52 protein-coding genes and 1 pseudogene are annotated in these 45,790 nt (G+C 63.3%); 29 read left to right on the top strand and 24 right to left on the bottom strand.

The genetic code is table 11. From position 1 onward, the window contains the following. From E8F20_RS11265 to lipA, 3 genes are all read left to right on the top strand, one after another. A partial coding sequence (locus tag E8F20_RS11265; protein WP_280282710.1) for an L-serine ammonia-lyase occupies nt 1-1,206 on the top strand: 1,206 nt, incomplete at its 5' end. 82 nt (nt 1,207-1,288) lie between these two features. Further along, the gene (gene gcvT, locus E8F20_RS11260; protein ID WP_280283792.1) at nt 1,289-2,404 is read left to right on the top strand and encodes a glycine cleavage system aminomethyltransferase GcvT; all 1,116 of its coding nucleotides are present in this window, start codon (nt 1,289-1,291) and stop codon (nt 2,402-2,404) included. Nucleotides 2,405-2,461: 57 nt separating this feature from the next. Then, the gene (gene lipA / locus E8F20_RS11255) at nt 2,462-3,436 is read left to right on the top strand and encodes a lipoyl synthase (protein ID WP_280283791.1); all 975 of its coding nucleotides are present in this window, start codon (nt 2,462-2,464) and stop codon (nt 3,434-3,436) included. Nucleotides 3,437-3,527: 91 nt separating this feature from the next. Here the strand turns inward: lipA and E8F20_RS11250 are convergent, their stop codons facing one another. Then, the gene (locus E8F20_RS11250; protein ID WP_256658017.1) at nt 3,528-3,659 is read right to left on the bottom strand and encodes a hypothetical protein; all 132 of its coding nucleotides are present in this window, start codon (nt 3,657-3,659) and stop codon (nt 3,528-3,530) included. Nucleotides 3,660-3,911: 252 nt separating this feature from the next. Here E8F20_RS11250 and E8F20_RS11245 point away from each other — a divergent pair, with 252 nt between their 5' ends. From E8F20_RS11245 to E8F20_RS11235, 3 genes are all read left to right on the top strand, one after another. Beyond that, a complete protein-coding gene (locus E8F20_RS11245) occupies nt 3,912-4,679 on the top strand; it encodes a protein phosphatase 2C domain-containing protein (protein WP_280283790.1) in 768 nt (255 codons plus the stop codon). Between the two features lie 4 nt (nt 4,680-4,683). Next, nucleotides 4,684-6,207, top strand: a complete 1,524-nt coding sequence (locus E8F20_RS11240) for a serine/threonine-protein kinase (protein WP_280283789.1) — start codon at nt 4,684-4,686, stop codon at nt 6,205-6,207. A 75-nt stretch (nt 6,208-6,282) separates the two neighbouring features. Next, nucleotides 6,283-7,125 (top strand): FHA domain-containing protein, encoded by an 843-nt coding sequence (locus tag E8F20_RS11235; protein WP_280283788.1) that lies wholly within the window; start codon nt 6,283-6,285, stop codon nt 7,123-7,125. A 133-nt stretch (nt 7,126-7,258) separates the two neighbouring features. Here the strand turns inward: E8F20_RS11235 and E8F20_RS11230 are convergent, their stop codons facing one another. Next, a complete protein-coding gene (locus E8F20_RS11230) occupies nt 7,259-7,849 on the bottom strand; it encodes an NAD(P)H-dependent oxidoreductase (protein WP_280283787.1) in 591 nt (196 codons plus the stop codon). Nucleotides 7,850-8,008: 159 nt separating this feature from the next. Between E8F20_RS11230 and E8F20_RS11225 the strand changes: the two genes are divergently transcribed. After that, complete coding sequence (locus tag E8F20_RS11225; RefSeq protein ID WP_280283786.1) at nt 8,009-8,323, top strand: putative quinol monooxygenase; 315 nt, start codon at nt 8,009-8,011, stop codon at nt 8,321-8,323. Here E8F20_RS11225 and E8F20_RS11220 read toward each other — a convergent pair. Beyond that, nucleotides 8,320-9,084 (bottom strand): alpha/beta fold hydrolase, encoded by a 765-nt coding sequence (locus E8F20_RS11220; RefSeq protein ID WP_280283793.1) that lies wholly within the window; start codon nt 9,082-9,084, stop codon nt 8,320-8,322. The two genes, E8F20_RS11225 and E8F20_RS11220, sit on opposite strands and share 4 nt — an antisense overlap. A 136-nt stretch (nt 9,085-9,220) precedes the next feature. Here E8F20_RS11220 and E8F20_RS11215 point away from each other — a divergent pair, with 136 nt between their 5' ends. Beyond that, complete coding sequence (locus E8F20_RS11215; RefSeq protein WP_280283785.1) at nt 9,221-9,544, top strand: carboxymuconolactone decarboxylase family protein; 324 nt, start codon at nt 9,221-9,223, stop codon at nt 9,542-9,544. 51 nt (nt 9,545-9,595) lie between these two features. Here the strand turns inward: E8F20_RS11215 and E8F20_RS11210 are convergent, their stop codons facing one another. Together E8F20_RS11210 and E8F20_RS11205 are read right to left on the bottom strand one after the other, a co-directional pair. Then, entirely contained in the window at nt 9,596-11,449 is a 1,854-nt protein-coding gene (locus E8F20_RS11210) for an ABC transporter ATP-binding protein/permease (RefSeq protein WP_280283784.1), read from the bottom strand. Nucleotides 11,450-11,657: 208 nt separating this feature from the next. Continuing rightward, nucleotides 11,658-12,014: a hypothetical protein gene (locus tag E8F20_RS11205; RefSeq protein ID WP_280283783.1), complete on the bottom strand. Its 357-nt coding sequence runs from the start codon at nt 12,012-12,014 to the stop codon at nt 11,658-11,660. Here E8F20_RS11205 and E8F20_RS11200 point away from each other — a divergent pair. After that, on the top strand, nt 12,013-12,939 hold the full coding sequence (locus tag E8F20_RS11200) for a universal stress protein (protein ID WP_280283782.1): 927 nt from the start codon (nt 12,013-12,015) through the stop codon (nt 12,937-12,939). The genes E8F20_RS11205 and E8F20_RS11200 overlap by 2 nt on opposite strands. Before the next feature lie 86 nt (nt 12,940-13,025). Here the strand turns inward: E8F20_RS11200 and E8F20_RS11195 are convergent. Together E8F20_RS11195 and E8F20_RS11190 are read right to left on the bottom strand one after the other, a co-directional pair. Further along, nucleotides 13,026-13,270: pseudogene (locus E8F20_RS11195) on the bottom strand (Lrp/AsnC ligand binding domain-containing protein); the annotation flags it as partial. A gap of 6 nt (nt 13,271-13,276) precedes the next feature. Further along, nucleotides 13,277-14,194 (bottom strand): LysR family transcriptional regulator, encoded by a 918-nt coding sequence (locus E8F20_RS11190; RefSeq protein WP_280283781.1) that lies wholly within the window; start codon nt 14,192-14,194, stop codon nt 13,277-13,279. 95 nt (nt 14,195-14,289) lie between these two features. On the opposite strand from E8F20_RS11190, the gene E8F20_RS11185 reads away from it, so the two are divergent. Together E8F20_RS11185 and E8F20_RS11180 are read left to right on the top strand one after the other, a co-directional pair. Next, nucleotides 14,290-14,595, top strand: coding sequence for a putative quinol monooxygenase (locus tag E8F20_RS11185; protein WP_280283780.1), 306 nt, complete (start codon nt 14,290-14,292; stop codon nt 14,593-14,595). A gap of 14 nt (nt 14,596-14,609) precedes the next feature. Beyond that, the gene (locus E8F20_RS11180; RefSeq protein WP_280283779.1) at nt 14,610-15,458 is read left to right on the top strand and encodes a type 1 glutamine amidotransferase domain-containing protein; all 849 of its coding nucleotides are present in this window, start codon (nt 14,610-14,612) and stop codon (nt 15,456-15,458) included. A gap of 97 nt (nt 15,459-15,555) precedes the next feature. Here E8F20_RS11180 and E8F20_RS11175 read toward each other — a convergent pair whose 3' ends face one another. Next, nucleotides 15,556-15,993 carry an Lrp/AsnC family transcriptional regulator gene (locus tag E8F20_RS11175; protein WP_028630156.1) on the bottom strand — a complete coding sequence of 146 codons (438 nt, stop codon included), beginning with the start codon at nt 15,991-15,993 and terminating at the stop codon, nt 15,556-15,558. Between the two features lie 130 nt (nt 15,994-16,123). Here E8F20_RS11175 and E8F20_RS11170 point away from each other — a divergent pair, with 130 nt between their 5' ends. Then, nucleotides 16,124-17,017, top strand: coding sequence for a DMT family transporter (locus tag E8F20_RS11170; protein WP_280283778.1), 894 nt, complete (start codon nt 16,124-16,126; stop codon nt 17,015-17,017). 86 nt (nt 17,018-17,103) lie between these two features. On the opposite strand, the gene E8F20_RS11165 is transcribed toward E8F20_RS11170, so the two are convergent. Both E8F20_RS11165 and E8F20_RS11160 read right to left on the bottom strand, forming a co-directional pair. Then, nucleotides 17,104-17,355 (bottom strand): hypothetical protein, encoded by a 252-nt coding sequence (locus E8F20_RS11165; protein ID WP_280283777.1) that lies wholly within the window; start codon nt 17,353-17,355, stop codon nt 17,104-17,106. Beyond that, nucleotides 17,333-18,037: a YebC/PmpR family DNA-binding transcriptional regulator gene (locus E8F20_RS11160; RefSeq protein WP_137820911.1), complete on the bottom strand. Its 705-nt coding sequence runs from the start codon at nt 18,035-18,037 to the stop codon at nt 17,333-17,335. Before E8F20_RS11160 ends, E8F20_RS11165 begins: the two co-directional genes overlap by 23 nt. Before the next feature lie 195 nt (nt 18,038-18,232). On the opposite strand from E8F20_RS11160, the gene E8F20_RS11155 reads away from it, so the two are divergent. From E8F20_RS11155 to E8F20_RS11135, 5 genes are all read left to right on the top strand, one after another. After that, a complete protein-coding gene (locus tag E8F20_RS11155) occupies nt 18,233-19,981 on the top strand; it encodes a diguanylate cyclase (protein WP_280283776.1) in 1,749 nt (582 codons plus the stop codon). Between the two features lie 117 nt (nt 19,982-20,098). Next, complete coding sequence (locus E8F20_RS11150) at nt 20,099-20,641, top strand: DUF3455 domain-containing protein (protein WP_280283775.1); 543 nt, start codon at nt 20,099-20,101, stop codon at nt 20,639-20,641. 77 nt (nt 20,642-20,718) lie between these two features. Continuing rightward, complete coding sequence (locus E8F20_RS11145) at nt 20,719-21,270, top strand: sigma-70 family RNA polymerase sigma factor (protein WP_280283774.1); 552 nt, start codon at nt 20,719-20,721, stop codon at nt 21,268-21,270. Continuing rightward, on the top strand, nt 21,267-21,980 hold the full coding sequence (locus E8F20_RS11140; RefSeq protein ID WP_280283773.1) for an anti-sigma factor: 714 nt from the start codon (nt 21,267-21,269) through the stop codon (nt 21,978-21,980). The genes E8F20_RS11145 and E8F20_RS11140 overlap by 4 nt, the downstream gene beginning before the upstream one ends. A gap of 157 nt (nt 21,981-22,137) precedes the next feature. Further along, nucleotides 22,138-22,989: a CAP domain-containing protein gene (locus E8F20_RS11135; protein ID WP_280283772.1), complete on the top strand. Its 852-nt coding sequence runs from the start codon at nt 22,138-22,140 to the stop codon at nt 22,987-22,989. Between the two features lie 193 nt (nt 22,990-23,182). Here the strand turns inward: E8F20_RS11135 and E8F20_RS11130 are convergent, their stop codons facing one another. The 3 genes from E8F20_RS11130 to E8F20_RS11120 all read right to left on the bottom strand — a co-directional run bounded on the left by E8F20_RS11130 (nt 23,183) and on the right by E8F20_RS11120 (nt 25,770). Next, nucleotides 23,183-24,019, bottom strand: coding sequence for a bifunctional allantoicase/(S)-ureidoglycine aminohydrolase (locus tag E8F20_RS11130; RefSeq protein ID WP_280283771.1), 837 nt, complete (start codon nt 24,017-24,019; stop codon nt 23,183-23,185). A 186-nt stretch (nt 24,020-24,205) separates the two neighbouring features. After that, nucleotides 24,206-25,090 (bottom strand): LysR family transcriptional regulator, encoded by an 885-nt coding sequence (locus tag E8F20_RS11125; protein WP_280283770.1) that lies wholly within the window; start codon nt 25,088-25,090, stop codon nt 24,206-24,208. 170 nt (nt 25,091-25,260) lie between these two features. Beyond that, nucleotides 25,261-25,770, bottom strand: a complete 510-nt coding sequence (locus E8F20_RS11120; RefSeq protein WP_280283769.1) for a DUF417 family protein — start codon at nt 25,768-25,770, stop codon at nt 25,261-25,263. Nucleotides 25,771-26,177: 407 nt separating this feature from the next. On the opposite strand from E8F20_RS11120, the gene E8F20_RS11115 reads away from it, so the two are divergent. Next, nucleotides 26,178-26,909, top strand: a complete 732-nt coding sequence (locus E8F20_RS11115; protein WP_280283768.1) for a hypothetical protein — start codon at nt 26,178-26,180, stop codon at nt 26,907-26,909. Between the two features lie 64 nt (nt 26,910-26,973). On the opposite strand, the gene E8F20_RS11110 is transcribed toward E8F20_RS11115, so the two are convergent. Beyond that, a complete protein-coding gene (locus E8F20_RS11110) occupies nt 26,974-27,207 on the bottom strand; it encodes a hypothetical protein (RefSeq protein WP_280283767.1) in 234 nt (77 codons plus the stop codon). 344 nt (nt 27,208-27,551) lie between these two features. Between E8F20_RS11110 and E8F20_RS11105 the strand changes: the two genes are divergently transcribed. From E8F20_RS11105 to E8F20_RS11090, 4 genes are all read left to right on the top strand, one after another. Beyond that, nucleotides 27,552-28,211 carry a twin-arginine translocation pathway signal protein gene (locus E8F20_RS11105; protein ID WP_280283766.1) on the top strand — a complete coding sequence of 220 codons (660 nt, stop codon included), beginning with the start codon at nt 27,552-27,554 and terminating at the stop codon, nt 28,209-28,211. After that, nucleotides 28,208-28,387, top strand: coding sequence for an HAD hydrolase-like protein (locus E8F20_RS11100; RefSeq protein WP_280283765.1), 180 nt, complete (start codon nt 28,208-28,210; stop codon nt 28,385-28,387). Before E8F20_RS11105 ends, E8F20_RS11100 begins: the two co-directional genes overlap by 4 nt. 462 nt (nt 28,388-28,849) lie before the next feature. Continuing rightward, nucleotides 28,850-30,715 carry a multicopper oxidase domain-containing protein gene (locus E8F20_RS11095; RefSeq protein WP_280283764.1) on the top strand — a complete coding sequence of 622 codons (1,866 nt, stop codon included), beginning with the start codon at nt 28,850-28,852 and terminating at the stop codon, nt 30,713-30,715. Between the two features lie 12 nt (nt 30,716-30,727). Then, nucleotides 30,728-31,360, top strand: coding sequence for an SCO family protein (locus E8F20_RS11090; protein WP_280283763.1), 633 nt, complete (start codon nt 30,728-30,730; stop codon nt 31,358-31,360). A 244-nt stretch (nt 31,361-31,604) separates the two neighbouring features. On the opposite strand, the gene E8F20_RS11085 is transcribed toward E8F20_RS11090, so the two are convergent. Further along, nucleotides 31,605-32,534 carry a MurR/RpiR family transcriptional regulator gene (locus tag E8F20_RS11085; RefSeq protein ID WP_280283762.1) on the bottom strand — a complete coding sequence of 310 codons (930 nt, stop codon included), beginning with the start codon at nt 32,532-32,534 and terminating at the stop codon, nt 31,605-31,607. Nucleotides 32,535-32,694: 160 nt separating this feature from the next. Continuing rightward, nucleotides 32,695-33,468, bottom strand: a complete 774-nt coding sequence (locus E8F20_RS11080) for an ABC transporter substrate-binding protein (protein WP_280283761.1) — start codon at nt 33,466-33,468, stop codon at nt 32,695-32,697. Between the two features lie 402 nt (nt 33,469-33,870). On the opposite strand from E8F20_RS11080, the gene E8F20_RS11075 reads away from it, so the two are divergent. From E8F20_RS11075 to E8F20_RS11050, 6 genes are all read left to right on the top strand, one after another. Continuing rightward, nucleotides 33,871-34,263: a hypothetical protein gene (locus tag E8F20_RS11075; RefSeq protein WP_280283760.1), complete on the top strand. Its 393-nt coding sequence runs from the start codon at nt 33,871-33,873 to the stop codon at nt 34,261-34,263. A gap of 2 nt (nt 34,264-34,265) precedes the next feature. Continuing rightward, the gene (locus E8F20_RS11070) at nt 34,266-34,589 is read left to right on the top strand and encodes a hypothetical protein (protein WP_280283759.1); all 324 of its coding nucleotides are present in this window, start codon (nt 34,266-34,268) and stop codon (nt 34,587-34,589) included. 331 nt (nt 34,590-34,920) lie between these two features. Continuing rightward, nucleotides 34,921-35,442, top strand: a complete 522-nt coding sequence (locus E8F20_RS11065; RefSeq protein ID WP_280283758.1) for a chalcone isomerase family protein — start codon at nt 34,921-34,923, stop codon at nt 35,440-35,442. Between the two features lie 54 nt (nt 35,443-35,496). Then, nucleotides 35,497-36,198, top strand: a complete 702-nt coding sequence (locus E8F20_RS11060; RefSeq protein ID WP_280283757.1) for an SDR family NAD(P)-dependent oxidoreductase — start codon at nt 35,497-35,499, stop codon at nt 36,196-36,198. A gap of 123 nt (nt 36,199-36,321) precedes the next feature. Continuing rightward, entirely contained in the window at nt 36,322-37,863 is a 1,542-nt protein-coding gene (locus tag E8F20_RS11055; protein ID WP_280283756.1) for a cryptochrome/photolyase family protein, read from the top strand. Continuing rightward, a complete protein-coding gene (locus tag E8F20_RS11050; RefSeq protein WP_280283755.1) occupies nt 37,860-38,030 on the top strand; it encodes a DUF2256 domain-containing protein in 171 nt (56 codons plus the stop codon). Before E8F20_RS11055 ends, E8F20_RS11050 begins: the two co-directional genes overlap by 4 nt. Here the strand turns inward: E8F20_RS11050 and E8F20_RS11045 are convergent. From E8F20_RS11045 to E8F20_RS11015, 7 genes are all read right to left on the bottom strand, one after another. After that, complete coding sequence (locus E8F20_RS11045) at nt 37,980-38,468, bottom strand: DUF2878 domain-containing protein (protein WP_280283754.1); 489 nt, start codon at nt 38,466-38,468, stop codon at nt 37,980-37,982. The two genes, E8F20_RS11050 and E8F20_RS11045, sit on opposite strands and share 51 nt — an antisense overlap. Before the next feature lie 8 nt (nt 38,469-38,476). Next, a complete protein-coding gene (locus E8F20_RS11040) occupies nt 38,477-39,739 on the bottom strand; it encodes a cyclopropane-fatty-acyl-phospholipid synthase family protein (RefSeq protein ID WP_280283753.1) in 1,263 nt (420 codons plus the stop codon). After that, nucleotides 39,714-40,526 (bottom strand): DUF1365 domain-containing protein, encoded by an 813-nt coding sequence (locus E8F20_RS11035; protein WP_280283752.1) that lies wholly within the window; start codon nt 40,524-40,526, stop codon nt 39,714-39,716. Before E8F20_RS11035 ends, E8F20_RS11040 begins: the two co-directional genes overlap by 26 nt. Beyond that, on the bottom strand, nt 40,523-41,770 hold the full coding sequence (locus tag E8F20_RS11030; protein ID WP_280283751.1) for an FAD-dependent oxidoreductase: 1,248 nt from the start codon (nt 41,768-41,770) through the stop codon (nt 40,523-40,525). Before E8F20_RS11030 ends, E8F20_RS11035 begins: the two co-directional genes overlap by 4 nt. A gap of 3 nt (nt 41,771-41,773) precedes the next feature. After that, entirely contained in the window at nt 41,774-42,529 is a 756-nt protein-coding gene (locus tag E8F20_RS11025; protein ID WP_280283750.1) for an SDR family NAD(P)-dependent oxidoreductase, read from the bottom strand. Continuing rightward, on the bottom strand, nt 42,526-42,948 hold the full coding sequence (locus E8F20_RS11020; RefSeq protein ID WP_280283749.1) for a nuclear transport factor 2 family protein: 423 nt from the start codon (nt 42,946-42,948) through the stop codon (nt 42,526-42,528). Before E8F20_RS11020 ends, E8F20_RS11025 begins: the two co-directional genes overlap by 4 nt. A 268-nt stretch (nt 42,949-43,216) precedes the next feature. Then, nucleotides 43,217-43,972 carry an SDR family oxidoreductase gene (locus tag E8F20_RS11015; protein ID WP_280283748.1) on the bottom strand — a complete coding sequence of 252 codons (756 nt, stop codon included), beginning with the start codon at nt 43,970-43,972 and terminating at the stop codon, nt 43,217-43,219. 235 nt (nt 43,973-44,207) lie between these two features. On the opposite strand from E8F20_RS11015, the gene E8F20_RS11010 reads away from it, so the two are divergent. Then, entirely contained in the window at nt 44,208-45,095 is an 888-nt protein-coding gene (locus tag E8F20_RS11010; protein WP_280283747.1) for an AraC family transcriptional regulator, read from the top strand. Nucleotides 45,096-45,300: 205 nt separating this feature from the next. On the opposite strand, the gene E8F20_RS11005 is transcribed toward E8F20_RS11010, so the two are convergent. Further along, the coding region (locus E8F20_RS11005; RefSeq protein WP_280283746.1) for a BRO family protein at nt 45,301-45,790 on the bottom strand (490 nt) is incomplete at its 5' end.

Genomic DNA, 45,790 nt, shown 5'->3' with positions numbered 1-45,790 from the left:
GGCAAGGGCCACGGCAGCGACAAGGCCGTGTTGCTGGGGCTGGAAGGCGAGCAACCGGATACCGTGGATACCGAACGCGTGGATGAGCGCCTGGCGAGCATTCGCCAGAGCGGCGAACTGCGCCTGGGCGGCGAGAAGCCGATCCATTTCGTGGAAAAAGAGCACTTGGCGATGATCCGCAAGCCGCTCCCCTACCACCCCAACGGCATGATTTTCCGCGCCTTTGACGACGCCGGCATCCAGATCCGTTCGCGCGAGTACTACTCGGTGGGCGGCGGCTTCGTGGTGGACGAGGAAGCGGCCGGGCTCGACCGCATAGTCGAAGACCGCACGCCGCTGCCCTATCCCTTCAAGACCGGCAAGGACATGCTCGCCCACTGCAGCGCCACCGGACTCTCCATCAGCAGCCTGATGCGCGAGAACGAGAAAGCCTGGCGCACCCCTGAAGAGACCAGCGCCGGCCTGATGAAGATCTGGCAGGTGATGCAGGACTGCGTGACCACCGGCTGTCGCAAGGAAGGCATCATGCCCGGGGGGCTCAAGGTGAAGCGCCGCGCCGCCGCGCTCTACCGCCAACTCAGCGAACACCCGGAAGCCAGCCTGCGCGACAGCCTCAGCGTGCTGGACTGGGTCAACCTCTACGCCCTGGCGGTGAATGAGGAAAACGCCAGTGGCGGCCGTGTGGTCACCGCCCCTACCAACGGTGCGGCCGGCATCGTGCCCGCCGTGCTGCACTACTACAGCCGCTTCGTGCCGGGCGCCAACGCCGACGGTATCGAGCGCTTCCTGCTCACGGCCGCCGCCATTGGCATCCTCTACAAAGAGAACGCCTCCATCTCCGGTGCCGAAGTCGGCTGCCAGGGCGAAGTGGGCGTGGCCTGTTCGATGGCCGCCGGCGCGCTCTGTGAAGTCATGGGCGGCACCCCGCAGCAGGTGGAGAACGCCGCCGAAATCGGCATGGAGCACAACCTCGGCCTGACCTGCGACCCGGTCGGCGGACTGGTCCAGGTGCCCTGCATCGAGCGCAACGCCATGGGTTCGGTGAAGGCCATCAATGCCGCACGCATGGCCCTGCGCGGCGACGGCCAGCACTTCATCTCCCTCGACAAGGTCATCCGCACCATGCGCCAGACCGGCGCCGACATGAAGAGCAAGTACAAGGAAACCGCTCGCGGCGGCCTCGCCGTGAACATCATCGAATGCTGATTTCTCTCCCTCTCCCTCTGGGAGAGGGGCCGGGGGTGAGGGAAACCTCATCCCACTCGGACTTTTATTCCTGGAGCCTTACATGACCGATCTCGCCAAAACCCCGCTGCACGCCCTGCACCTCGAACTCGGCGCGCGCATGGTGCCCTTCGCCGGTTACGACATGCCGGTGCAATACCCGCTCGGCGTGCTCAAGGAGCACCTGCACACCCGCGAACAGGCCGGCCTGTTCGACGTGTCCCACATGGGCCAGATCATTCTGCGTGGCGAGCATGCGGCCCGCGCCCTGGAAAGCCTGGTGCCGGTGGACATCATCGACCTGCCCGCCGGCATGCAGCGCTATGCCCTGTTCACCGACGAAAACGGCGGCATCCTCGACGACCTGATGGTGGCCAATGCCGGCGACCACCTGGTGCTGGTGGTCAACGCCGCCTGCAAGGAGCAGGACCTGGCGCACCTGCAAGCGCACATCGGCGAACAATGCGAGATCGAGTCGCTGTTCGAATCCCGCGCTTTGCTGGCCCTGCAAGGTCCCGCCGCCGCCGAAGTGCTCGGCCGCCTGGCGCCGGAGGTGAAAACAATGACCTTCATGCAGTTCGGCCGCGTGCGCCTGGAAGGCGTGGAGTGCTACGTCAGCCGCTCCGGCTACACCGGCGAAGACGGTTACGAGATCTCCGTGCCCGTGGCCCAGGCCGAAGCCCTGGCGCGCACCCTGCTGGCCCAGCCGGAAGTCCAGCCGATTGGCCTGGGCGCCCGCGACTCCCTGCGCCTGGAAGCCGGCCTGTGCCTCTACGGCCATGACATGAACACCGACACCACGCCGGTGGACGCCAGCCTCACCTGGGCCATCTCCAAGGCCCGCCGCGCCGACGGCCTGCGCGCAGGTTGCTTCCCGGGCGCCGGACGCATCTTCGCCCAGCAGCAAGAGGGCGTTGTCAGCAAACGCGTCGGACTGTTGCCCAGCGGCCGCGCGCCGGTACGCGAGGGCACACAGATCGTCAACGCTGAACAGCAGGTCATCGGCCAGGTCAGCAGTGGCGGCTTCGGCCCGAGCCTGGGCGGACCGCTGGCCATGGGGACGCTCGACAGCCGCTACACGGCGCTGGAGACCGAGGTCTATGCCCTGGTGCGTGGCAAACCCCTGCCAATGCGGGTGGTGAAAACCCCCTTCGTGCCACAGCGCTACTACCGCGGCTGAAGGCAAACGCCTGCCTTGAATGGGTAGGCGCGAACGCCGATCCTTCGGAGCAAGAGCATGACCGAAACCCAGACCAGCCCACGTCCGCAGCCTTTGCAAACCGGCGTGAAGCTGCGCGGCGCAGAGAAGGTCGCGCGCATCCCGGTGAAAATCATTCCCACTGACGAGATACCGCGAAAGCCCGACTGGATCCGGGTAGAGATTCCCGCCTCGCCGGAGGTGGCTCGCATCAAGCACTTGCTGCGCAAGCACAAACTGCACAGCGTCTGCGAAGAGGCGTCCTGCCCGAACCTGGGCGAGTGCTTCTCCGGCGGCACCGCGACCTTCATGATCATGGGCGACATCTGCACCCGCCGGTGCCCCTTCTGCGACGTAGGCCACGGCCGGCCGAAGCCGCTGGATGCCGATGAACCGAAGAATCTGGCTATCGCCATCGCTGACCTGCGCTTGAAGTACGTGGTGATTACCTCGGTGGACCGTGACGACTTGCGCGACGGCGGTGCCCGGCACTTCGTCGATTGCCTGCGCGAGATCCGCAAGCTGTCTCCGGGCATCCAGCTGGAAACCCTGGTGCCGGACTACCGCGGGCGCATGGACGTGGCGCTCGCCATCACCGAGCAAGAGCCGCCGGATGTGTTCAACCACAATCTGGAAACCGTACCGCGCCTGTACAAGGCAGCGCGTCCCGGCTCGGACTTCGAGTGGTCGCTGGACCTGCTGCAGAGCTTCAAGAAGCGCGTGCCCCACGTGCCGACCAAATCCGGCCTGATGCTCGGCCTGGGCGAGACAGACGAGGAAGTGATCGAGGTCATGCAGCGCATGCGTGAGCACGAGATCGACATGCTGACCCTCGGCCAGTACCTGCAACCGTCGCGCAACCACCTGCCGGTGCAGCGTTTCGTCCACCCGGACACCTTCGCCTGGTATGCCGACAAGGGTGCCGAGATGGGCTTCAAGAACGTGGCTTCAGGCCCGCTGGTGCGCTCCTCGTACCATGCCGACCAGCAAGCCCACGGGACGAAGATCAACTGATTGACGCCAGGCCCGCCCCTTCCTGAAGAGTCGGCAAAGCGCAAAAAACAACGCCCTCCGAATGGAGGGCGTTTTCACAGCGGGGGAGGGTTCACGGATTCGGCGCATGGCTGCCGAGAAGGCCGCCACTGGATTTCTTGCCGCGCTTGGCCGTGCGCTTTTCCAGAAGGGTTTTCTGGGGCTTTTTCTTCGCTTCGCGTTTTGAGTCGAGACCTTTGCTCATGGCGTCTATCTCCGAGAGAGGGGGGGATGGATCAGCGCATCCCTGCCTTGAAGCGCTCAATGGCCATTACCACCTCCTGGGCTGCACGAGCCGGTTAGTTTACGGAGCCGATGAAAACAGCATAGTCGCCTTGCGGGCGGCTGCATGACCCGGCAAACCCTCGATTGCTTAACACTTCATGCGCCAGGCGGTGACAGCGCCCGGCGCTGGCCGCATCATGCGGGATCATCGCTGGACGGTAGTAGGAACCCCATGTCCGAGCTCCTGGGATACGCCGCGCAATCCATCGTCGGTTGCGTGCGTGAACACAACGAAGATGCGCTGCTGTGCGCCCCTGAACTGGGGCTCTGGGCCGTGGCCGATGGAATGGGCGGCCACCAGCGCGGCGAAGTCGCCAGTGCTGTGGCCCTCGATGCCCTGCGCGAGGCCGTGGCCGCCAAGCAGGACCTGGGCGCCGCCGTGCAGACCGCCCATCGCGCCGTGGTAGCGGCGGCATCGGGCTCCGGCATGGGCACCACGCTGGTGGCGGTGAAGTTCGACGGCGCGATGTTCGATCTGGCCTGGGCCGGCGACAGTCGCGCCTACCGCGTCGGCGTTGACGGCATCACGCGGCTCAGCCATGACCACAGCCTGGTGCAGGCGCTGGTGGATGCGGGTGAGTTGAGCCCGCAGCAGGCTCGCCGCCATCCGCAGCGCAATGTGGTGACCCAGTGTCTTGGCCAGGAACACCAGGGCCTCGAAGTCGGTGGTGTGAAAGACGCCCTGGCGCCCGGTGAACTCCTGCTGCTCTGCAGTGACGGCCTGACCGGTGAACTGGCCGATGACGAGATCCTTGCCCAGTGCGCCCGTGCGGAAACCCTGGACGACCTGGTGGCACACTTGCTGGCGCTGGCCTGCGATGCCGGTGGTCGGGACAACATCTCCTGCATCGTGATCGGCCTGGTGTTGTCGGAAACCACTGTGGCGGCAAACAGGTCGAATTCGTTCCTGAGCCGGTTGCTCAAATCGCGAAGATCCTGAATCCATGAACGACAATCTGCTAGATATACCCGGCTACCTCGTACACGGCCGCCTGGGCAAGGGCGGGATGGCCGAGGTCTACCTCGCCACCCAGGAATCGCTCAGCCGCAAGGTGGCGGTGAAGGTGCTGGACAAACTGGACGATGAAGCCTTTACCAGCCGCTTCATCAGGGAAGCGCGCATGCTTGCTTCCCTGCACCACCCGTCCATCGTCACCATCCACGATATCGACCGTCTGCCCGACGGTCGCCACTACCTGGCGATGGAGTTCCTCTCCGGCGGCGACCTGGGCCGCTACAAGGGGCAGGCGCTGGAGCCGCTGGAGGCATTGTGTATCGTCCGGCAGATAGCCGGAGCCCTGGCCGTGGTGCACGGCAAGGGCCTGATACACCGCGATATCAAACCGGCCAATATCCTCTTCCGTGACGACGGCACGGCGGTGCTCACCGATTTCGGCATCGCCAAGGACCTGGAACTGGACAGCGAACTGACCCAGTTCAACGTTGCGGTCGGCAGCCCGGCCTACAGCAGCCCGGAGCAAGCCCAGTGCCAGGCGCTGGATGCGCGTAGCGACATCTATAGCCTGGGCGTGATCCTGCTGGAGCTGCTGACCGGCGAGAACCCCTATCGTGGTGCCAGCTACGCCGAAACCGTGCTCAACCACGTGCAGATGGACCCGCCCGTGCTGCGCAGGGGGCTGGCTGACTACCAGCACCTGATCGACCGCATGCTGGCCAAGGACCCGGACGAACGCTTTGCCGATTGCCGCGTGCTGTTGGACAGCCTGAACGAGCTGTGCGACCTCGATCTTGATTTCACCCGCATCGCGCCGGCCGTGGCCGTGAACCCGACGGCGAAGCAGCCGGCGGCAAACCGTCGTTACCGTGGCTTGCTCTGGGGCCTGGCCGGACTGATGTTGCTGGTCGTTTCCAGCGGCGGTGGCTACTACGTCGTACTACGAATGAAAATCGCCGACCTGCTGGAACTGGGCGAACAGCGCCTGGCCGAAGGCAAGCTGATGGCGCCGGCAGCGGACAACGCCGACTTCTACTTCCATGAAGTGCTGCGCCTGGACAAGGACAACGCCAAGGCGGGTGATGGCCTGCAGCGCGTCCTGGCCGCACGTATCGCCAACGTCCTGGTGCTGGCTGAACAGCGCCTGGCCGAGGACAACCTGCTTCAGCCGGAACAGGACAGTGCGGTGTTTTATTACCAGGAGGTGCTCACCCTGGCCCCCGGCAACGAACAGGCATTGGCCGGGCTGGAGAAGGTGGCGCAGCGCTTTGTCGAACACAGTGAAGAGGCCTATCGCCGGCGCGAATTCGCTCTGGCGTTGGAGTACATCGACGCCGGTCTGCAGGTGGCGCCGACGAACCCGACCCTGCTCGAACTCCGCGCCGTTCACGAGCAGAGGGTGCGCAAGGCCAAGGCGGCGCGGGTGGCCACGGCGCGTCCAGCCAAGCCGCAGGCTCGTCAGGAAGAGCAGGAAAATCCCATCAAAAAACTGTGGAACCGCCTTTTCAACTAACTGCCAACTCCAGCAAAGTCAGGGTGCAGGCACATAGCTATCATTGTCCCGTGCCCTGCCTCCAAGGACTCCACAATGCTCAGGATTCATTTCGCGGATAACCGTCAGGCGCCCATCTGGCTGGTGGACGAACGCTTCACCATCGGCCAGGACAGCCGCAACAGCCTGGTCCTGGCGGACCCGGAGATCAGCCTGTTCCACGCGGAAATCCGTCAGGACCACGGCCAGTACTACCTGAGCGATTGCGGCACACCCGGCGGCACCTTCGTCAATGGCGAGCGCATCGGTGCGCGTTTCCAACTGCGTTCAGACGACTGTGTGCGCATCGGCAACCTCGAACTCTTGCTGGTGGACCCGGCCAAAGCCCGACCCAAGGTCGAAGCTGCGGCGCGCTGGTACCTGCAGGTCATCAAAGGGGAGCACGAAGGGCAGAAGTTCCATGTCACCGGCTCCATCACTTTCGGTCGCTCGGTGAAGTGCGAACTGTGCTTCAGCGATCAGGAGCTGTCGCGCCGGCACTGCGAGTTCTTCCTCAAGGACGATGTGCTGGAGGTCAAGGACTTGGCTTCGGCCAACGGCGTGTTCGTCAACCAGCAGAAAGTCAGCACGGCCGTATTGCAGCCTGGCGACCAGATCCGCATGGGTTCGGTGAACCTGCTGGTGATCGGCCCCAAGGTGGCGGCACCGCAAGCGGTGGACGAAGACGCCACACTGTTCATGCCTGTGGCGCAGATCCCCAAGCCCGCCGTGCCACGCCCAACGGGGCGCCAGCCCGTAGCCAATCCGTTGCGCGCCGCGGCGCAGAAGCAGGCCGCGCCCATCGAAGCGGCCCGTCAGTCGCCGAACAAGGTGCTGATCGGCCTGCTGGTGCTGGCCGTTGCTGCGGCAGCGGCCTTGGCCGGCAAGACCCTTCTGTAGAAGGGGCGAACTCATTCGCCAAGGGCCGCGTTGAATCAGTAGCCCGGATGAAATCCGGGAAAGCTCCAACCGCCGCTCCCGGATTTCATCTGATGGGTTTCGCTTCGCTCAACCACATCCTACGGCCGGTTGATCAGCCCTGAACTCCGAACACCTTTGCCAGGTGCTCCTCGTAGCGCTTCAGATCTTCCTCGATATTCGGCCGCTTCATCACGTCCACGCAGAGGAAGGTGGGCAGGGCGCTCATGCCGAGGAACTGGTTGGCCTTGTGGAAGGGGAAGTACACCGCATCCACGCCCTTGGCCTCGAAGAAGTCGGTGGGGTCGTCGAATGCTTGCTGCGGCGCGTTCCAGGTCAGTGACAGCATGTACTGCTTGCCCTGGATGAGACCGCCGCTGCCGTACTTCTGCGAGGCGTCCGAGCGGGTGCGGCCGTCATTGGCGTAAAGGCTGCCGTGACCGGCGGTGAACACCTCGTCCAGGTACTGCTTCACGGTCCAGGGTGCGCCCATCCACCAGCCGGGCATCTGGTAGATCACCACATCGGCCCAGAGAAACTTCTGCACCTCTTCGGCCACGTCGTAGCCAGCGTCGATCTGGGTTTCCTTGACGTCGAAGCCGGCGCGGTCGAGGAAGGCCAGCGCGGCGTCGTGCAGGGTGGCGTTGTAGCGGCCGTCGGAGTGGGCGAACTTCTTGCCGCCGTTGAGCAACAGGATCTTTTTCATGCAGTAGCCTCCGCAAGTTGATGTGGCGGCAGACTACCGGTCACCCCCCCTTCGGAAAAATCCGTTTGGCCGCAATTGAATATTGCTTGAAAGTCATGAATCCACATGTTTTGGTTGCGGTAGGGTTGATAAAAGTCACGCCATGTAGAGGCCATAGCAATGACCCAACCCTACGGTTTCATCCTCCACGCCCACACCAGACCCGAGAAGGCCGACGCGTTCGAGGTGCTGTTCCGCGCCTACGTCGAACCCAGCCGGGCGGAGGAGGGCTGCATCGAGTACCACATGCTGCGTGATGCCCAGGACCCGAGCCTGTTCATCTTCTATGAGGTCTGGCAGAGCCGGGCCGCGCTGGAAGTCCACAGCGCGTTACCACACATGCGCCGCTTCCACGAAAACCGTATGGACTACCTGCGGCGCGACTTCGAGATTCGCGAGATCGAGATGCTCAGCCCGTCGTCCGCCCGCGTCTAAAGCCCGCTGCGAATCAGCCTCAGGTACTCCGCCCGGCCACCGATATCGTTGTGCCCGGCGCCGGCTATCACCTCCCGCCGTGCCACGCCCGTGGGGAACTGGGCGAACAGTTTTTCACTGCTCCAGCGCGGGATCACCTCGTCCCGTTCGGCAATTATCAACAACGTGGGCACAGTAATGACCGGGGCGTAGCGCCAGGACTCGTAGCGGTCCTTGAGCATCCAGCGCACCGGGTAGATGGGGAACCGGCGCTGGGCCAGTTCGAGGATGCTGTTGTAGGGCGTGACCAGCACCAGCCGCGCGGTGGGGCGCTGGCTTGCCAGCTGGATAGCCACGCCGCTGCCCAGGCTGCGGCCGACCAGCGCCACCTTGCCATGCAGGGCATGAACCTTGTCGAACAAAGCCAAGGCGTCCCGGAGGATGTCGGCTTCCGTTGGCTTGCCGGTGCTGTCGCCGAACCCCCGGTAATGCAGCAAATAGAGGGCGTGATCGGGGAAGGCCTCGGCGAAGTCCGGGAGGCTGCGGGAGACGTCCTCGGCATTGCCGCCGAAATAGATCAGAGCCTTGGGGCTGGCCAGCGGACGCACGGTTACGGCTATCCGCTCGTCGGTCACCGGCAACATCAGCAACCGGTCGGGACCGCCGATGGCACGGGGCTGTGGGAAGTAGATCAGCGAGCGCTGGAAGACCAGCAGAGCCGCTCCCAGCCCGAGATAGAGCGCAATGCCCAGCAGGACAATGCCGATCAGGCTACGGGCCATGGCATCAGAGGTGTTGAGTGGTCGCGGCACGTCTTGGGCATGGCGCGTGTCTTCCCTGTGCGGGGTCGGGTCCATTCACCATAGTCGAGGCGCGCTTGCCTAAGCTGTAAGGGCATGCCCAAGCGAGGTGGCCACAATGGAACGCAAGCACGATCTCGACACCTACAAGCGCTTCAAGAAGCAGCATCCGGCGTACTTTCAGGCAGTGGAAACCCTCGGTGCCGTGGTGCGCCAGACCGGACCCCTGGATGAGCGCAGCCTGCAATTGATCCAGCTCGCCGCCGCGGCGGCCATACACTCCGAAGGTGCCGTCCACAGCCATACGCGCCGTGCCCTGGAAGCCGGTGCCACGCCCGACGATATCCACCACACCCTGCTGGTACTCACCAGCACCATCGGATTCCCCACCGTGATGGCCGCCCTGAGCTGGGCGGGGGATGTGTTGGAGAGCAAGGAATAAGGTGCGCGCTGGCGGAGATGCGTACCGCTGCGCGCAACCGCACCCTGCGGGCTAGGCGGTAGGCGAGCTGTCCGCTTCGGGCTCCTGCTGCTGGAGCAGCCACATCTGTGCGTAGCTGCCGCCGATGTCCAGCAGCTCGCGGTGGGTGCCTTTCTCGATCACCCGGCCGGCGTCGAGCACCAGGATTTGGTCGGCGTCCATCACGGTGGAGAGGCGGTGGGCGATGACCAGGGTGGTGCGACCGACCTGAATGCGGTCGAGCGCGGTCTGGATGGCCTTTTCCGACTTGGAGTCCAGCGCCGAAGTGGCTTCGTCGAAGATCAGGATGGCGGGGTTCTTCAGCAGGGCGCGGGCGATGGCCACGCGCTGTTTCTCGCCCCCGGAGAGCTTGAGGCCGCGCTCGCCCACCGGGGTTTCGTAACCGTCGGGCAGGCGCAGGATGAAATCGTGGATATGCGCAGCGCGGGCGGCGGCCTCCACCTCCTCGCGGCTGGCGCCGGGGCGGCCGTAGCTGATGTTGTAGTAGATGCTGTCGTTGAACAGCACGGTGTCCTGGGGAACGATGCCGATGGCGCTGCGCACCGAGCCCTGGGTCAGCTCGCGCAGGTCGTGGCCGTCGATGCGGATGTGCCCGGCGTCGATGTCGTAGAAGCGGTAGAGCAGGCGGGCGAGGGTGGACTTGCCAGAGCCTGAATGGCCGACCACCGCCACGGTGCCACCGGGGGGAATCTCGAAGTCCACGCCGTGGAGGATCTCCCGGCGCGGGTCGTAGCCGAAGTGCACGTTCTCGAAACGCACCCGTGGCCGGGTGGCTTGCAGCGGGGTGGCGCCCGGCGCGTCCTGCACGTCCTGGCGCTCGTCCAGCAGGCCGAACAGCCGCTCCATGTTGGTCAGCGCCTGCTTCACCTCGCGGTACATCATGCCGAGCATGAACAACGGGGCGGACAGCTGCAGCAGGTAGGTGTTCACCAGCACCAGGTCGCCGATGGTGAGTTCGCCGGCCACGACGCCAGCGGCGGCACGCCACATCATGGCCGTGACGCCCATGGCGACGATGGATGTCTGGCCGAGGTTGAGCAGCGCCAGGGATTTGGTGGCCTTGACCTTGGCGTTCTCCAGGTGGCGCAGGTTCTCGTCGTAGCGTGCCGACTCGTGGGCTTCGTTGTTGAAGTACTTCACCGTCTCGTAGTTGAGCAGCGAATCCACCGCGCGCTCATTGGCGCGGGTGTCCGCCTCCACTGCGGCGCGGTAGTAGCGGGTGCGCCATTCGGTGATGGCGAACGTCCAGATGCCATAGGCAACCAGGGTGCCGAGGGTGATGAAGGCGAAGCCCCAGTCGTACGCCCAGACCAGCACTGCAGTGACCAGCAGCACTTCGAGCAGGGTCGGGACAATGGTGTACAGCGTCCAGTCCAGCAAGTCGGAGATGGCACTCCCGCCACGCTCGACGTCACGGGCGACGCCGCCGGTGCGCCGGCCCAGGTGGAACTTCAGGCTCAGCCCGTGCAGGTGCTGGAACACCTTGAGGGTGATCTGCCGCGAGGCCCGCGCCATGACCCGGGCAAATACCACCTGGCGCAGCTCGGTGAACAGGGTGACGCCGATGCGCGAGGCGCCATAGGCCAGCAACAGCGCAACCGGCAGCACCAGGAGGCTGGGCTCGACATTGAGCCCATCGACGATCTGCTTGAGGGCGATGGGCACGTAGAGGTTGATCAGCTTGGCGGCGAAGATCAGCCCCAGCGCCAAAGCGATGCGACCGGTGTAGGGCTTGAGGTAGGGCAGCAAGGTGGCGATCACGGCGGCATCGCCACGGGAGCCGGCCTTGCGCGCAATGGGAGTGGAGCCGTCGTTCTTGTTACCGGTCGCGTCCTGCGGAGCCGGGTTGTCATCCAGGGCTGCCATCGCCCACCTGCCTTGTCTGTGAAAAGTCTTGTGACATTAACCCACTCCCGGGGCGGGCTGGAATTCCAGGGCAGGGCCAACCTGCTGCGCAGGGCCGTTTGTCGAGTGGCCAACGCCCTACCTGCAGCGCGCGGAAATAAGCCAGAGCGCCTATCTCGCGGAATTGCCTAGGCCGGGCGACCAGCTACCTCGCTGCGATACTGGCCAACTACCATAATCTCTGAGCGAGCAGGGCCAGAGGTACCGGAGTCGGTGCTGCCTTCTCGATGTGAATGCAGTGGAAAAGCAGCGCTTGCGCTGGGGAGGCGGCTTTCTCGTTTGCATGAACGATCAGCAGTAGTTCCGTGATCATCGATGCCGATTTGATGCGGGCACCCGCCAGCAAGGCGGATCGGCGAGTCCTGATTTCGGCTGTCGCGTGCAGGATGCCGGTGGGTGAGCTTCCTCCTGACGGAAAGAGTGGCGAGGGTGGGTAACCGCGCTCCCGATCCGCTCGCAGGGGCATGTTCGACGCATGTCGTGCCTCATCCACCCGATAACCCAACGCGCGCGGGAAGATCGTCATGCATACCATCCGTAACACCCTGGTGGTGATGGATCCGCAGCAGTCCGAAGAGCAGATCCTGAGCCGGGCCAGAATGATTGCCAGCGCCACCCGATCGCACCTGCACCTGCTGGTTTGCGATAAGCGTCCCGACCTTTCCGCTCATCTCGAGGAGGTGCGAGGTGCCCTGGAAAAGGAGGGGTTCAGTGTCAGTGCCCAGCGGGCCTGGCACCATAGCCTGTACCAGACCGTGATCGCCGCGCAGCAGGCAGAGGGCTGCGGCCTGGTGATCAAGCAACATCGCCCCGACAATCCCCTGACCAAGTCGATACTCACCCCGGAGGACTGGAAGCTGCTGCGCTACTGCCCCAGCCCGGTACTGATCGTGAAAACCGCCACACCCTGGGCCAGCGGCACCATTCTCGCCGCCGTCGATCTCGGCAACAGTGATATCGAGCATCGCGTCCTGCACGCCGGTATCGTCAGCCACGGCCACGACGTCGCCAGGATGTCCGGCGGTACCTTGCACATGATGAGCGCCCATCCTTACCCGATGCTCTCGGCGCCCGACCCGGTGTTCCAGCGCAAGGAGAGCATCGAGGATTTCTACCGCGAACAGTGCCGGACGCTGCAGAAGGAGTTCAGCATTGATGACGAGCGCCTGCATATCGAGGAAGGCGCGGCGGATATCCTGATCCCGCAGGTTGCCCACAAGCTCAATGCCGCGCTCACGGTGATCGGCAACGTAGCGCGCACCGGGTTGGCCGGGGCCATGATCGGCAATACCGCCGAGATGATTCTCGACACCCTGGAGAGCGATGTCCTGGTGCTCAAGCCGGATGACATCATCACCCATCTGGAGGAGCTGGCAGCTCCGGCGCAAACCCAGCAGGAACAGGCCGCACTATCGTCCTGGCCCTACAACCACCATAACCATCGGCTGTAGCCTGCTCCGGGTGGGGATGACGAATGCCCCGTTTGGCACGGTCTTGTCCAGCAAGCCGGAGTGCTGAACGGGGACTGCCCCGCCCCTCACGCCATGGGCGGCAGCCGGGGTTTCACCGGGGTCTTCTTGATGATGGCGGTGCTGGTTTCGGCGTAGACGTTGATGCGGTCCAGCAGCGTGTCGAGCTATTCCACCGAGCGTACGCACAGCCGCGCGATGAAGCAGTCGTCGCCAGTCACCTTGTCGCACTCGGTGAACTCTGCACTCCCCTGATCTTGCGTTCCAGCACCTGCAACTGGCCGGGCAGGGGGCGGATGCGCACGATGGCCTGCGAGGGTTAGCGCGCCATGGAATCGGTCACCTGCTGGACCTGTTTGCGGAACCAGCGGCGCAGGCGGTCGGCGTCGGTCCGTTCATGCCATATCTGCATCACCTCCACTCGCGGCAGCGTCAACGGCAGCGGGTGCATGCGCAGGTCGGGGTCGTGATCCACGGCTTCTTCGGCCAGTGAGCGCAGGCAGGTGAGCAGCAGGTCGGTGCCGCGAATCAGCCGGGTTGGTGCGATGAAGCTGGACAGCCCGGCGGCGATCCGGCGGCTCAGTCCCCTGGCCTGCAGGGCCCGATCCACCAGGCCATTGAGGTCACCGGTAAGGGTAGTGAGCAGGTGCTCGCAAGCGAGGAACGCGTCCAGGTCCAGGCCGTTGGCCAGGCGCGCGTTGCCTTGGGAGGCCAGGACCACGAAGTCCTCGCTCAGCAGGCGCTGCTGGTGAAAGGTGCCTGGGAGGTCGGTGTAGAAGCCGGCAATCGCCAGGTCGCAGGTGCCTTTTTCCAACTCGTCGCGGGGGAGCTGGCCACGGGTGTTGTGGGTGACCAGCACCAGGTTCGGCGCCTGGCTGCGCAGAATCGGCAGAAGCTTCGGCAGTAGCGTCTGCTCCACGTAGTCGGTGCTGTAGAGATGGAGGCGCTCGGCGCGGCCGAGAAAGTCCTGTCCGTCGCAGCGCTCGTAGAAGGCTTCCAGCTCGCCCACCAGGCGCTGCACCTGGGGCGCCAGCTCGTGGGCGCGGGGCGTGGGAGTGAGGCCGCGAGGGGCGCGGACGAAGAGCGGGTCGCCGAACTGGTGGCGCAGTTTGTTCAGCTTGTGACTCAAGGCCGGTTGGCTGAGGGCCATGCGCTCGGCCGCCAGCGACGCATTGCGTTCCTGGTAGAGCACGTGGAAGACCTGCAGCAGGTTCAGGTCCTTCTTGGTGATATTCATTTTTTGGATGCCAGAAATAAAAGCTTTCGAATTATCGAATCTTAGTGCCTTGCCTAGGATGTCGGCCACTCACGCGCTGATACCCAGGAGACCCCATGACCCTCAGCATCTTCGCCACCATCAGCCCCAGACCCGAGCACCGCGACGCGGTGGAGCAGGCCCTGCGGGTGATGGTCGAGCGCTCCCGGGCCGAGCCCGGCAACCTGCGTTACGACCTGTTCATCCGCGAGGGCGAGGTGCTGGCTTTCGACCTCTTCGAACTCTACGCCGATGAGGCTGCCGTCGAGGCCCATCGCCAGAGTGCCCACTACCAGGCGTATCGCGCCGCCACTGCCGACTGGCTGGCTTCGCCCACCCAGGTGCGCCTCGCCCGTCCGCTGGACGTGGCACCGTTCGACTGAACAGGAGATTCAACATGACCAAGGTTTCCACCCTGGCGCTGGCCCTTGCCGGCGCGATGCTCGCCGGCACGGCCAACGCGGCGCCCAAGGGCGAGGTGCTGGTGCTGCTGTCCAGCGAGAACCAGTTGCCGCTCAAGGACGGCAAGCAATACCCCACTGGCTTCTACCTCAACGAGTTCGGCGTACCCGCGGACCACTTGCTCAAGGCTGGCTACGCGCTGGTGCTGGTGACCCCCAGGGGCAACGCGCCGAGCGTGGATGAACGCTCCATCGATCCGCAGTACTTCGGCGGAGACGCAGCGGAAATGAAGCGCATCCAGAAGGTGGTCGAAGGCCTGCCGGGCATGAACGACAGCCTGTCGCTGCAAGAAGTGCTCGCCGGTGACCTGGACCGCTATGCCGGGTTGCTGATTCCCGGTGGCCACGCGCCACTGATCGACCTGGCCAACAACCCCGAAGTGGGAGCGCTATTGCGTCACTTCCACCAGGCCGGCAAACCCACCGCTGCCATTTGCCACGGGCCCATTGCGTTGCTCTCGGCCCAGGACGATCCCGCCAGCTACCAGGCGGCCCTCGCCCGCGGCGAGAAGCCGGCGGCGAGTAACTGGCTCTACCAGGGCTACCGCATGACCATCTTCGCCGACCCGGAAGAGCAGGTATTCGAAAGCTCCCTCAACGGCGACCGCATCCTCTTCTACCCGGCCAAGGCGATGTCGGGTGCAGGCGGCGACATGGCCTACGCCGAGGCCTGGAGTCCCAACGTGGTCGTGGATCGCGAGTTGATCACCGGCCAGAACCCGTTCTCCGACCATGCGCTGGCCAAGGCGTTGGTGGAGAAGCTGGGGGCGGGGAAGGGCGAGTAACGCGCTACGCCGCTCTGGCGAGTTGGCGCCCGGCACCGACTTGCCGGGCAGCGTTTCTCAATGGAGCGCCGCGCGGCAAAACCTGCGGCGCGGTGTTTCACGCCATCGGCGGCAGCCGCCGCTTCACCGGGGTTTTCTTGACGATGGCAGTGCTGGTTTCGGCGTAGACGTTGATGCGGTCCAGCAGCGTGTCGAGCTGTTCCATGGAGCGCACGCACAGCCGTGCGATGAAGCAGTCGTCGCCGGTCACCTTGTCGCACTCGGTGAATTCCGGAATGTCCTGGATCTTGCGTTCCACCACCTGTAACTGGCCGGGCAGGGGGCGGATGCGGACGATGGCCTGGAGCTGGTAGCCGAAGGCCTTCGGGTCCACCTCCACCGTGTAGCCCGTGAGCACACCGCGTTCTTCCAGCTTGCGCAGCCGCTCCGCGACGCTGGGGGAGGAAAGGCCGCTGATCTGCGCCAGGGCCTTGAGGGAACGGCGCGAGTCTTCCATCAGGGCGGAGATCAGCAACTGGTCGATGTCGTCGGTCATGGCGATCTCGTTAGGTGAACGGATAAAAGTACCTTGATAGTAAAGGTAGATGGCGAAATACGCCTTTGCTATCGCATGGAATCTATCGGTTACGGCTCGTCATACTGTGCGCCACACAGAGGAGCCCATCATGGACACATCAATACATCGCGGTTCGTTGGAAATGGTCGCCGCCATGCTCATCTCCGGCACCATTGGCTGGTTGGTGATGCTCTCGGGGCAGCCAGTGCTGGATGTGGTGTTCTGGCGTTGCCTGTTCGGCGCACTGACCTTGCTGGTCATCTGCGCGGCGATGGGCTTCCTGCGCCCCGGCATCCTGACCCGAGCCACCTTCCTCCTGGCGGTCCTCAGTGGCGTGGCCATCGTCGGCAACTGGGTGCTGCTGTTCGCTTCCTACTCGCGGGCGTCCATCTCCATCGGCACGGCGATCTACAACGTCCAGCCCTTCATGCTGGTCGGGCTGGCAGCGCTGTTCCTCGGTGAAAAGATCACCCTGCAGAAGCTGGCTTGGCTGGCCGTGTCGTTCGTGGGGATGCTGGCCATCGTCAGCGCCCACGGCGGGCAGGGTGAGAGTGGGAGCGATTACCTGGCGGGCATTGCCCTGGCCCTGGGTGCGGCGCTGCTTTATGCGATTGCCGCGCTGATCATCAAGCGGCTGAGCGGGGTGCCACCGCATCTGATCGCGCTGATCCAGGTCACCACCGGGGTGCTGTTGCTGGCACCCATGGCGAACCTGTCCAGTCTGCCGCAGGGCAGCGATACCTGGTCCATCTTGCTGACTCTCGGCGTGATCCACACCGGCGTGATGTACGTGCTGCTCTACGGCGCCATCCAGAAATTGCCGACCGCCCTGACTGGCGCGCTGTCGTTCATCTACCCGATCGCGGCGATTTTCGTGGACTGGCTGGCCTTCGGCCGCCAACTCGAACTGCTGCAGTGGGTGGGCGTGGTGGCCATCCTCGTCGCGGCGATGGGGATGCAGCAGGGCTGGGGTTTTAATTTGCGTCGTGCAGCGCAGGCCTAATAGTAGGCACCACCCTTAGGTTGGCGTCGCGCGAAGCGCGGCCCAACGCATAGGCCCGATTCCCACATCGTTGGGCTTCGCTGCGCTCAATGCAGCTCTTTCGACACCTGGCCGAACTGCCGGTCGGCCGTGTTCAGGCGTTCCAGCTCACGGCGCACCATGTTGGCGAACGCCGAAGGCTTGAGGTGATAGAGCTCGGTGGCGACCCAGGCCAGCCAGCGCGGGCCCATGGCTTCGCGCTGCGCCAACAGGCGCAGCGCTTCGTCACGGGCCTGCCCGGCATGCTCTTCGTGGAACTGCCGGCGGGTTGCCGGATCAGCTGGCTTGCAGGCCGACATAGACGTTCTGCACATCGTCGTGGTTGTCCAGCGCTTCGAGGAAGGCTTCCACTTCCTCCAGCTCGGCGCCGGACAGGCTGACCGGGTTTTTCGCCTTGTAGCCCAGGTTGGCCGACTGCACGGTGAAGCCGAAGTCCGGCAGTGCCTTGCACACGGCGTCCAGGTCGGTCGGGTCGGTGTAGAACAGGGTGGCGCCTTCGTCGTCGGCTTCGAAGTCCTGGGCGCCGGCCTCGATAGCGGCAAGCTCCACGTCGGCATCGGCGCTGGCAGGTTCCGCCTCGATCATGCCCAGGTGGTCGAAGTCCCAGGAGACCGAGCCGGAAGTGCCCAGTTGGCCCTTGCGGAACAGCACGCGCACTTCGGCGACGGTGCGGTTCACGTTATCGGTCAGGCATTCGACGATCACCGGCACGCGGTGCGGCGCGAAGCCTTCATAGAGGGTGCGCTCGTAGTTGACCACTTCGCCGGAAAGGCCCGCGCCTTTCTTGATGGCGCGCTCCAGGGTGTCTTTCGGCATGGAGGCCTTCTTGGCCTGGTGCACGGCGAGACGCAGCTTGGGGTTCATGTCAGGATCGGCACCGTTACGTGCGGCGATCATGATCTCTTTCACCAGTTTGCCGAAGATCTTCCCTCGGGCGTTGGCGGCGGCTTCTTTAGGTTTGGCTTTCCACTGGGCGCCCATGGTGGCTCTCTCGCAGGTTCTGGGGGGAAATGGCGCCGGATTTTACTTGGGGAGAGGGGCGGCTGCCAGCCGGCTCGTCAGTTCCGTGGAGGACCTTCGGGGAATCTGGCGTCTAATGGCCATTATGGATAGATTGCTGATACCCAGGCTGATCAACGCCAGATGGCGCCCACCGCCCCTGCGAGCGGAGACCGAATGCAGTTGCCCAGTAGTTCCAGTGCGCCCCATGGCGCGAGCGATGAGCGATTCGACAACCTGATCCGCTTGCTCAAGAGCCGGTTCGGCGTGATGGCCACCGTGATGACCACTGGCGCCGGTGGCATCCAGCAGATCCGCAACTGCGCCGGGACGGCATGCATCCCGGCGCTGTCAGGTGGCCAGGTTACGCTCCCGCCAGGCATTGGTGGGGCTGATCCCGTGGTGATCCCCGACCTCCTTCAGCAACCAATCGGGTGCCCGGAAGGGCTGGCGCAAGCCTTGCCGGACCTGCGCTTTCTCGCCGCCAGTCCCCTGTTGGCGCCCGATGGCGTCCTGATGGGCCTGCTCTGGCTCCTGCACGATCAACCCCGCGAACTGGACGACGAAGAGCGGCAGGTGCTGCGTGAGTTCGCCGAACTGGCCACCGGAATGCTGGTGGACCGGCTGGAGCTGGAGCGTGTTCGGGAAAGCGAGAAACGCATGGCCCTGGCCATCGCCGGCAGCGGCACCGGCATCTGGGACCGCAATGCCTTGACCGGTGAAATCCACTACTCCACCGACTGGAAAGCGCTGCTGGGTTATGCCGATCACGAGGTGGGCAACCGCATCGAGGAAAGCTATACCCGCGTCCATCCCGAGGACTTGACCTATGTGCAGGCCAGCATCCAGGCCCACTTCGACGGCCGTACCGAGGCTTACGAAGTGGAGCACCGCTTGCGCTGCCGGGACGGCCTCTACAAGTGGGTGTGCAGCCGCGGCAAGGTGGTGGAGTGGGACGCAGCGGGCAAGCCCTTGCGTATGGTAGGTACCACCACTGATGTCACCGCCATGCGCAACCTCTCGGAGAAGATGCAGCAAGCGGCGGCGCTGATGACCGACCTGACCAACGAAATTCCCGGCATGGTCTTCCAGTACCGGCGCCAACTGGACGGCACCGCCTTCTTCTCCTACGTCAGCAATGGCGTCCGCGAGATCTATGGGCTGGCACCGGAGCAGCTGACTCGGAACGCCGACGTACTGCACGGCATCATTCACCCGGACGACCTGATCTTCTACCTCGATTCCCTGGAGCGCTCCGCCCGTGATCTCTCGCCCTGGCACCTGGAGTACCGCGTGCAGTTGCCCGGTTGCGGTCTTTCCTGGCGCCAGGGAGACGCGCGTCCCCGGCCGCTGGCGGACGGCGGCGTGCTCTGGCACGGTTTCATCACCGATATCACTGAACGCAAGCTGATCGAGGCTGAGCTGCAAGTCTTCGCCACTACCGATTCCCTTACCCAACTTTCCAACCGCCGACACTTCATGACGCAGCTGGATGCCGAGCTGGCGCGCGTGCAGCGAACAGCGGGTTACAGCGCGGCGATCCTGATGTTCGACCTGGACCACTTCAAGGCCATCAACGACCGCTGGGGCCACTCCGTGGGAGACCAGGCGCTGCGGCATTTCTCGTCGATCCTCCGTACCCAGTTGCGCCGTACCGATGCCGCCGGGCGCATGGGCGGCGAGGAGTTCGCCGTGGTGCTGAGCAATGTCTCCATCGACGAGGCGAGGTTGTTCGCGGCGCGGGTGCAGGGCGAACTGTCATCTTCCCCCGTTGAACATGGCGAAGAGCGCCTGGCGCTGGCAGTCAGCGTCGGTATCGCAGCGCTCCATCCCGGTGACACCCGCGCGGAAGTCAGCCTGTCGCGCAGCGACATGGCGCTGTATCGGGCCAAGCGCGGTGGGCGCAACCGCATCGAGTGCCACTGAGCGCGTCGTCGACTGCTGAAATTTTTCCGCCGCACTGCATCCAATTGCCCTGCGCGTGGGTAGTACAGGTAGCAGCCAACCGGGCTGTTGACCTGAAACCCCATTGGAGGGCCGTTCATGAACGCTCAAGCCTTTGTTCGTCGTTTCACCCCAGCATTTGCCTTCACCTGCCTGCTGGCGCCTGCGCCAGTGGTGTTCGCGCAGGCCATGCTGCCAGACGCCGTGAAGGTCCCGGAGGGCAACAAGATCGCCCTGGAAACCACGGGCGTTGGCGAGATCACCTATGAGTGCCGTGAAAAGGCGGATGCCAAGGGGCAGGTGGAGTGGACCTTCGTCGGTCCCAAGGCCGTACTGAACGACCGCGACGGCAAGCCAGTGGGCAGCTACTTCGGCCCACCGGCCACCTGGCAGGCGCAAGATGGCTCAAGCATTACCGGCACCCAACTGGCGATTGCGCCGTCCGGAGCGGGAAACCTGCCGTATCAATTGGTCAAGGCCAACCCCGCGACTGGCGATGGCCTGATGAAGGGCGTCAGCTACATTCAACGGGTCGCCCTGAAGGGGGGAGTGGCGCCCGCTTCCGAGTGCTCCGCCACCACCATGGGCAAGCGCGAGATAGTGAAATATCAGGCCGATTACATTTTCTGGACGGCCAAGTGACGATCCATCCGTTCCACAGGGGCTCCCGGCACAACGTCGGGGGCTCCCCGCGCGGTGACACGGCAGGGAGCAACTATTTGGCCGAACCCGAATTCGACTATGACAGCTGTCTGAGGGCCTGTGCCCGCGGCGAACGGCAGGCGCTGCAGGCGCTTTACCAACAGGAAGGGCCGCGATTGCTGGGAGTGGCCCGGCGCATCGCACGGGACAATGCCCTGGCCGAGGACATCGTCCACGACGCGTTCCTGCGCATCTGGACCCACGCTGCCCGTTTCGATCCGGCGCGGGGTTCGGCGCGGGGCTGGATTTTCAGCGTCACCCGCCATCTGGCGCTCAATTTCATGCGAGACAGCGCCCGTGAACTGAACCTGGGCGATCAGGGTGATGAGTCGACTGGCGCCTGGGACGACTTGCGCGAGAGCGTCGGGGCTTTCGACTGGAGCACCGGCGCGGGGCGCATCTACGGTTGCCTGGATCGGCTGGAGTCCCCGCGCCGTGAATGCATCCTGCACGCCTATGTCGAGGGCTATTCCCACGCGGAGATCGCCAGCAGGCTGGGTGCTCCGCTGGGCACCGTGAAGTCCTGGATCAAACGCAGCCTGGCTGCATTGCGGGAGTGCATGGGATGACCGAAGGCCCCCGAGATGAGCTTGAAGAACTGGCCAGCGAATACGTGCTGGGCACGCTGTCTGCCGAGCAGCGCCAGGAAGTGCAGCGACGCCTCGCCCATGACGATGCCCTGCGATCTGCGGTGGATGCCTGGGAGCGACGGCTTCTGCCACTGACGAGCCTGGCCGAGCCCTGCACCCCGTCCGCTCACCTCTGGCATCGGATCGAACGCAGCATCGGGGAGTTGGGGCACCATGCCGGACCTGAGCCCACCAGGGCGCCATCCTGGTGGACGTTGTTGCCGCTCTGGCGGGGGCTGGCGGGTGCCGGGCTGGCGCTTTCGCTGGTGCTGGCCTCACTGCTGCTGACCCGCACAGTACCGTTGGACACGCCTGCCTACCTGGTGGTGCTGGTGGCCCCTCTGGACAAGGCGCCAGGCTGGGTGGTGCAGGCCAGCAGCCCTACAGAAGTCCAGTTGATCCCCCTCGGCGTGGTGGAGGTTCCGGCCGGCAAGGCGCTCGAGTTCTGGACCAAGGCCGATGACTGGCAAGGGCCGGTCTCCCTCGGGCTGGTCAAGCCGGGCCAGCCGCTGCGTGTGTCTATCGACCAACTGCCGCCGCTGCAACCCAACCAGTTGTTCGAGTTGACCCTGGAGAGCGCCACCGGCTCCCCCATCGGCAAGCCCACCGGACCTGTGCAGTTCATCGGGCGTGCGGTCAAGGTGCTCTGAGGCCGGTGCTGGAATCCCGTGTTCCGCCACCGGTGCGTCCCGTCCCCTTGCTGGTCAGCCCCATCAGCGTCGTTCGCTGAAACAATTGCCAGGAGAGGTGCACAGGATGGGGTGGAATCGCGCATCATTGGGCGCAATCAGCTTGAGGGAGGTTTCCATGGAGGTCATGTCATCGGTTTTGCGCCTTGCGGCACTGTCGTTGGGGCTGGTGCTGGCCGGCACCGCGGTGGCGAACGAAGAGACGCAGCTGGTCGAGTCCATCAACGCCTATCGTGGCCAGGTACAGCCCTGCGCCGGCCAGGCTTCCATGGAACTGCCACCGCTCAAGCCGGACCCGCGCCTGATTCTGCCGGCCGGCAGCATTGGCGACTTGCAGCAAGCGCTCTCGCGCACGGCCTATCCGCTGGTCAATGTGCAGGCCATCAACCTCTCCGGTCCCCGTGACGCACAGGCAGCCATGAAGGCGCTGCAGGAAAGCTTCTGCCAGGTGGTGCTGGACCCGCAGTTCGTTGATGTCGGCGTGAGTCGTGAGGGCGTGGACTGGCGCATCGTGCTGGCTCGGCCGCTGCTGGCCGGTGGTCTGGGCGACTGGCAGGTGGAAGGGCAGAAGCTGCTGGAACAGATCAACACCGCTCGCACCCAGGCGCGCCAATGCGGTACGCAATCCTTCTCCGCCGCCTCTCCCCTGACCTGGAATGCCACCCTGGCCGGCGCCTCCCTGGAGCACACCCGCGCCATGGCCAACCAGAACTTCTTCGACCACAAGGACCGGGACGGCCGCACCCCTGGCGACCGCGCGGAGCTGGCCGGCTACACCGCCCAGGTGATCGGTGAAAACATCGCTGCAGGTCTCGATACCGCCAGCAAGGTGGTGGAAGGCTGGCTGGCCAGTCCGGGCCACTGCGCCAACCTGATGAACCCGCAGTTCCGCGAGCTGGGCGCCGCCTACGCGGTGGACCCGAAAAGCGATGCGGGCATCTACTGGACGGCAATGTTCGGCTCGCCTTAACCGGTTCTGTCTCAATACCGTTCCCAGGCTCCACACATGGCGGGCCTTCAATCGTTGGGTTTCGCTGCGCTCTACGCCAACCTACGGCCAGCATGGCGCCCATTCGTAGGGTGCGGTGGAGCGAAGCGATACCCATCATTCCCGGCATAGGCAGAAACGACGACGGGAGCCCTGGGGCTCCCGTCGAGGTGGATCAGTGCGGCTGGTTCAGAGTCAGTCGCATATGGCGGTTCACATCCTTGTACAGCAGGTAGCGGAAGCGACCCGGGCCGCCGGAGTAGCAGGCCTGCGGGCAGAAGGCGCGCAGCCACATGAAGTCGCCGGCTTCCACTTCGACCCAGTCCTGGTTCAGGCGATACACCGCCTTGCCTTCCAGCACGTACAGGCCGTGCTCCATCACGTGGGTTTCGGCGAAGGGAATCACGCCGCCCGGCTCGAAGTTGACGATGTTGACGTGCATGTCATGACGCATGTCGCTCATGTCGACGAAGCGGGTGGTGCTCCAGCGGCCTTCGGTGTCCGGCATCACCTTCGGCTCGATGTCCTGTTCGTTGGTGACGAAGGCTTCCGGCAGCGGTACGCCGTCGACTTTCTGGTAGTGCTTGCGAATCCAGTGGAAGCGAGTGTGCTGGCCGGAGGTATTGCGCACCTTGTAGTCGGCGCCCGGCGGAATGAAGGCGTAGCCGCCCGGCTGCATGGTGTGCACCTGGCCCTGGAGGGTCAGGCTCAGCTCGCCTTCGACAATGAACAGCACGGCTTCGGCGTTGACGTCCTGCTCAGGCTTGTCGCTGCCGCCGTTGGGGGCGAGTTCGACGATGTACTGGGAGAAGGTTTCGGCGAAACCGGACAGCGGGCGGGCGATGACCCACATGCGCATGTTGTCCCAGAAGGGCAGGTGGCTGGTGACGATGTCACGCATCACGCCCTTGGGGATCACGGCATAGGCTTCGGTGAACATCGCGCGGTCGGTGAGCAGCTCGGTCTGTGCCGGGTGCCCGCCGTGCGGCGCGTAATAGGTGGATTTGGCCATGGGGTATTTCCTCATTGTTGTCTTGCTGCCTGGCGCGTGGCGCCAGGTCGAACAATTCGTGCAGATCGGTACGCCACCGGGGCGCTGGCCGTCGCTGCGAACCAACATATCCAGCAGTACGTTCATGCACAAATTAAATGTTGAAATCCGCCGTATTCATTTTTCGAATGCTGAAGCGACCGCCGCTCAGCCCCGAGTGTCCTGGGCGAGGACCCGTGTCAGTACGCGGGCGAGTTCCTGCACCATCGGGTCCGCCGCTGGGCGATGGAGCAGGGCGACTTCGAACACATCGACCGAGGGCAACCCAGTGCTTTTCGGCACCACGGCGTGTCCAGCCGTCACCGCACGCAGCGGCAGCAGGCCGATGCCCATGCCGTCCGCAATGGCCGACTGGATGCCGCTGAGGCTCGAACTGGTGAAGCTGATGTGCCAGCGCCGGCCCACGGATTCCAGGGCGCTGATCATCTCATCGCGGTACACCCCGCGCGGCGGGAAGGTGACGATGGGCAGCGGGTCGAGGTCGATGCAGGGATTGTTGGCGCTGTCCACCCAACGCGTCTTCTCCGGCCAGCAGGCGACCGCTTCACGGCTGTTTTGACGTTGCTTGAGCAATACCAGGTCCAGCTCGCCTCGGTCGTAGCTGGCAGAAAGATCGCGGCTGAGTCCGCTGGTGACTTCCAGCTTCACCTGCGGGTATCGCCGGTTGAAGGCCGCCAGTTGCTCCGTGGTGCGTCCGCTGGCGAAGTCGTCCGGTACGCCGATGCGCACCGTCAGCGCTACCGTGGCGCCGGAGAGTGCTTCGACCATCTCGTCGTTCAACGCCAGCAGGCGCCGCGCGTAGCCCAGCAGCGTCTCGCCGGCGTCGGTGGGTAACACGTCGCGGTTGCCACGCTCCAGCAGGCGATGCCCGGCCATCTCTTCCAGGCGGCGGATCTTCTGGCTGATGGTGGATTGGGTGGAGTGCAGGCGCGTTGCGGCGGTGGTGAAACTGCCGCAGTCAGCCACCGTGACGATGGCTCTCAGCAGGTCGAGGTCGAAGAGGCGGCTATTCGATTTGTCACTTTCGCTCATGGCGGAATCTATTTTCTGAATGGCGATTCCGCTTTTAGCAGGTCAACTTCGCTCCGGCAATTCACTTCGTGTCGCGTTTCCGAAGGGCCGGTGAATGGGGGGGGCGGTTCTCGGGGGAAACAGAAAAGGCCTGGGGCACCTTGGTGCCCCAGGCCTTGTTTCCGGCACGCTCAGCGGGATTCGATCCTGGACAGCGAATGGCCGGCCACGAAGATGGACGCGGCGAGCAATCCCAGGTCCTTGAGGAGGAACTGGCCCGGCGCAACGCTGATGCCGGGGAATCCCACGCTGGGCTCGATCACACCAGGGGTCGAGAACATGAAGCTCAGCGTGGTGAAGAACAAGCCGGCGGAGAGGGCGCCGCCCACCAGCGAAAGCTTTGGCGACAGCAAGCGTCCCGCAATCAGCAAACCGATGGACACTTCGAGGAACCCGAGCAGGGTAGAGAAGGTTCGCACGCTGAACAGTTCATAGAGCCAGCCCAGCAGCGGGCTGTTGCTCACGAGTGGTACCAATCCTTCTGCTTCGTATTGCGTGAACTTCATGCCGCCGAACCAGAAGTAGATGACGGCGAGAGCGAAGTAGGCGCCGAAGATGCCGACCGCCGTGATGGAGGTCCCGAGCGACAGCTTGTTCGGCAGGGTGTTCTTGGCTTGGTGGGTGATTTCAATCGTGTTCATGATCTGGCTTCCCGTAATTTGGCTAAGGGTCGTCCCGGCGAATCCGACTGAGTGGCCATGGGACGAGGGTTCAACGTGCAACCTGCGTGAGAACAATCGAGTCTTTGTTCCGTGCCCCTCACGCCAGGGGCCATCATTTTTCGATCTCATCCGAGCCGTTGATGAGTCATCTCCTCGTGATCCCCCGCGGGCTGCGTGGGGTGTGGAGACAGTTTTGCCGCATGCACTTGGCCTTTGGGCACAGAACGTACGAAGTTCGATGCAGATCGTCTAAATCCACTGGCCATTACTCCGGCCACTTGGCACGAAGCACCAGCCGACAGCGCCGCTGGCGCAGTACCCGGCTCTGGGCTTGGCTTTCCAGTAATGGGGCCGGCGGGTCGGTCCCCTTTGAGAGGACCATTGCCATGAACGGGCAGGGCGGCGATCTGCTGGAACGGGTATTGATGGCCCATGGTGGGGCGGAGCGCTGGCGCGGATACAGCAGGGTGAACGCCAGCATCGTGACTGGCGGCTTACTGTGGGGCATGAAGGGGCTGACCCAGGACAGCAATCCACGGCAGATGACCGTCTGGCTGCACGAGCAGCGCGCATCGGTGATGCCGTTCGGTGCCCCGAACCAGCGTACGGCTTACACGCCCGACCGGATCGCGATCGAAACCACCGAGGGACAGGTGGTGGCGGAGCGGCAGGACCCGCGGGCGTCTTTCCGCGATCACGACGAAACGACGCCCTGGGACGCGCTTCATCGGGCCTACTTCAACGGCTATGCGATGTGGTCGTACCTGACCATGCCATTTCTGTTCACGTTGCCCGGAGTAAAGGCAGAAGAGGTCGCTCCCTGGGCAGAGGACGGCCAGCATTGGCGGTGCTTGCGGGTGCATTTTCCCGAGAGCGTAGCCACCCACTGCCCGCGGCAAGACTTCTATTTCGGCGATGATTTCCTGCTGCGCCGACACGACTACAGCGTCGACGTGAGCGGTGGCCTGCCCGCCGCCCAGTACGTCCGTGACTATGTCGAGAGTGGGGGACTGCACATGCCCGGCAAGCGGCGAGCCTATCGCCGCGACGCGAACAACCGGGCGATCGAGGCGCAACTACTGGTCAGTATCGATATCAGCGACCTTCGTTACTCCTGACTCGGTGCGCTCATCACCCTGACCGCATCAAGCAAAGTTCGCCCCCGACTGCCGCTGACATGGGTCAGAAGTCGATATTTTGATCCCAAGGGTCGCTGCTTTTGCCTCGTCTATTTCCCTGCCTGCGGTCTTGCTCGAAGCGGATTGTCTGGCGGCGATCACAGGCCTTGCGCCGATCACCGCCGCCGCGCGTATCGATTTGAAACTTGGCCCGACCAGGAGAGGACGGCGCCTTTGCGGCCGACTCCATCGGTTCCAGGCTGAATGATTCGAGGTTCAGCTCATCGTTTGCTTTCATGGCATCACTCCGGTGGGCCGGCCTTTCTGGGCCTTACGTAGTACCCAGAGGGTAGATCGGGACCGGGCGCCGATCCTGAAAGGAAGTGGAGTGATGGTACGAGCGGACGATTGGGTTTACCGACGGACAGGCAGGCGTCCGTTGTTCGCGCCGTCAAGTGTCGCGGGTGGCGGCTCTCGTAGCTGTGCGAGCGCGGCGTCGCCACCTGGCGTCTACCAACCGGTCTGACGGCGCGCAGGCCAGTGCCTAGACTCTTAAGGCACGCGCCTCACCGTATGTGCTGACGGTGGGAAGTCTGGCGTGCCGTCGTCACTACGACCGGGCCATACCGGGAGGAGGCGGGCGTGAACAAGCATCCAAAAGCAGGCATCTCGCGGCGTCATTTCCTCGGCAGCGGCGTTGTCCTCCTGGGCGGCGGGCTGCTGGCGAGGTCCGCCTTCGCCGAGCAGGGCTGCCCGGCGACCCAGGGCGATATCCTCGGCCCCTACTACCGCTTCGGCGTGCCGTTCCAGTCGCGGCTGGCCGGCCCCGAGGAGCCGGGGGAGCGTCTGGTGGTGACTGGTACGGTGTTCAGCGCCGATTGCCGCACGCCCATCCCGAATGCGCTTGTGGAAGTCTGGCAGGCCAACAGCACCGGCCTGTACGACACCGAGACGCCCGGCAACTACACCGACAAGGGCAACTTCAAATTGCGCGGCATGCTCTACACGGACGCGCAGGGCAAGTACCGCATCGAGACCGTCATGCCCGGCCGCTACCCCGTGCCGCCGAATCTGCCCGGGCTGGAAAAGTACGGCGGGTTGATGCGCCCCGCGCACATTCATTTCCGCGTCATGGAATCGCTCCATGTGCCGGTCACCCTGCAGCTCTACTTCAAGGGCGACCCCTTCATCGCTGGCGACCCCTGGGCCCATGACCGCACCACCAACACCATCGAGCTGGAGCAGGACGGCGAGCTTCGTCGTGGCGTATTCGACATCGTGCTGGCGCGGGGCTTCGGGTGAACAGCAGCACGCTGATGATTGGCGACGACCTGGTGGCTGACATCCTCGGCGCACAAGCTGCCGGTCTGCAGGCCTGCCTGGTGCGGACCGGCAAGTACCGACCGGGAGACGAGACCCGCGCCGCCGAGGCCTGGGTAGCCGCCGATCTGGCTGAGGCGGTGGCGCAGCTTTGTTGATCTAGGGGAATGCGTGACTGCTTAGGATGGGGCGGGCGGCGTTCCGTGGGCCGTCGAATCCCATCAATTCGCGCTGATGGGGTTCGCTTCGCTCTACGCCATCCTACGGGCCGCCTGGATAAGCTAACGGGGCGGCGTGTTTTGACTTTCGTCCTCCGAAAGCTTTCCAGAATCGAAACCCGGGATAACGGTTCGTCATTAAATTGACCGTTTTCTTGTTTGATTTTTATGTTCTCTATAAGTACCTGATTTGTTGCTGGATATTGCGTGGTGGCGTATTGCCAGGCGAGTGGCTCGCTAGTTCTGGAAAACCTGCTTTTACTAGGAGAAGAGACATCATTCGCTCAACAAGAAGCGATTACGTGGCAGTCAAATTTGGCGCCGGGGAGAGGACATTCAATTAACCGTGGCTAGGGCGGTTTGAGGTGGCATGCGTTGAGGATGGGGTGATGGAACTACCAGATGCGAACCCGCAAGCGGAACACTGAGGAAGAACTATCCAGCAAGCAGAACAACAGCGACACAACACGGCGAACATTCCTGAAATTATCAGCGGCTGCCCTGGCAGTACCCTGGCTCCCGGCGAGCAAGCCCAGCCAGGCCGTTGAATGGGTCACCACGCCGCAACCGATCTTTCCGCCCAGCCCAAAGACCCGGCCCTGGATGGAGGAGCTGCCGCAGGTCATCGTTCCGGTGGCGCATACCGATGCCTTGGTTCCGCCGCCTACCATCGAGCCCAACGTCTCGGCAGGAGAGGCGGGGCGTGACGCGCATCAGCGCTACGAAGAACTGACCGGCGCACTGGGCGCGCCGGAGTTCTATGAGCTGCGCGTGGTGCAGAATGCAGAGTGGGTGACCCACCCTGACCTGCCCAAGCAGAAAGTCTGGGCGTATCGCGGTAGTAATCCCGATGCGACCGTCCCGGCGACCATCTTTGCCGAATATGGTGCGCCGGTGATCTGTCGCATCTACAACGACCTGCCGCCGGATCACGTCGGTTTCGGTACGCCGGAAATCTCAACGCACTTGCACAACGCGCACACCCCTTCGGAGAGCGACGGATTTCCGGGCGACTACTACAGCATCAATGAGGCAGGGCCAACGCTGAACCGCTCCGGCTCAGAGCAGGGCAGAGGGAAGTTCAAGGACCACTTCTACCCCAATATCTATGCCGGCTACGATGAGTTGCAAAACGGTATCGGTGACTATCGGGAGGCGTTGGGAACGCTCTTTTATCACGACCACACGCTGGACTACACCGCGCCCAACGTCTATCGCGGGCTGATTGGTTTCTACCTGCTGTTTGACCATATCGATTCCGGCGATGAGCGCGATCCGCGCCCGAGCGCCCTGCGGCTTCCCAGTCATCCCTACGACTACCCTCTGGCATTCGGCGATCGTCGTTTTACGCCGATGCCCGACGGGCAGCTGTTCTACGACCAGCTTCATGCCGAGGGTGTCCTAGGGGACAAGGTTGTGATCAACGGCAAGATCGAACCGGTGCTGCGGGTCGCGGCCCGCAAGTACCGCCTGAGATTGCTGAACAGTGGCCCCAGCCGCTTCTACGACCTGTACCTGGTGAATTCGCGCAATGCGGTTCAGCGATTCACCTACATCGCCAACGACGGCAACCTGCTTCCCGAAGCGCTGTTCAACTTCACCCACGTCCGGCTTGGCGTGGCGGAGCGGGCCGACATAATCGTCGACTTCTCGAAGTACCCCATTGGCACCGAACTCTACCTGACCAACCGGCTGCGCCAGGAGAGCACGCGCAAACCGAAGGACTCCAAAGCCCCCGGCACCCGCGTCATGAAGTTCATCGTCGATCGCCATCCGCCTGAGCAGGACCTGAGCCAGGTGCCCCGGTTCTTGCGCCCGTTGCCGGATATGCCGTCGCCCGAAGAGCTGAAGCGGTTGCCGGTTCGGCGTTGGGAGTTCGATCGACGCAATGGGTTGTGGCAGGTCAATCGGCAACTGGTCGATGTCAATCGGCCAAGGGCGCGGGTTCGCCAGGGGAGCGCGGAAATCTGGGAATTCGCCAGCACGGGAGGCGGCTGGTCGCACCCGATTCACTCGCACTTCGAGGAGGGGATCATGCTCAAGAAGTTGGTCGATGGCGTCGAAGTACCGATTCCATTGCACGAGCGAGGTCGCAAGGATTCCTTCGTGCTCGACCAGACCATGACGATGGTCGTGCTCTTTCGCTTCCGGGATTTCAAGGGCAAGTACGTCATGCACTGTCACAACGTGATCCACGAGGACCACGCGATGATGATCCGCTGGGATCTCGAAGGTGATGACGATGACAACGAAGAACCCAGTGCCTAGGAGTGTAGAGCCATGAACACGAGAAGAAATCTGCTGGTGAGTGCCGGACTCCTGGGTGTGGCCGGAGTGGGGATTGCGCTGGGGTTGGGCGCTACTCAGGGTGCGCGGGCGGATCGCCCCAACCGTACCGCCAGTCAATTGCCCAACGTGATGCTTACCAATCAGTACGGCAAGCGTGTGCGCTTCTACGATGACCTGATTCGCGGGAAGGTCGTGGCGATCAACATGATGTACACCTCCTGTGCCGGTATCTGCCCAACCGCGACCGCCAACCTGATACAGGTGCAACGACTCCTGGGCGCTCGCCTGGGGCGGCAGGTGCACCTGTACTCCATCACCTTGGCGCCGGAACTGGATACCCCGCACGCCCTTCGTGAGTACGCCGAGCGACACGGCGTGGGACCCGGCTGGATGTTCCTGACCGGAGCTCCCGCAGATGTCGAGCAGGTGCGTTTCAGCCTGGGTTTCTACGATCCGGAACCGGAAGTGGACCGCGACAAGAACTCCCACTCCGGCATGCTGCGCATCGGCAACGACCGCTTTGAGCGCTGGACCATGGCGCCGGCAATGGGCTCGCCCGAGCAGATCCTGGGTACCATCGATCACGTTGACCCGGAGTTTTCCTATCGACATCGGGCGGTGTAGCGTTCGGCATCCGAGTCCTTTATCCGGGCAAGCTAAACGGGTGCCTCATCCGGCCGGGTAAAGCCATTCTTGTATCCGGACCGGAGAGCTGGCGGATGGGGCGCAGTACGCCCCTTCAACGCCAGGCGTTATCCGCAGGGGCTCACAGGTCGGTCCCAGAACTGGTGGGCAGGTAGTCAAGCGTTGTGGCCCCTCGTTCCGGTGGACATCCCCGGCTTATGCAATGTGCCAGCGGTGCCCCGGGCTAGTGGTCCGACTTGCGGGCTCTTGCGGCTTTTCGCGGTCGGTCTCTGGGGACGTGCAGGTATGACATGACGCTTTCGGTAAGCTCGGCCGCCAGCTTCACGGCTTCTTTGTTGCGTGTCATCACCGCGGCAACCAGGCTCTCGATAACAGCCAGTACGGCTGCGTTCGAGCTGATCAGGACGGGGTGTTCGGCAGGCGCAAACAGCACGTGCTCGGCCAGTTGCACCAGAGGGGAGGCCGGAGAGTCAGTGATGGCCAACACACTGGCTCCACGCTCGTTGGCAAAACGCGCAAGCTGGATCGTATCCAGCGAGTAGCGGGGTAGCGAGATTGCCAAGAGCACGTCGTTCTCGGTAATAGCCGCCAGTCGATAAGCGGCATTCTCATTCCCGCCTTCCATGCTGATGGCTGTAGCGTCTGGGCAATAAGGCATCAGATTGGCTGCAGCCAGGCCAGCCATGTACGCGCTATTGCCGAAGCCCAGGATGTAAATGCGGCGTGCTTTGCTGAGGCAGTCGATGAACGCGTCGAAAGCTGCCGGACTGTTGCTACTGACGGCTGCACGAAGGTTGCCTTCCGCGGCCTGCATCTGCTCATGCAAGCCGAAGGAGCCGTCCGGGCGTTGGGCCAGTTCCTGCCGCAGTTTATCCACCGGCGATACTAGATCTTGCAGTGTGTTGACCAAGGCTGTCTTGAGCGCGCTGTAGCCGCTTAGCTTCAGGGCGCGAGCCAGTCGATTGACCGCGGCTGCCGAGGTTGCAGTTTCCTGCGCAAGCTCTTCAATGGTGAGGGTTGCGGCTTTGAGCGGGTGACGCAGGATGAAGTCGGCGACTTTTCGCAGCGAGGGCTGCAGATCGGGGGAGGCCGACGCCAGCTTGCGCATGACGGGTGAGGTATAGACAGACAGGTCTCGCGGCGCTCGGGTCATGACTCTGAGAGGGTCCTTATGGCCAGGTGCGCCAGTTTATGTGATCGCTGCGTGAGTATGGAAATTGCCATGACGCCATCAACAGTGCTCACTTCGCGTTTCCTGGCCAGGCCACGCGGCAAGGAGGCACCCGGACGAAACGGGCACCTCCGATCTGCGTTTACTGGCCGTAGATGTCGTAGCTGAAGTACTTGCTCTGTATTTCCTGGTACTTGCCGTTGGCACGCAAAGTCGCGATTGCATTGCTGAACTTATCAGCAGTTGTCGCATCTCCCTTACGGACGGCAATGCCTGCGCCATTGCCGAAGTACTTCGGATCGTTGAAGTCCGGACCGACCAGTGCGAAGCCCTTGCCGCTATCGGTTTTGAGGAAGCTCTCGCTGATATTCACCACGTCCGCCAGGGTCGCGTCGATGCGGCCGGAAACCAGATCGAGGAACGCCTCGTTCTGCGAGCCGTAGCGAACCACCTCGATCCCTGCCTCCGCAAATTTGTCGCTGGCGTAGCGGTCATAGGTCGATGCGCGCTGCACTCCGACCCGTTTGCCCTTCAGGTCCTTGATTGGGTCGGCTACGTCGCTTCCCGCCTTCATCACGAGCTTGCCGGGGGTGTGGTAGTACTTCTTGGTGAAATCGACCGACTTCAGGCGGTCCGGTGTGATCGACATCGAAGACAACACGGCGTCCACCTTTCGCACCTTGAGCGAGGGAATCAGGCCATCGAAGGACTGTTCGACCCACTCGCATTTCACGTGCATTTCCGCACACAAGGCGTTGCCAATGTCGTAATCGAAGCCGCTTAAGCGTCCATCCTCGGTCTTGAAGGCGAAAGGTGGGTAGGCGGCCTCGATCCCTATCCGCAGGGCGTCCTGTGCCTGGGAGAGCGTGGCGCAAGCCGAGAGCGCCAGGGCGCCAAGTAGAGCGATCTTGTTCAATTTATTACTCCAGTTCGTGCGGTGGTGGTCCGGGTGGAGCGCTTCGTGCCCCGGTCTGCGAGTGACTGAGCGGCATCCAGCGAATCCGTTTTGGGCCATGTGGCGATGCGTCGGTAATGAGGCGAATCGCTTCGATTAGGCTAATTTGTGATTGAAATAGTGTCAATTCGTTGGGGCGATTCTTCTTGCTTCACCCCTGCCGTGCGTGCGTCATCAGGTTATAATGGGTTGGTTTTGGTTAGGTGCGGGGTCAGGATACGGATTGCCAGGAAGAAATTTCAGTGCCTGTGTGTGATTCAAAATAATTCATTAAATTATTTACATGAAATTAAATGCGTCATAGAGTTTTGGCGGGAAGTGCTCCCAAGATTTCCATCAGAACAAGAGCAACAAGAGATGAGAATGCGGACCAAACCTGGCGCCTTGATTGCTGCGCTTTTGCTAGCGGGACATGGCGCGTCGACCCTTGCCGAGGGGCACTTGATAGCGGTCGGGGGCATGCTCAGGGCGAGCAACGTTCAGGTTTACGAGAAGTTCATCGAGCTGGCCGGGGGGCGCGATCGATCGCGCATCGTCATTATTCCCGCCGCCAGCGGCAGCCTCAGCTCCAGTCAGCGCTTTCAAAGTGAGTTGCAGGCGCTTGGCGTGCCGCTCGAACGGATCAGCATCGTCGGTATCGACAAGCACAACTACCCGCGCACGATGAATGACCCGGCCGCGCTTGAGCCGCTCACCCTGCAGCGACAGGGCGGGGCAAGTGTCATTCGCCCTTTTGAAAGTGAGTCGAGATCGTAGCCATGCAGCTGACGCCCCTTGAACTGTTTGCCTTGGACAAGCTTCTGGATGATCAGGAGTCGGTCGTGCTTGCCCTCCAGAGTGCCCAGGTCAAGGTCGTGGAACGGGTTGAAACGCGTGCCGGTTTTTACTCGGTGATCGAGTTGGATCAGCCGCTAAGCGGTTTTGGCCGATTGGTTGAGCGGGAGTGGCGATTCCGCATCAGGAACAAGGGGGCGGGCGGGTACTTCGTTTGTTGGCCGGATGGCGAGTCCAGCCTGTGTCTGGAGGCTGTTCTTGGCAAAGGGATGCCGGTGGCGATGCTCGCACCGGAACTTCTGGTCTAGAGAACCTGCATGCGTGTCTGAGCTCGTTACGCATTGGGGCTCGACAGCCTTACGCCTTATCCAGCAATGCCTCGATCAAACCGGGTGCCGTCCATGGCTCGGCTGGATCACCGGCGCCGGGTTACCTGCTGACTCGAGACGGTTTCATCCGGTATTTCCCTTGCGATCGGATGCTTGGTCGGTTGCGAGCAGGCGAACACTGGACCGCTCAGCCTGACAGCGCTATAAGTTGTACATTATATTGATATGTACAATTATTTTGGCGAGTTTCACCTACAGGCAGAGGAGTCGCAAGGTGGCTAGTGGCTGGCTGCTCGAACGTGGGTATCCCATGATGATTAGCCTGACCTTGGCGCTATTGCTGGGCACGTCAACGGCACTGGCGGACTGGCGTGGCGACTTGCCAGGGGCGCGACCTGTTGGCACTGGCCAGTTCAATTGGTTCGGCTTTGCAGTCTACGAAGCGAGGCTCTGGAGCCGGGGCTCGAGCCCGACCTTGGATCAGCCTTTCGCCCTGGAGCTGACCTACCGCCGTGAGATCAAGCGTGACGCCTTGGTCGAGACCAGTCTGGACGAGATACGCCGACTCGGTGGTGAAAGTCTCGACCAGAAGCGTTTATCACGCTGGGCGTATGAAATGCGCGAAGCCTTTGTCGATGTGGCTCCCGGCCAGAGCATCACTGGCCTGTACTTGCCAGGCTGGGGGTGTCGCTTCTATGTGGATGGGCAATTGAGTCGAGAGGTGGCAGACCCCGATTTCGCTCGCGCCTTCTTCGCCATCTGGCTGGACCCGCGCACTCGCAACCCCGAGCTGCGACGCCGACTGCTTGGCCTTGAGGTCGCTGCCGAATGAATCGCTTGTCCAGCAGGCCTGTGCTGCGGCTCCTGATCAGTTGGTGCCTGAGAAATGCTCAGTCTTCAGTCGATGAATGATGGTTACCGTGCCTTGGTCATAGGCGCGAGTGGCGCATTGGGGACAGCCTTCTGCGAGCTACTGCACGAAGACCCACGCTGCGCCACTGTGCGCGAGCTGGGGCGCACAAGCACGCCAAGGATCGATCTGGAGGATCCGACGAGCATCGCTCAGGCCGCCGCCGAGCTTTCAGCCGAAGGGCCGTATCAGTTGATCCTGCATTCAGCCGGCCTGCTGCACCGTTCCGGCCTGCAGCCGGAAAAGTGCCTGGCTGCTCTTGAGGCGGATGCCTTGCAGGCCGTGTTCCAGGTCAATGCACTCGGGCCGGCACTGGTACTGCGCCATTTCCTGCCGTTGCTGCATGCAAGGGGCACGATGGCGTTTCTTTCGGCGAAGGTGGGGAGTATCGGCGACAACCGTCTGGGAGGCTGGTACGCCTACCGTGCGTCCAAGGCGGCGTTGAACATGCTGGTGAAGACCGCTGCCATCGAGTTGGCCCGCAGTCGGCCCCAGGCGTGTCTGCTGTGCCTGCACCCGGGGACGGTGATTTCCAGACTCTCCGAGCCGTTTCGAGGCGCGGCGCTAGCACGTCCGGCGCAACAGGCAGCAGCAGATCTGCTGAGCCTTATCGACCGCCTCGGGCCTGCTGAGAGCGGGGGATTTTTTGCCTACAACGGCGAGCGCCTACCCTGGTGAGCGTGGAAGAAGCATGAGCCTGAAAGCGCTGGTCATTCCGAACGCCTGGTCGAGGCCTTGTGAACCCGAGACGCCGTTGCTGGCTAACGGTTGCGTTCTTGCGTTGCGGCAGGCGGTCCGCCTATGACGGTGCCTGCCCGTCGCCTCGGTCTGGTGCTCGGCGACCAGCTGTCTTTCGACCTGAGCCTGTTCGACGCCCTGGACCCCCGGCAAGACGCATTGCTGATGGCGGAGGTGGAGGCTGAAGCGCGTTACGTGTCTCACCACCCTCAGAAGATCGCGCTGATATTCAGCGCCATGCGGCACTTCGCCGAAGCGCTGCGCGAACGCGGCTGGCATGTGATCTATGTGCGCCTGGACGATGACGGCAATAGCGGCAGCCTGCCGGGGGAGCTGTGTCGTTGGATGGAGACATTGGGCGCCAGGGAGGCGCATATCACTGAGTGCGGTGAGTGGCGTCTGGAGCAGGCGCTCAAGGACTCCGGCCTGCCGCTGGTGTGGCACCCCGACCGTCGCTTCCTGTGCTCTCGACTGGCATTCGCACGCTGGGCCAGCGGTCGCAAGCAGTTGCGGATGGAGCACTTCTACCGTGGGATGCGCAAACGTACCGGCTTCCTGCTGGAGCTGGACGGCAGTCCGCTGGGCGGCACCTGGAATCTCGATGCGGAGAACCGCAGAACGCTGCCGCGTGGCCTGCGTGGCCCGTTCCCCACGAGCTTCGAAGCGGATCCAATGACCCGAGAAGTGCTGGCGCTGGTCCGGGCGAGATTCCGCGACCATTACGGCAACCTGGACGCCTTCGACTACCCGGTGACCCACGCCGACGCACAGGTACTGTGGCAGCACTTCCTCGACTTCTCCCTGGCCGCATTCGGTGATTTCCAGGACGCCATGGCCACCGGCGAGCCATTTCTGTTTCACGCGAGAATCAGCGCTGCGCTGAACATCGGCCTGCTCGATGTGCGCCAACTGTGTGCGGATGTCGAAGCGGCCTACCGCCGAAAGCAGGTGCCGCTGAATGCCGCCGAGGGATTCATTCGCCAACTGATCGGCTGGCGCGAGTACGTGCGCGGTATCTACTGGCTGCGCATGCCCGAATACGCCGAACTCAACGCATTCGGTAATCTCCGCCCGCTGCCGGAGTTCTACTGGACGGGTGCCACCGACATGCGCTGCATGGCCCAGGTGATTGGCCAAACCCTCGAGTTGGGCTACGCCCATCACATCCAGCGACTCATGGTGACCGGCAACTTCGCGCTGCTCGCCGGCATCGCCCCCAAGGCCATCTGCGAGTGGTACCTGGCGGTCTACCTGGATGCCTTCGACTGGGTCGAACTCCCGAATACCTTGGGCATGGTGATGCACGCCGACGGCGGATACCTTGGCTCCAAGCCGTATTGCGCCAGTGGCCGCTACATCCAGCGAATGTCGGATTACTGCAAGGGATGCCGCTACCGGGTTGACGAGGCAACGGGGCCGCAAGCTTGCCCTTTCAATGCGCTCTACTGGCACTTCCTCATGCGCCACCGTGATCGCCTGGGGGAAAACCCGCGCCTGGCCATGGTTTATCGCAATTTGCTGAACATGGATGAAACGCGCCGCGAGGCTCTCTGGTTGCGCGGCGAGGAACTGCTGGCGCGACTGGATAGCGGAGAGGCCCTGTGAAGAAAGCTGAACTGCCGAGCAAGGTGTGCCCGGTCTGCGGCCGCCCGTTCATCTGGCGTAGGCGCTGGGTGCGCTGCTGGAACGAGGTTCGCTACTGCTCGGAACGGTGCCGTCGCTCAGCGCGTGCCCGACAGGCGGAACGCCAGCGGCATCCAGGCAGCCCATAGCGGAGCCAGAACCAGCGCCGTACCGGCGATGCCAAGCGGCAGTGAAACGTCAGCCAACGGCGCGCCTGCGCAGTAAGCCAGTGGGCCGCCGATCCCCCCGAGTAGCATGCCACGCCAGGCTGGCCGCGCTACCCAGGCCAGGCTGTGGCGCAGGCCGCAGGCAAACACCAGCCAGAGCAGGACAAGCCAGATCGGAAGAGGGAACTGGTCGAAGTCGAATACGCCCAATGTGCCAAGCACCGTGTCCATCGCACAGCCACCCAGGGCCACGCGCAGCAATGCGCCAGCCTCCGCCCGGGGTAGGGGGCACAGTGCCAAATGCGCGAGCAGCCCGGCGGCGACTGCGAACAGCAACCAGGAAACCTGTGCGCCGAGCACGCAGCCCCACCAACCCAGTTGCAGCCAGAGCGCGTTGCCCAGCAGCCAGGCCCGACTCATGACTCGGCCTACAGCCGTTCCAGCAGGGGCGCGCTGCGAGAGGCCGGGCCTGCCCAGAGCAGCTGGGCAACGCCAATGGCGCGCTCTTCGAAGCCGCCTTCGCAGTAGCACAGGTAGAACTCCCAGAGGCGCTGAAAGGTCTCGTCGTAGCCGAGCTCCAGTAAGGCCTGGCGTGATTGCCGGAGGTTGTCGTGCCATTGCCGCAAGGTGCGGGCATAGTGCAGGCCGAAGTCTTCCATGTGCAGAAGGTTGAGCTGAGTCTCGGCGCTGGCCGTCTGCAGCATCTTGGTCAGCGAGGGCAGGGCACCGCCGGGGAAGATGTAGCGCTGGATGAAATCCACCGAGCGGCGAGCCTGTTCGTAGCGCTGGTCGCGGATGGTGATGGCTTGCAGCAGCATCAGGCCGTCTTCCTTGAGTAGCCCAGCGCAACGACGGAAGTACTCGGGAAGGTAGCGGTGGCCGACCGCTTCGATCATCTCGATGGACACCAGCTTGTCGTAGCGCCCTTCGAGATCGCGGTAGTCCTCGCGCAGCACGTGGATGCGCTGCTGCAGGCCCTGGGCCTCGACACGCCTTAGGGTGTGCGCATACTGCGCTTCTGACAGGGTAGTGGTGGTCACCTGGCAGCCGTAGTGGCTGGCTGCGTAAAGCGCGAGGCTGCCCCAGCCGGTTCCGATCTCCAGCAAGTGGTCGCCTGGGCGCAGGTCGAGCTTGCGGCAAATGCGTTCGAGCTTGTTCAACTGAGCCGCTTCCAGGCCCTGCTCGGCGCTTTCGAACATGGCGGCGGAGTACATCATGCTGGGGTCGAGCAAGCGTTCGAACAGCGCGTTGCCCAGGTCATAGTGCGCCATGATGTTGCGGCGAGAACCGCTTCGGTTATTGCGATTGAGCCAGTGCAGCAATCGCAGCATCGGGCGGCCCAGTCGCGCCAGGCCGCTCTCCATGGCGTCAAGCACGGCCAGGTTGGCGACGAACAAACGAGTCACTGCAGCCAGGTCGGGACTGCGCCAGTAACCCAGGATGTAGGCCTCGCCTGCGCCTATCGAGCCATTGCTGGCGACCAGTCCCCAGACCGCGTCGTCCAGGACCTCGACTTCGGCCTGCAGCAAGCTGGTTGGGTCGCCGAAACCCAGTTGCTCGCCTCGAAACAGAACTCGCAGGTGGCCATGGCGCAGGCGACGCAGTTGGGCGAGGACGGCCTGCTTGAAAAGGCCGCCTGCGAGCGGGCTGAGGTTGCCGGCTTTGCTAGCGCTCAGAGTGGGATCGGGCATGCGTGGAGTCCTCGTTGGCGGGGTGGCCGACGCTCAGGTGGCGCTCGCTGGCCTGGTGATTGTGCAAGGGCGTTCCTTTGAGCAGCAGCCGCAGGGCCTGCCAGTAGATGGCGGTCAAGGTGCGCAGGGACATCCACGGGAAGGCCAGGACGTGACGGCGCAGTCCCGCGGCGTCGAGTGCCTGGCGCTGCAAGCTGAGGCTGGCCTCGAACAGCTTTTCCCCATCGCGCCAGTTCTCCATGTGCACGCGAAGGTGTGAGCCCTCGGCCAGGAAACGCATGCGGTAATCCATGTCCTGTGACAGGAAGGGGGAGACGTGGAAGGCCTTGGCCACCCGAAACTCGGCAGCCTCTCCGGGGTGGACCGGCAGTACGTAGTGGTGACGTTCCCGCCAGGGGGTGTTGCGCACCTCGCAGAGAATCGCCGCCAGCCGCCCTGTGTCGTCATGGCAGAAGTAGACGCTCACCGGGTTGAACGACAGGCCCCAGCTGCGTGGCTGGGTCAGCACGTGGATGGCGCCTAGAGGGGCGGCGCCCAGCGCGTCGCGCAGCAGCTCCCGCACGGCCTCGGCCAGGGGGATGCCGGCGCGAGTCCAGGCTGGCAGGTAGTCGCGCTCACGCCAGCATAACGGCGCCAGGCGCCAGGGCCGCAGAAGGTGCGACGTGTTCAGCACCTGTTCTTGCTCCGCAAGGTCCAAGTAGAGCATTCCGATGGGATAGCGGAAGGTGTGCGGGCGGGGCGCGAAGCGCCGATGGCTGACCCAACCGCGACAGAGGCTGCTGTTCACAGCGTTTCACCGAAATGGGCGGCGACCTTGAGTGCGCTCACCACGCCATCTTCGTGAAAGCCGTTGCCCCAGTAAGCTCCACAGAAGTAGCTGTGCTGCTGGCCTTGGAGGCTTTCCTGGCTGGTTTGAGCGGCTACCGCCGCGTGGCTGTACTGGGGGTGTGCGTACTCGAAACGTGCCAGCACCTTGGCCGGGTCGACCGCTGCGCCCTGGTTCAGGCTGACGCAGAAGGTCACCGGCGCGTCCAGGCCTTGCAGGATGTTCATGTTGTAGGTCAGCGTGGCCGGAGATCCCGGTGGGCCGCCCAGCCGATAGTTCCAACTCGCCCACGCCTTTTGCCGGCTTGGCAGCAGGCTGTCGTCGGTGTGCAGGAGCACCTCATTGCAGGCGTAGGTCAAGGCGCCAAGTACCTTTCGCTCATTCAGGCTCGGGGCCTCGAGCAGGGCCAGGGCCTGATCGCTGTGGCAGGCCAATACCACCTTGTCGAAGCGCTCCCATCCCGCAGCGCTGAGCACGCGCACTCCGTCGACGTCCCGGCTGACTCGCTGCACTGCACAACCAGGCCGCAGGCCTGTTCGGAAACCGGCGCATAGCGGCTCGATGTAGCTGCGCGAGCCTCCCTCGATCACCCGCCACTGCGGGCGATCGCTGATCGAAAGCAAGCCGTGGTTATGGAAGAAGCGCACGAAGAACTGCAGTGGGAAATCAAGCATCTGTGCCCGCGACATCGACCAGATGGCCGAGCCCATCGGAACGATGTAGTGCTCGATGAAGCGCTGCCCGTAGCCGTGCATCTGCAGGTAATCACCCAGCCGGGTGGCGGCGTCGATGCGCTGTTCGTGCAGGCTGGCCGGTGCCTCGCGGTTGAAGCGCAGAATGTCGCGCAGCATCGCCCAGAAGGCCGGCGACAACAGATTGCGGCGCTGCACGAAGAGGCTGTCCAGGTCGCGGCCGTTGTATTCAAGGCCACTGGCCGGATCATGCACCGAGAAGCTCATTTCGGTAGGCCGCGAGGCCACGTCCAGTTGCTCCAGCAGGCGGATGAAGTTCGGGTAGGTCCAGTCGTTGAATACGATGAAACCGGTGTCCACTGCATAGCGTTGACCCTGCCATTCGACGTCGACGGTATGGGTGTGGCCGCCGACCCAATGGGAGGCTTCGAACACCGTCACGTCATGGCGGCGCGCCAGCAGGTGCGCGCAGGTAAGGCCAGATATACCGCTGCCGATGATTGCGATGCGCACGATTCAGTCCGTTTGTTGAGGGCGTGCCAGACGTCGTCCCAGCGCCAGGCGCCAGCGCACTGGAAGGCTGCCGAACAGGCGAATGGCAAGGATGAAGGGCTGCGGGAAGTTGATCTCAAGAGGCCGATTCCGCAGGCGCGTGGCGATACGTCTGGCCGCGCGCTGTGCTGACCAGCACATGGGCATGGGAAAGTCGTTGCGGCGAGTAAGCGGGGTGTCGACGAAACCGGGGCTGACCAGGGTTACGTCGATGCCTTCGGCGGCAAGGTCGATGCGCAGGGACTCGATGAGATAACGCAGCGCCGCCTTGGATGCGCCGTAGGCCCCCGCACGCGGTAGAGCCAGCCAGGTCACCGCGCTGCCAATGACAACCAGGTGCGGGCGCTTGCCACGGCGAAGCAGAGGCAACGCGGCCTGTACACAGTGGCTGGCGCCGAGCAGGTTGGTGCGAACCACTCGCTCCACCAGCTCAGTGTCGAAGTGCCCCGGCTCCAGATATTCGCAGGTGCCGGCATTGAGGATCACCAGGTCCAGGGCACCCCACGTGTGTTCGATATGCCGGCCGATCTCTGCGACCTGCTGCCATTCGCTGATATCGCCTGCTACAAGCAGAACCTGGCTGGGGAAGCGCGCTGCCAGTGCCTGCAAAGGCACAATCTGGCGGGCACTCAAGGCCAGTTGATGACCCTCTTCGAGCAGGATTTCCGCCAGCGCTGCCCCTATGCCACTGCTGCCGCCAGTCAGCCAGATGCGGCTCATGCGAGCCTCCGCTTGAGCCACGCAATCAGCCGCCCCATCAAGGGCAGGTGTTCGTAAAGGAGAGCCCCGGCGTCGAAGTAGTCGTGGTGCAGGTAAACCCGCTCCCGCCAACGCAGGTAACTGCAGCCCTCCAGCTGGATAACTTCACCCCCGGCCAAGCGCGGGTGGCGAAAGCGCAGGGTCCAGCGAAGGTAGCCTTGATCGGGGCCTGCTTCATCGAAGCCCTGGAATTCGTAATGCAGATCCTGGACGCCGGCATATATCTGCCCGAAGTACTGTCGAAGCGCGGGGAGGCCATTCAGGCTGTGTAGCGGATCGCGGAACTGCACATCCGGGGTGTACAACTCCTCCAGCGCGCCCAAGCGGTTCGCACCCAGCGTGGAGAACGACTGCGCAAAGCGTTGCAAGAAAGCAGACATCCAGGTGCTCCTGAATATTTGTACACAGAATAGTGTTTGTACAATATTTCAGGAGCGTAACGCTAAATTTGTACAAGTCAATGTGCTTTGTACGAGGCCGGCGTGGTGATAACGCGAAAACCCTCTCCCGAGCGCACGAGGCAGGATTGGCGGAGGAACGAAGCCCAACGCTCCGTCAGGAGCGTTGGGCTTCGCTTTACTCGGACCCACTTACGGACGGCAGCCGATTGTCCTGGGCGGCGCCGTAGCACGATGGACCCAGGCCACTTCAGATAGTCTGGCCGCCCGACACTTCGATTCGCTGAGCGGTAACCCAGCGATTGTCCGGGCTCAGCAAGCTCGCCACCATCGGTCCGACATCATCCGGCACACCTACCCGGCCCAACGCCGTCATATCGGCGAACTGCTTGTTCAGGTCAGGGAGGTCGCGCACAGCGCCACCCAGGAAATCCGTCTCTATGGCTCCAGGAGCCACCGTGTTTACTGCAATGCCACGGCTGCCGAACTCCTTGGCCATATAGACCGTGAGGATCTCGACTGCGCCTTTGGCCGCCGAATAGGCAGAGAAGCCGGCGACCGATACACGGGTCAGACCTGACGAGAAATTCACGATTCGCCCACCATCCTCGATCAGTGGGAGCAGCGTCTGGGTCAAAAAGAAGACGCCCTTCACGTGTGTGTTGAACAGCGCGTCGAACTGCGCTTCGGTTGTGTCGGCGATGGCTGCCATCTCGCCCTGGCCGGCGTTGTTGATGAGGTGGTCAAAGCTGCAGCGGTTCCAGGTGGTGGACAGTGCCTCGGCGACGGTATTGGCGAAGGCCGCGAAGGACGAGACATCAGTGACGTCCAGTTGCAGCGCTACGGCTTTGCGTCCGAGCGCCTCGATCTCGGCGACTGCGGCTTTGGCTTCCTCGGCGCCGTTGCGGTAGGTAAGGATGACGTCGCCGCCATGGCGCGCGATGCTGACAGCGGTGTTGCGGCCAAGGCCACGGTTGGCGCCGGTGATAATCGAGATGGTGGTCATCGGGGGTCTCCTGGGGTGGACGTTGCAGGTGCTGCAACTATGGGGAGCGATGACCTTTCCAGGTTGCGTGATTGTCGACATGTCTTGCCTATTAATACGAGGCAGCGCTTGCACACGAAGATCACGCAGGTATTTCAGGAAGACTTAACGACTTCCTTTGCCTATTCCTATTTGATTGTTGCCAATTCTTCCGGCTCGTATTGATCTGTATCGACTCACCGGCAAGATTCCATCCATGACAAACAATCTGCTCGAAGCCGCACGCCGCTATGCCGACGCTAACCACAGGAATGGAGTCGCGCAGACGCCATTTCCCGGACTGGTCATCCTCCGTGAGACGATGCCCACACCTCTGCAATATGCGATCTCGAAACCGCTGGTTGCCCTGGTACTTCAAGGGGGCAAGCGTGTCGCGATGGGCAGCAGCACCTTCGATTTCAGTGCAGGTGAGTCGCTGCTGATCACGACCGATGTGCCGACGGTCAGCCAGATCACCCGAGCCTCCCTCGGCGAGCCGTACTACTCCTTCGTCGTTGAGCTGGACCCTGCGCTGATCGAGTCACTCGTGGTCGAAATGGGATCGGCACCCTTTTCCATTGGAGCGCCAGTCCGGGTGGAGCCGACTGACGCGGAGGTCGCGGACGCGGCGCATCGCCTGATTCGCCTTTTGGAACGGCCCGCTTCCGTTCCGGTGCTGGGGAAGCAACTACTGCGCGAACTGCACTACTGGTTGCTGTCGGGCAAGCACGGCAGCGCGATTCGCTCACTCGGGGTCACCAACAGCCATGCCCAGCGCGTCGGCCGTGCAGTTGCCAGGATCCGTGCCGACTTCGCCAAGCCGTTGCGAATGGAGCAACTTGCAGACGCTGCGGGAATGAGCATTTCCGCGTTCCATGCCCACTTCCGCGCCATTACCTCGCTGACCCCGCTGCAGTTTCAAAAGCAGCTGCGGCTGATTGAAGCCAGGCGCTCCATGCTCGAAGGTACTGCGATCAGCAAAGCCGCGTCCGACGTGGGATACGAGAGCGTCCCGCAGTTCACACGGGAATACGGTCGAATGTTCGGCACCTCGCCCGCCAAGGACATTCGCGAAACCAGGGCGCACCTGCAGGCCTCGACCTGATGCTCGGTTAACGCAAGGGGCTGCCCCTGACGAGCAAGGGGCCACGCACCTGGTACGTGGATTTGCCGTGGGTCCCTGGACGGTCGCAATCGGCGCATGATGTCGGCGCCTGCTTCACTGCCGCAGTTGTAGGAGCGAGCTTGCTCGCGAAAGATCGGCTCGGACTGTTCGCGAGCAAGCTCGCTCCTACAGAGGCTTCATCCTGCTAGCCGATTACCAGGGGTGGGCGCTGCCAGAGGTTCGGGCAGTCGCCGAAGTACAGCCAGGCCTTGCCCTGCCAGTGCAGCACCTCGATTTCGCGGTCCTGCCACAGGATCAGCTCGCGGTAGGGGCCGCGGCCGTCGAAGCGTTCCTCTTCGCGCAGGCGCGGGATCACCTCGCGGGTGAGCCATTGGCGGATGCAGCGATTTTCCGGGTGGTAGTAGAGGATCAGCACCGCGTAGACGCCGGACTCGCTGATCAGCAGTTCCTGCTCGAACTTGCCATGGCTATTGCGCAGCCAGGCGCGCTGCAATTGGTCTTCGTCCAGATTGCGCTGCACGCGCTCGGTCAGCGGTGCGTGGTTGATCAGCCGGGCCAGGTCGCTGACGGCAAACCACGGCTCCTCATCCAGCAGCATTGCGCGCAACTGGCGCTTGTGGCGGACGAACCGGGTGGGCATCAGGACTTCGGCGTTGGCGGGAGGGGCGGGGTGA

Source organism: Pseudomonas sp. BN415, from assembly GCF_029871195.1.
GTDB lineage: Bacteria > Pseudomonadota > Gammaproteobacteria > Pseudomonadales > Pseudomonadaceae > Metapseudomonas > Metapseudomonas resinovorans.
This window is presented reverse-complemented; position numbering and strand designations above follow the sequence as displayed.

Coding starts and splice junctions, on each gene's coding strand:
- gcvT (WP_280283792.1), top strand. CDS start 1,289: ATGACCGATCTCGCCAAAACCCCGCTGCACGCCCTGCACCTCGAACTC.
- lipA (WP_280283791.1), top strand. CDS start 2,462: ATGACCGAAACCCAGACCAGCCCACGTCCGCAGCCTTTGCAAACCGGC.
- E8F20_RS11250 (WP_256658017.1), bottom strand. CDS start 3,659: ATGAGCAAAGGTCTCGACTCAAAACGCGAAGCGAAGAAAAAGCCCCAG.
- E8F20_RS11245 (WP_280283790.1), top strand. CDS start 3,912: ATGTCCGAGCTCCTGGGATACGCCGCGCAATCCATCGTCGGTTGCGTG.
- E8F20_RS11240 (WP_280283789.1), top strand. CDS start 4,684: ATGAACGACAATCTGCTAGATATACCCGGCTACCTCGTACACGGCCGC.
- E8F20_RS11235 (WP_280283788.1), top strand. CDS start 6,283: ATGCTCAGGATTCATTTCGCGGATAACCGTCAGGCGCCCATCTGGCTG.
- E8F20_RS11230 (WP_280283787.1), bottom strand. CDS start 7,849: ATGAAAAAGATCCTGTTGCTCAACGGCGGCAAGAAGTTCGCCCACTCC.
- E8F20_RS11225 (WP_280283786.1), top strand. CDS start 8,009: ATGACCCAACCCTACGGTTTCATCCTCCACGCCCACACCAGACCCGAG.
- E8F20_RS11220 (WP_280283793.1), bottom strand. CDS start 9,084: ATGGCCCGTAGCCTGATCGGCATTGTCCTGCTGGGCATTGCGCTCTAT.
- E8F20_RS11215 (WP_280283785.1), top strand. CDS start 9,221: ATGGAACGCAAGCACGATCTCGACACCTACAAGCGCTTCAAGAAGCAG.
- E8F20_RS11210 (WP_280283784.1), bottom strand. CDS start 11,449: ATGGCAGCCCTGGATGACAACCCGGCTCCGCAGGACGCGACCGGTAAC.
- E8F20_RS11200 (WP_280283782.1), top strand. CDS start 12,013: ATGCATACCATCCGTAACACCCTGGTGGTGATGGATCCGCAGCAGTCC.
- E8F20_RS11205 (WP_280283783.1), bottom strand. CDS start 12,014: ATGACGATCTTCCCGCGCGCGTTGGGTTATCGGGTGGATGAGGCACGA.
- E8F20_RS11190 (WP_280283781.1), bottom strand. CDS start 14,194: ATGAATATCACCAAGAAGGACCTGAACCTGCTGCAGGTCTTCCACGTG.
- E8F20_RS11185 (WP_280283780.1), top strand. CDS start 14,290: ATGACCCTCAGCATCTTCGCCACCATCAGCCCCAGACCCGAGCACCGC.
- E8F20_RS11180 (WP_280283779.1), top strand. CDS start 14,610: ATGACCAAGGTTTCCACCCTGGCGCTGGCCCTTGCCGGCGCGATGCTC.
- E8F20_RS11175 (WP_028630156.1), bottom strand. CDS start 15,993: ATGACCGACGACATCGACCAGTTGCTGATCTCCGCCCTGATGGAAGAC.
- E8F20_RS11170 (WP_280283778.1), top strand. CDS start 16,124: ATGGACACATCAATACATCGCGGTTCGTTGGAAATGGTCGCCGCCATG.
- E8F20_RS11165 (WP_280283777.1), bottom strand. CDS start 17,355: ATGTCGGCCTGCAAGCCAGCTGATCCGGCAACCCGCCGGCAGTTCCAC.
- E8F20_RS11160 (WP_137820911.1), bottom strand. CDS start 18,037: ATGGGCGCCCAGTGGAAAGCCAAACCTAAAGAAGCCGCCGCCAACGCC.
- E8F20_RS11155 (WP_280283776.1), top strand. CDS start 18,233: ATGCAGTTGCCCAGTAGTTCCAGTGCGCCCCATGGCGCGAGCGATGAG.
- E8F20_RS11150 (WP_280283775.1), top strand. CDS start 20,099: ATGAACGCTCAAGCCTTTGTTCGTCGTTTCACCCCAGCATTTGCCTTC.
- E8F20_RS11140 (WP_280283773.1), top strand. CDS start 21,267: ATGACCGAAGGCCCCCGAGATGAGCTTGAAGAACTGGCCAGCGAATAC.
- E8F20_RS11135 (WP_280283772.1), top strand. CDS start 22,138: ATGGAGGTCATGTCATCGGTTTTGCGCCTTGCGGCACTGTCGTTGGGG.
- E8F20_RS11130 (WP_280283771.1), bottom strand. CDS start 24,019: ATGGCCAAATCCACCTATTACGCGCCGCACGGCGGGCACCCGGCACAG.
- E8F20_RS11125 (WP_280283770.1), bottom strand. CDS start 25,090: ATGAGCGAAAGTGACAAATCGAATAGCCGCCTCTTCGACCTCGACCTG.
- E8F20_RS11120 (WP_280283769.1), bottom strand. CDS start 25,770: ATGAACACGATTGAAATCACCCACCAAGCCAAGAACACCCTGCCGAAC.
- E8F20_RS11115 (WP_280283768.1), top strand. CDS start 26,178: ATGAACGGGCAGGGCGGCGATCTGCTGGAACGGGTATTGATGGCCCAT.
- E8F20_RS11110 (WP_280283767.1), bottom strand. CDS start 27,207: ATGAAAGCAAACGATGAGCTGAACCTCGAATCATTCAGCCTGGAACCG.
- E8F20_RS11095 (WP_280283764.1), top strand. CDS start 28,850: ATGCGAACCCGCAAGCGGAACACTGAGGAAGAACTATCCAGCAAGCAG.
- E8F20_RS11090 (WP_280283763.1), top strand. CDS start 30,728: ATGAACACGAGAAGAAATCTGCTGGTGAGTGCCGGACTCCTGGGTGTG.
- E8F20_RS11085 (WP_280283762.1), bottom strand. CDS start 32,534: ATGACCCGAGCGCCGCGAGACCTGTCTGTCTATACCTCACCCGTCATG.
- E8F20_RS11075 (WP_280283760.1), top strand. CDS start 33,871: ATGCGGACCAAACCTGGCGCCTTGATTGCTGCGCTTTTGCTAGCGGGA.
- E8F20_RS11070 (WP_280283759.1), top strand. CDS start 34,266: ATGCAGCTGACGCCCCTTGAACTGTTTGCCTTGGACAAGCTTCTGGAT.
- E8F20_RS11065 (WP_280283758.1), top strand. CDS start 34,921: ATGATGATTAGCCTGACCTTGGCGCTATTGCTGGGCACGTCAACGGCA.
- E8F20_RS11060 (WP_280283757.1), top strand. CDS start 35,497: ATGCTCAGTCTTCAGTCGATGAATGATGGTTACCGTGCCTTGGTCATA.
- E8F20_RS11055 (WP_280283756.1), top strand. CDS start 36,322: ATGACGGTGCCTGCCCGTCGCCTCGGTCTGGTGCTCGGCGACCAGCTG.
- E8F20_RS11045 (WP_280283754.1), bottom strand. CDS start 38,468: ATGAGTCGGGCCTGGCTGCTGGGCAACGCGCTCTGGCTGCAACTGGGT.
- E8F20_RS11040 (WP_280283753.1), bottom strand. CDS start 39,739: ATGCCCGATCCCACTCTGAGCGCTAGCAAAGCCGGCAACCTCAGCCCG.
- E8F20_RS11025 (WP_280283750.1), bottom strand. CDS start 42,529: ATGAGCCGCATCTGGCTGACTGGCGGCAGCAGTGGCATAGGGGCAGCG.
- E8F20_RS11020 (WP_280283749.1), bottom strand. CDS start 42,948: ATGTCTGCTTTCTTGCAACGCTTTGCGCAGTCGTTCTCCACGCTGGGT.
- E8F20_RS11015 (WP_280283748.1), bottom strand. CDS start 43,972: ATGACCACCATCTCGATTATCACCGGCGCCAACCGTGGCCTTGGCCGC.
- E8F20_RS11010 (WP_280283747.1), top strand. CDS start 44,208: ATGACAAACAATCTGCTCGAAGCCGCACGCCGCTATGCCGACGCTAAC.